This window comes from Paenibacillus sp. SORGH_AS_0306, assembly GCF_030819345.1.
In the GTDB taxonomy this organism is placed as follows: Bacteria; Bacillota; Bacilli; order Paenibacillales; family Paenibacillaceae; genus Saccharibacillus; species Saccharibacillus kyungheensis.
This window is the reverse complement of the sequence record NZ_JAUTBP010000001.1, coordinates 1557132-1614802: the sequence shown is the minus strand read 5'-3', so window position 1 is coordinate 1614802 and position 57671 is coordinate 1557132. Positions and strand designations below refer to the sequence as shown.

52 protein-coding genes and 1 pseudogene (1 of these 53 only partly in view) are annotated in these 57671 nt (G+C 38.1%); 13 read left to right on the top strand and 40 right to left on the bottom strand.

All coding sequences use genetic code 11. The features are described from left to right. The first annotated feature begins 3 nt into the window (after positions 1 to 3). Entirely contained in the window at positions 4 to 1239 is a 1236-nt protein-coding gene (gene fabF / locus QE450_RS07265; protein ID WP_307298122.1) for a beta-ketoacyl-ACP synthase II, read from the top strand. A 52-nt stretch (positions 1240 to 1291) separates the two neighbouring features. Here fabF and QE450_RS07260 read toward each other — a convergent pair whose 3' ends face one another. Beyond that, the gene (locus QE450_RS07260; RefSeq protein ID WP_273616023.1) at positions 1292 to 1774 is read right to left on the bottom strand and encodes a P-loop NTPase family protein; all 483 of its coding nucleotides are present in this window, start codon (positions 1772 to 1774) and stop codon (positions 1292 to 1294) included. Positions 1775 to 2031: 257 nt separating this feature from the next. Between QE450_RS07260 and QE450_RS07255 the strand changes: the two genes are divergently transcribed. Continuing rightward, complete coding sequence (locus tag QE450_RS07255) at positions 2032 to 2844, top strand: RNA polymerase sigma factor (RefSeq protein ID WP_307298120.1); 813 nt, start codon at positions 2032 to 2034, stop codon at positions 2842 to 2844. A 15-nt stretch (positions 2845 to 2859) separates the two neighbouring features. Beyond that, on the top strand, positions 2860 to 3441 hold the full coding sequence (gene clpP, locus QE450_RS07250; RefSeq protein ID WP_273616021.1) for an ATP-dependent Clp endopeptidase proteolytic subunit ClpP: 582 nt from the start codon (positions 2860 to 2862) through the stop codon (positions 3439 to 3441). Positions 3442 to 3519: 78 nt separating this feature from the next. On the opposite strand, the gene QE450_RS07245 is transcribed toward clpP, so the two are convergent. From QE450_RS07245 to QE450_RS07235, 3 genes are all read right to left on the bottom strand, one after another. After that, the gene (locus tag QE450_RS07245) at positions 3520 to 4152 is read right to left on the bottom strand and encodes a Fic/DOC family protein (protein ID WP_273616020.1); all 633 of its coding nucleotides are present in this window, start codon (positions 4150 to 4152) and stop codon (positions 3520 to 3522) included. Next, entirely contained in the window at positions 4139 to 4324 is a 186-nt protein-coding gene (locus QE450_RS07240) for a hypothetical protein (protein WP_273616019.1), read from the bottom strand. Before QE450_RS07240 ends, QE450_RS07245 begins: the two co-directional genes overlap by 14 nt. 166 nt (positions 4325 to 4490) lie before the next feature. Further along, positions 4491 to 4832: a winged helix-turn-helix transcriptional regulator gene (locus tag QE450_RS07235; RefSeq protein ID WP_273616018.1), complete on the bottom strand. Its 342-nt coding sequence runs from the start codon at positions 4830 to 4832 to the stop codon at positions 4491 to 4493. Between the two features lie 106 nt (positions 4833 to 4938). Between QE450_RS07235 and QE450_RS07230 the strand changes: the two genes are divergently transcribed. Continuing rightward, positions 4939 to 5853: an arginase family protein gene (locus tag QE450_RS07230; protein WP_307298117.1), complete on the top strand. Its 915-nt coding sequence runs from the start codon at positions 4939 to 4941 to the stop codon at positions 5851 to 5853. A 100-nt stretch (positions 5854 to 5953) separates the two neighbouring features. On the opposite strand, the gene QE450_RS07225 is transcribed toward QE450_RS07230, so the two are convergent. Then, positions 5954 to 6256: a hypothetical protein gene (locus QE450_RS07225; protein WP_307298116.1), complete on the bottom strand. Its 303-nt coding sequence runs from the start codon at positions 6254 to 6256 to the stop codon at positions 5954 to 5956. A gap of 327 nt (positions 6257 to 6583) precedes the next feature. On the opposite strand from QE450_RS07225, the gene QE450_RS07220 reads away from it, so the two are divergent. Then, complete coding sequence (locus tag QE450_RS07220) at positions 6584 to 6814, top strand: helix-turn-helix domain-containing protein (protein WP_307298114.1); 231 nt, start codon at positions 6584 to 6586, stop codon at positions 6812 to 6814. A 79-nt stretch (positions 6815 to 6893) separates the two neighbouring features. Here the strand turns inward: QE450_RS07220 and QE450_RS07215 are convergent, their stop codons facing one another. The 5 genes from QE450_RS07215 to QE450_RS07195 form a co-directional block, all read right to left on the bottom strand. Further along, positions 6894 to 7445, bottom strand: coding sequence for a hypothetical protein (locus tag QE450_RS07215; RefSeq protein WP_307298112.1), 552 nt, complete (start codon positions 7443 to 7445; stop codon positions 6894 to 6896). Positions 7446 to 7548: 103 nt separating this feature from the next. Next, positions 7549 to 8166 carry an excalibur calcium-binding domain-containing protein gene (locus tag QE450_RS07210; RefSeq protein ID WP_307298110.1) on the bottom strand — a complete coding sequence of 206 codons (618 nt, stop codon included), beginning with the start codon at positions 8164 to 8166 and terminating at the stop codon, positions 7549 to 7551. Positions 8167 to 8387: 221 nt separating this feature from the next. Then, complete coding sequence (locus tag QE450_RS07205) at positions 8388 to 9230, bottom strand: sugar ABC transporter permease (RefSeq protein ID WP_069328176.1); 843 nt, start codon at positions 9228 to 9230, stop codon at positions 8388 to 8390. After that, positions 9227 to 10576 (bottom strand): sugar ABC transporter permease, encoded by a 1350-nt coding sequence (locus tag QE450_RS07200; protein WP_274170140.1) that lies wholly within the window; start codon positions 10574 to 10576, stop codon positions 9227 to 9229. The genes QE450_RS07205 and QE450_RS07200 overlap by 4 nt, the downstream gene beginning before the upstream one ends. 2 nt (positions 10577 to 10578) lie before the next feature. After that, on the bottom strand, positions 10579 to 11868 hold the full coding sequence (locus tag QE450_RS07195) for a sugar ABC transporter substrate-binding protein (protein WP_307298106.1): 1290 nt from the start codon (positions 11866 to 11868) through the stop codon (positions 10579 to 10581). Positions 11869 to 12322: 454 nt separating this feature from the next. Between QE450_RS07195 and QE450_RS07190 the strand changes: the two genes are divergently transcribed. Then, positions 12323 to 13360 carry a LacI family DNA-binding transcriptional regulator gene (locus tag QE450_RS07190; RefSeq protein WP_273616009.1) on the top strand — a complete coding sequence of 346 codons (1038 nt, stop codon included), beginning with the start codon at positions 12323 to 12325 and terminating at the stop codon, positions 13358 to 13360. A 364-nt stretch (positions 13361 to 13724) separates the two neighbouring features. After that, positions 13725 to 13904 carry a hypothetical protein gene (locus QE450_RS07185; RefSeq protein WP_273616008.1) on the top strand — a complete coding sequence of 60 codons (180 nt, stop codon included), beginning with the start codon at positions 13725 to 13727 and terminating at the stop codon, positions 13902 to 13904. Positions 13905 to 14020: 116 nt separating this feature from the next. Here the strand turns inward: QE450_RS07185 and QE450_RS07180 are convergent, their stop codons facing one another. From QE450_RS07180 to QE450_RS07120, 13 genes are all read right to left on the bottom strand, one after another. Then, positions 14021 to 14938 carry a DUF7638 domain-containing protein gene (locus QE450_RS07180; protein ID WP_273616007.1) on the bottom strand — a complete coding sequence of 306 codons (918 nt, stop codon included), beginning with the start codon at positions 14936 to 14938 and terminating at the stop codon, positions 14021 to 14023. A 318-nt stretch (positions 14939 to 15256) separates the two neighbouring features. After that, positions 15257 to 15859, bottom strand: a complete 603-nt coding sequence (locus QE450_RS07175) for a PepSY domain-containing protein (RefSeq protein WP_273616006.1) — start codon at positions 15857 to 15859, stop codon at positions 15257 to 15259. Between the two features lie 138 nt (positions 15860 to 15997). Further along, positions 15998 to 17002 carry a PepSY domain-containing protein gene (locus tag QE450_RS07170; RefSeq protein ID WP_307298101.1) on the bottom strand — a complete coding sequence of 335 codons (1005 nt, stop codon included), beginning with the start codon at positions 17000 to 17002 and terminating at the stop codon, positions 15998 to 16000. A 40-nt stretch (positions 17003 to 17042) separates the two neighbouring features. Further along, positions 17043 to 18503 (bottom strand): sensor histidine kinase, encoded by a 1461-nt coding sequence (locus QE450_RS07165; RefSeq protein ID WP_307298100.1) that lies wholly within the window; start codon positions 18501 to 18503, stop codon positions 17043 to 17045. 15 nt (positions 18504 to 18518) lie between these two features. After that, a complete protein-coding gene (locus tag QE450_RS07160) occupies positions 18519 to 19223 on the bottom strand; it encodes a response regulator transcription factor (RefSeq protein ID WP_301263421.1) in 705 nt (234 codons plus the stop codon). A 216-nt stretch (positions 19224 to 19439) separates the two neighbouring features. Further along, on the bottom strand, positions 19440 to 20426 hold the full coding sequence (locus QE450_RS07155; RefSeq protein ID WP_274170143.1) for an ABC transporter substrate-binding protein: 987 nt from the start codon (positions 20424 to 20426) through the stop codon (positions 19440 to 19442). 100 nt (positions 20427 to 20526) lie between these two features. After that, positions 20527 to 22341 carry an AraC family transcriptional regulator gene (locus QE450_RS07150; protein WP_307298096.1) on the bottom strand — a complete coding sequence of 605 codons (1815 nt, stop codon included), beginning with the start codon at positions 22339 to 22341 and terminating at the stop codon, positions 20527 to 20529. A gap of 139 nt (positions 22342 to 22480) precedes the next feature. Next, positions 22481 to 23017 carry a GNAT family N-acetyltransferase gene (locus QE450_RS07145; protein WP_307298094.1) on the bottom strand — a complete coding sequence of 179 codons (537 nt, stop codon included), beginning with the start codon at positions 23015 to 23017 and terminating at the stop codon, positions 22481 to 22483. Between the two features lie 18 nt (positions 23018 to 23035). Continuing rightward, positions 23036 to 23536, bottom strand: a complete 501-nt coding sequence (locus QE450_RS07140; protein WP_307298092.1) for a GNAT family N-acetyltransferase — start codon at positions 23534 to 23536, stop codon at positions 23036 to 23038. A gap of 30 nt (positions 23537 to 23566) precedes the next feature. Continuing rightward, positions 23567 to 24118, bottom strand: a complete 552-nt coding sequence (locus QE450_RS07135) for a GNAT family N-acetyltransferase (RefSeq protein ID WP_307298091.1) — start codon at positions 24116 to 24118, stop codon at positions 23567 to 23569. 162 nt (positions 24119 to 24280) lie between these two features. Next, positions 24281 to 24781: a CBS domain-containing protein gene (locus QE450_RS07130; RefSeq protein ID WP_307298089.1), complete on the bottom strand. Its 501-nt coding sequence runs from the start codon at positions 24779 to 24781 to the stop codon at positions 24281 to 24283. Positions 24782 to 24893: 112 nt separating this feature from the next. Continuing rightward, entirely contained in the window at positions 24894 to 26123 is a 1230-nt protein-coding gene (locus QE450_RS07125; protein WP_307298087.1) for a glycoside hydrolase family 43 protein, read from the bottom strand. A 214-nt stretch (positions 26124 to 26337) separates the two neighbouring features. Continuing rightward, on the bottom strand, positions 26338 to 27012 hold the full coding sequence (locus QE450_RS07120) for a phospholipase D-like domain-containing protein (RefSeq protein WP_307298085.1): 675 nt from the start codon (positions 27010 to 27012) through the stop codon (positions 26338 to 26340). Between the two features lie 266 nt (positions 27013 to 27278). Here QE450_RS07120 and QE450_RS07115 point away from each other — a divergent pair, with 266 nt between their 5' ends. Then, positions 27279 to 28115, top strand: coding sequence for a sugar phosphate isomerase/epimerase family protein (locus tag QE450_RS07115; RefSeq protein WP_307298083.1), 837 nt, complete (start codon positions 27279 to 27281; stop codon positions 28113 to 28115). A gap of 173 nt (positions 28116 to 28288) precedes the next feature. Here the strand turns inward: QE450_RS07115 and QE450_RS07110 are convergent, their stop codons facing one another. The 3 genes from QE450_RS07110 to QE450_RS07100 all read right to left on the bottom strand — a co-directional run bounded on the left by QE450_RS07110 (position 28289) and on the right by QE450_RS07100 (position 32018). Then, positions 28289 to 30055 carry a glycoside hydrolase family 43 protein gene (locus tag QE450_RS07110; protein ID WP_307298081.1) on the bottom strand — a complete coding sequence of 589 codons (1767 nt, stop codon included), beginning with the start codon at positions 30053 to 30055 and terminating at the stop codon, positions 28289 to 28291. Between the two features lie 161 nt (positions 30056 to 30216). Then, positions 30217 to 31041 (bottom strand): hypothetical protein, encoded by an 825-nt coding sequence (locus tag QE450_RS07105; protein ID WP_307302617.1) that lies wholly within the window; start codon positions 31039 to 31041, stop codon positions 30217 to 30219. A gap of 554 nt (positions 31042 to 31595) precedes the next feature. Further along, on the bottom strand, positions 31596 to 32018 hold the full coding sequence (locus QE450_RS07100; RefSeq protein ID WP_204824337.1) for a chemotaxis protein CheW: 423 nt from the start codon (positions 32016 to 32018) through the stop codon (positions 31596 to 31598). A 342-nt stretch (positions 32019 to 32360) separates the two neighbouring features. Between QE450_RS07100 and QE450_RS07095 the strand changes: the two genes are divergently transcribed. Next, the gene (locus tag QE450_RS07095; protein ID WP_307298079.1) at positions 32361 to 33335 is read left to right on the top strand and encodes a glycoside hydrolase family 43 protein; all 975 of its coding nucleotides are present in this window, start codon (positions 32361 to 32363) and stop codon (positions 33333 to 33335) included. Positions 33336 to 33434: 99 nt separating this feature from the next. Then, positions 33435 to 34736: an MFS transporter gene (locus QE450_RS07090; protein WP_273615990.1), complete on the top strand. Its 1302-nt coding sequence runs from the start codon at positions 33435 to 33437 to the stop codon at positions 34734 to 34736. A 609-nt stretch (positions 34737 to 35345) separates the two neighbouring features. On the opposite strand, the gene QE450_RS07085 is transcribed toward QE450_RS07090, so the two are convergent. The 3 genes from QE450_RS07085 to QE450_RS07075 all read right to left on the bottom strand — a co-directional run bounded on the left by QE450_RS07085 (position 35346) and on the right by QE450_RS07075 (position 41111). After that, complete coding sequence (locus QE450_RS07085) at positions 35346 to 37274, bottom strand: beta-glucoside-specific PTS transporter subunit IIABC (RefSeq protein WP_307298076.1); 1929 nt, start codon at positions 37272 to 37274, stop codon at positions 35346 to 35348. 207 nt (positions 37275 to 37481) lie between these two features. Then, entirely contained in the window at positions 37482 to 38336 is an 855-nt protein-coding gene (gene licT, locus QE450_RS07080; protein WP_273615988.1) for a BglG family transcription antiterminator LicT, read from the bottom strand. A gap of 204 nt (positions 38337 to 38540) precedes the next feature. Further along, positions 38541 to 41111, bottom strand: a complete 2571-nt coding sequence (locus tag QE450_RS07075) for a glycoside hydrolase family 3 N-terminal domain-containing protein (protein ID WP_307298073.1) — start codon at positions 41109 to 41111, stop codon at positions 38541 to 38543. A 215-nt stretch (positions 41112 to 41326) separates the two neighbouring features. On the opposite strand from QE450_RS07075, the gene QE450_RS07070 reads away from it, so the two are divergent. Beyond that, positions 41327 to 42700 carry a helix-turn-helix domain-containing protein gene (locus QE450_RS07070; RefSeq protein WP_307298071.1) on the top strand — a complete coding sequence of 458 codons (1374 nt, stop codon included), beginning with the start codon at positions 41327 to 41329 and terminating at the stop codon, positions 42698 to 42700. Between the two features lie 293 nt (positions 42701 to 42993). Here QE450_RS07070 and QE450_RS07065 read toward each other — a convergent pair. Together QE450_RS07065 and QE450_RS07060 are read right to left on the bottom strand one after the other, a co-directional pair. Continuing rightward, positions 42994 to 43359 (bottom strand): annotated as a pseudogene (locus QE450_RS07065) (N-acetyltransferase family protein); the annotation flags it as partial. 153 nt (positions 43360 to 43512) lie between these two features. Next, positions 43513 to 43719: a helix-turn-helix domain-containing protein gene (locus QE450_RS07060; protein WP_274170157.1), complete on the bottom strand. Its 207-nt coding sequence runs from the start codon at positions 43717 to 43719 to the stop codon at positions 43513 to 43515. A gap of 221 nt (positions 43720 to 43940) precedes the next feature. Here QE450_RS07060 and QE450_RS07055 point away from each other — a divergent pair, with 221 nt between their 5' ends. Then, complete coding sequence (locus QE450_RS07055; RefSeq protein ID WP_273615983.1) at positions 43941 to 44132, top strand: hypothetical protein; 192 nt, start codon at positions 43941 to 43943, stop codon at positions 44130 to 44132. A 375-nt stretch (positions 44133 to 44507) separates the two neighbouring features. Here QE450_RS07055 and QE450_RS07050 read toward each other — a convergent pair whose 3' ends face one another. From QE450_RS07050 to QE450_RS07020, 7 genes are all read right to left on the bottom strand, one after another. After that, the gene (locus QE450_RS07050) at positions 44508 to 46952 is read right to left on the bottom strand and encodes a glycogen/starch/alpha-glucan phosphorylase (protein WP_273615982.1); all 2445 of its coding nucleotides are present in this window, start codon (positions 46950 to 46952) and stop codon (positions 44508 to 44510) included. A 37-nt stretch (positions 46953 to 46989) separates the two neighbouring features. Continuing rightward, positions 46990 to 48093, bottom strand: coding sequence for a glucose-1-phosphate adenylyltransferase subunit GlgD (gene glgD / locus QE450_RS07045; protein WP_273616292.1), 1104 nt, complete (start codon positions 48091 to 48093; stop codon positions 46990 to 46992). A gap of 20 nt (positions 48094 to 48113) precedes the next feature. Continuing rightward, on the bottom strand, positions 48114 to 49247 hold the full coding sequence (locus tag QE450_RS07040; RefSeq protein ID WP_273615981.1) for a glucose-1-phosphate adenylyltransferase: 1134 nt from the start codon (positions 49245 to 49247) through the stop codon (positions 48114 to 48116). Between the two features lie 147 nt (positions 49248 to 49394). Then, the gene (locus tag QE450_RS07035; protein WP_273615980.1) at positions 49395 to 49952 is read right to left on the bottom strand and encodes an imm11 family protein; all 558 of its coding nucleotides are present in this window, start codon (positions 49950 to 49952) and stop codon (positions 49395 to 49397) included. 312 nt (positions 49953 to 50264) lie between these two features. Next, positions 50265 to 51443 carry an acetoin utilization protein AcuC gene (locus tag QE450_RS07030; RefSeq protein WP_273615979.1) on the bottom strand — a complete coding sequence of 393 codons (1179 nt, stop codon included), beginning with the start codon at positions 51441 to 51443 and terminating at the stop codon, positions 50265 to 50267. A gap of 29 nt (positions 51444 to 51472) precedes the next feature. Next, on the bottom strand, positions 51473 to 52105 hold the full coding sequence (locus tag QE450_RS07025) for a GNAT family N-acetyltransferase (protein WP_274170159.1): 633 nt from the start codon (positions 52103 to 52105) through the stop codon (positions 51473 to 51475). A gap of 186 nt (positions 52106 to 52291) precedes the next feature. Continuing rightward, entirely contained in the window at positions 52292 to 53389 is a 1098-nt protein-coding gene (locus tag QE450_RS07020; RefSeq protein ID WP_301263404.1) for an acyltransferase family protein, read from the bottom strand. 433 nt (positions 53390 to 53822) lie between these two features. On the opposite strand from QE450_RS07020, the gene acsA reads away from it, so the two are divergent. Further along, complete coding sequence (gene acsA, locus QE450_RS07015; RefSeq protein WP_274170161.1) at positions 53823 to 55547, top strand: acetate--CoA ligase; 1725 nt, start codon at positions 53823 to 53825, stop codon at positions 55545 to 55547. A gap of 104 nt (positions 55548 to 55651) precedes the next feature. On the opposite strand, the gene QE450_RS07010 is transcribed toward acsA, so the two are convergent. Both QE450_RS07010 and QE450_RS07005 read right to left on the bottom strand, forming a co-directional pair. After that, a complete protein-coding gene (locus QE450_RS07010; RefSeq protein ID WP_273615975.1) occupies positions 55652 to 57259 on the bottom strand; it encodes an ATP-binding protein in 1608 nt (535 codons plus the stop codon). A 182-nt stretch (positions 57260 to 57441) separates the two neighbouring features. Continuing rightward, positions 57442 to 57671: the end of a carboxylesterase family protein gene (locus QE450_RS07005; protein WP_307298067.1), read on the bottom strand. Its footprint extends 1498 nt past the window's final position; only the last 230 of its 1728 coding nucleotides appear in the window; its start codon lies off the right edge, out of view — the gene reads right to left on this strand; the stop codon is at positions 57442 to 57444.

Below are 57671 nucleotides of genomic sequence, written 5' to 3'. Positions count from 1 at the left end.
TTAATGGAACGAGTTGTGATTACAGGGATGGGGATTGTTTCTCCCTTGGGAAATGATGTAGATACATTTTGGGGAAATTTAGTTAACGGACAATCGGGAATTAGTGCGATTGGTGCTTTTGATACATCACGACACAAGGCCAAAATTGCCGGGGTTGTGCGTGATTTTGATGGTGATGCTTTATTTGGACGTAAAGAAGCTAGACGAATGGATCGTTTTGTTCAATTTGCTATCGCAGCGGCTGAACAAGCAATCTCTCATTCAGGATTGAATCTGGAAGAAAGTGATCGTGAACGCATAGGCGTCTATGTTGGTTCGGGTACAGGAGGTATACAATCACTGCTTGATCAAGATCATATCTTAATAGAACGTGGCCCTGAACGAGTAAGCCCTACACTTGTACCGATGATGATTGCGAATAGCGCAGCAGCGATGATCAGTATCCGTCTAGGTACATGGGGTCCCACACTCTCCCCTGTCACTGCCTGTTCGATTGGCAATACAGCCATTGGTGAAGCGATGCGGATGATAGCTTATGGAGATGCAGATGTGATTATTGCAGGAGGAGCAGAAGCCGCGATCAATGAGGTAGCGTTAGCTAGCTTCGGGAACGCGACAGCATTGTCTACACGCAATGACGATCCAACCGCCGCAAGTCGTCCTTTCGATCAATCACGGGATGGATTTGTGATGGCAGAAGGAGCAGGGATTGTCATACTGGAATCGCTATCTCATGCTTTAGCGAGACAAGCGACTATTTATGCTGAGGTGATTGGTTACGGAGCAAGTTCAGATGCTTATCATATGGTCGCAACACATCCAGAAGGTCGTGGTGCTCATCAAGCGATGAAATCAGCTTTGCGAAATGCAAACATTACTCCTGAACAAGTCGATGTTATCAGTGCACATGCCACGAGTACAGGCGTAGGAGATCGTTCAGAGACTTATGCGATTAAACAATTGTTCGGCGAACAGGCTTATCAGATTCCTGTTACTGCTAATAAATCGATGTTAGGGCATATGCTTGGCGCGGCTGGTGGTGCAGAAGCAATCGCACTGGTTCAAATGTTACGTGAAGGCATCATTCCGCCTACTATCAATTTGCAACAACCTGATGACGACTGTGATCTGGATTATGTACCAGATGTCGCACGAAAAGCCGATCTTCAGATTGGATTATCCAACTCGTTCGGCTTTGGCGGTCATAATGCAGTTATCGTGTTGAAAAAGTATGAATAATCATACGTCTATTAAAGAAGCACAAAATGATGTCTACATTTAATAGCTACATTTATTGAACATATTTGGTAATAATCAATTTGTGCTTATAAGGCTCTAACGCTTCGATAATATTTTTTTTCGTATGTCGTTCAAAATGGTGATTCCATTCGATCATATTCATTAATGTGCCAAATGAAAAGCGATCGTGATCGACTTCGGTTCCTATTTTCTGACGCATAAAACGCAAAATCATTCGCCCATCTCGCACTAATGGAGACGGGGTCAAAAAAATAATCTGCTCTGCCATAGCAAAGCTAAACGTTAACCATTCATAATCCTGCCCCTCAACAATCCACGAGTCTTGCGAGACGATATCTAACAACAATTGCTCTCGCAGGGCAGGTATATTTCTACGTTTCTTTTCTCCCGTACCGTTCCACACTAGATTTTCCAGTGCATAATGAGGAATACCCAATCTGCGAGACAATCGACGTGCCAGATGGGTTTTTCCGCTTGCATGGGCGCCAATAATATGTATCTTCCTTGGTGTCATCTACTTTCACTCCTATTCGCTCGATAGCCGCCCATTTCGCACTTATGTATTACATACTATACTAGCATAGGTTTAGTATAAATCGTTAGAGGTAACCTTTAAAAAAATACCAAGTTCTTGTATGATCTTATTCAAATTCATTCGTATTCTTTATTATGGTTAGACGGTTTGCGTATCTTTTGAATCACCTTATTCGTTTACAAGATATACAACGTTGTAGCAAAATGATTTCCGATCATAAAGGGGGCGCCCCACTCATGACACTTTTACACATTCAACCACAGATAGACTGTCCGGCAAAGCCTATCAACCCAATCAATGAGTATAGTAAAGAACAAATGCTGTCTTTATATAAGTACTGTCTGTCATTGACTGGACATGTTGCAGATGCCGAAGATCTTATGCAAGATACTTTTCTCAAAATACTATCTGCCCGGCAAAAAGGCTTACCTATTTCAGAGCAAGAAGCATATACGATTCGAACAGCTCGCAATACTTGGATTGATACAATGCGCAGAAGACATTATTTCAATAATTATATCGAACTGTATCCATTACTCTTGAACGATTCGCCAGCACAACAATGTCCACAAGATATTGAACTGGCTGTACAGCAATTAATGGATCTACTATCCCCCTGGCAACAAGCGGTATTTATGTTGCGTGATTTATTTGGCTATTCAGCGGCAGAGACAGCACAGCGGTTAGAGACGACCGAAGGAGCGGTAAAAGCTGCTCTCTATCGAGCAAGGACAATACTTGCCAAAAACAGTGATTGTAACGATGAATCTATTCAGTTAGCTGAAGATGCAGAGATATTAATGGTCTTGCATCATTATGTGCATGCTCTCTATACAGGTGATGCAGATCAAATCGTGCAGTTAACTTTGATGCGAATGAACAAAGCGACGCAAGATGTTCATGCTGTTGCAATTAACTTGTTACCTTCTCAGACGGAGCATTCTAGTTACAGCTTCATACCTGTCGGCTCTAACGCTGTGCATTCCTTTGCGCTATATCACAAGAAGTCTTATCAGTTATCCTCCTCACAGATAGGTAAGGCTGCTTAACAAGGAGTGCTTGATATGACAACAATCCCTTATGTCGTGGAACAGACGGATCGCGGAGAGCGCAGTTACGATATTTATTCTAGATTATTGAAAGATCGTATTATTATGGTCTCCGGTGAAGTGGAAGATCAGATGGCAAATGTGATTGTCGCCCAACTGCTTCACCTGGCTGCCGAAGATGAGCAAAAAGATATCCAAATGTATATTAATTGTCCCGGTGGTTCGGTGTCTGCTGGGTTTGCGATCTATGATACGATGCAATTTATTAAGCCTGATGTATCAACAATCTGTACAGGGATGGCGGCAAGCTTTGGGGCGATTTTGTTAGTCGGTGGCACGATCGGTAAACGGATGGCTTTGCCCAATAGTGAAATTATGATTCATCAACCACTCGGTGGCGCCAAAGGTCAGGCTTCCGACGTGATTCTGTATGCCGATCGCTTGCTTCGTAGTCGAGCCAAATTGAACGAAATTATTGCTGATCGTACCGGTCAGCCTTTGGAAAAAGTAGCGCAAGATTCTGATCGGGATTATTTTTTAACGGCTGAGGAAGCGGTGGCTTATGGGTTGGTGGATCAGGTTGTGACGCGGGTGTAAGGTAATGTAGTAGAATATAAAAACAAACATTCGACAAACTAGTGATTAGTCTGTCGAATGTTTATTTAAAGTTTATTGCTACATATGAGATTTATATTCGTTAGCTATAGTAAAATCATGTTCTTTATTTTCCAGACAATTATGTATGTGATTACTAAGCTCACTAATATCAATAACGGAACTAATAGATGCATGTAGTAACTGTTGTGGATCAGTACGATTCCAGTCCAATATATAACCATTGTAACGAGCCAAACAACGAATAAACTCTCGTTGCATCCGTCCATTTCCTTCTCTAAATGGATGAATAACATTGATTTCAGCCATATAATGAGCAGCTCGAATAACGAAAAAATCTACTGATTTATCTATTAAATATTGTTCTTCTTTCAATTGTTGAAATAATTGTTCGATTTGTTCAGGAATATATTGTGAAAGTGCAAAAACGAATCCATCTTTAGAGATATCCTCTGTTCTAAATTTGCCAGCAAATGAATATATATCTCTAAACAAATAATGATGAATATTCTGCATATGCTTGATATCAAAGTGGCCAGCAACTGGATACTTATATAATTCAGCATTACGCAAACTACTCATCATTCGTTCATAACGCTCTAATGTATTGACATCACGAATATTTTCTTTGTTTTTTAGTATATCTGTACCTGGATAGCAATAAGATGATTGCTGATGATTATATCGAGACAACTTTTGCCAACTCCAATGCCATTTTCTTGAATTGTGACTCTGTAATCTGACCTGTCAGCTTCATTTTAATCAATTGTTGTTCATTCTCAGGGAGATACATACCCTCCACTGCCAAACTTGCTTTGGCATTTTCAAGCGCTCTATTTGCTTCTTCTTCATTAAATTTTCTCATCATGAATCCTCCTTTACTTTGAGTAGCTATATGCATAATTATAGCATTTATAATTAGTATAAACTTCATAATTCCTAAAATTTAAAAGAATATCTTTAGGATTAATACTGCTTTAATTTAATTGCATGCATATCATCCATATAGCCACTTACATTAAAACCTGATACTACATCGTTTGATTCTTGACTCCCCACTCGCATAATTCTTCCAAGCCTGGCAAAAGTGATGTGCCTTTGACTGTAAGGCTATACTCTACTTTAGGTGGAATTTGAGGATATTCTTCACGTTTTACAATACCATCTGCTTCCAATTCTTTTAATTGGGAACTTAGCGTTTTGTACGTAATTGCACCGATCTGTCTTTTTAACTCATTAAAGCGAACCGTTTGATTTTCAGACAGAAGATAAATAATGACCATCTTCCATTTCCCACCGATGACTGACAAAGTGTAGCCAAAAGGGGTATCTTGAATATTTTTAATTTTGCCATGATATTCAGCCATACTCATGTATACCACTATCCTTTCGGGTAGTACCTATCCAAATAGTGCGTACTACTTTTATATTTGCGTCCAGTTTATACTAACCTTACTTTAAAAGTAAAGGAGATCCAACATGAATACCAAAACAATACGTCTCTTAATGCCACAATGGCAAGGTGGAAATAATCCTAATTACTCTTTCGGCGCTGAACTACTGGCATGGCTAGCTCCAGACAATGATCAACCTCTGATTCATGTTCCTGTTAAACCTTATGATGGTACACCACTTCAAAATGAGGATGGGATGAATGGGCGAACACAACTCATACAACAATTAGAAGCCGCTGAACATCTTATCCAAGCGCATCAACCTGATCGTATCATTATGTTTGGAGGAGACTGCTTGGTCGAACAAGCCCCTTTTGCTTATTTAAATGAAAAATACGATGGTGAATTAGGCTTGATCTGGATCGATGCTCATAGTGATCTTGTCAGATATACTGGATACGATAACGGGCATACCCTCCCACTTGGCAACCTGTTGGGCGAAGGAGATCAGGAATTTGCTAACCATGTCAAAGTTCCTTTAAAACCTGAGAATGTATTTATTGCAGGGCTTGCTGTTGCTACAGAAGAGGAAAACAAGTTGATTGCTGAAGCCTTTGAAGCACAAGGTATCAGTGTAGACGAATACGACACTGAAATGATCGAACGATTAGGTATTCGTACAGCAGGAACAGCAGAGTTAGCACAAAGTACAGAAGCAATTAGAACGTGGATTCAAGAAAGAGGTATCAAACACTTAGCGATTCATATTGATCTGGATGTGCTTGATCCTCAAGCGTTTCGTTCTCTATTATTTGCGAAGCCTTACGAGCCTTACCTTGTTTCTCCTGCTGGCACGATGCAATTCCCTCAATTGCTCCACCTGCTGAAAGAATTATCTGAAGAAACAGAAGTCGTTGGCTTAGGAATCACCGAACATACACCATGGGATGCAATTAACTTGAAGAATCTACTTGCAGAAATTCCTATTTTGAATACGTAATAGGACATAAAATCTGCTGATAGACATTTACCTTTTTTATATTAAAGACACTCTAGCATTTATATGGGCTAGAGTGTTTTTGCTACGATTCTACATTATTTTATATCTTCACATCTTCAAATATATAATGAAGTTGTAACCCATCTTTTAATCCTTGCTCATACATAGTTGATTCTGCTAATCCTTGAATTAAAGTCACTTTCTCTTCATAGGTTGAAAATAGTTCTTGTATTTCAGCAGGAACTTGATTAGAAATGTGTTCGAAAAGTTGTGTGCATTCTTCCATTAATGATTGATATTCTTGCAGACTAGATAAATGGCTTAGTCCAATCTCATCCATTCGTATAGACATGAACTGGTGAAAAGCAGACCTTATATGATTGTGACGAAGTTTATTTTCCATATGTATCTCTCCTTAAAAGTTAAATCTATGTTTTAACATAACAAATAAAACTATTTCTTGAGCAAACTAATGATTTGAGATAAGCTAATCTGGATATATTTAATAAATCGAATTTTTAATTTGAGAAATCAAATATATATGAATGTACATTACAAAGTAAAAGATGCTATTAGATATATTCAAGATAAAATAACCAATGCCATTATACGTTTATTAGTATAAATTATTATATACGCCTTTTAGTATATAGTCAATCTTCAATTCAAAGCTTTATTTTTTTATTTTGCATTTGTAACAGTTCAATATAATGGAAAGAAGGACTACATAATGAGAACGATACGAATAAAATTAGATGAATTGATGGCAGAGCGTGGTCTTACGCAGATGAAGCTTGCAGAAATGTCTGGAGTGCGTCAAGCTGCAATTTCTGAAATGTCACGTAACATTCGTGAACAAGTTAATTTGAAAACACTGATTAAAATTGCTGATGCTTTAGAAATAGATGATCTATCCGAACTGATGGTAATAGAGAAAAAAGAATCGTCTGAATCAGATTAAATAAGAAAGAAGTATCTTTATTTAGCGATAAATAAGGATACTTCTTTCTTATTTACCAGTTTAAATTCTAAAAAATTTTCTAGCGTTTTGGCATCACTATAACTGTCAGTATACTAATAAATAAAATAAGTATGTAAATCATATATATTATCGCTATTATTAAAATAACCCATCCTAATATAGGAATATTATAAATCCAATTTATTAAATCTATTAATTTGTGATTCCATAAATTCATAACTAAATTTTGATTGAAAATAGAATAAATATAAAAAATAATCATTGCCAAAAGTCCATAGTACTGATTATGAATAATATTATATGTATTTGGGTCTTGCGCTTCACCTATTTTTTGAGCAATATCTGCAAAAGAATAAATAACAAATGTAAGTCCGCCAATTATTAATAATCCTAAAGAAGGTTGTCCAGATTTTATAGTAGAACCAATTAAAATAGTACATGAAGCCATAAAATAAAGAGGAATCATACTAATCACAAACAAATAAATTTTTGTGAATTGCTCAGAAAATATTAATGTTAAAATTGATAAAGGAATTGATACTAATTTCCAAATCACACCGATTATTAAAAAACAAACGACTATTGAATATAAACCCGTAAACAATTCCATTAAAGTTATCTCCTTTATTTTAAAGTATAAAATAATCATTTGACGGAAGTTAGCAATAACTTTCTATAGCTATTTCTAACTTCCATCAATAAATGATTAAATCCTATTCACAAGCAACTCCATCCCGATCTCTATCCAACTTAGTACTATATCCTGGGTCGTCTTCGTAAAGAGGAGTTACACCAGCATCACGTGCAACTGAACAATTTTGATAAAACACTTCTGTGACAGGACTTTCTTCTTCCTCAACTGCATCCGCCACTTCAGGCTCTGATGGTTCTTCTACCACTACCTCTTCTTTTTTAATGGTTGCCGCTTTTTTTGGCTTTTCTACTTTTTTATCAGTAACTTCTTTTTTAGATTCCTCAATATTTGTTTCAACAACTATAGGTTCTGAAACAGCTTCTACTTCTTCTATAGGCTCAGTGGTTTCTGTTATGACAGGAGTTGGTTTTACTTTTTCATTATCTGTGGCTACTTCTATGTCTGTATCTTTTTCTACTGTCTCTGTTTTCACCTCTGTTGATTTCAAGTTATTGATGGGAGTAGATACTGTTGGCTCTTTTGTATCTGTCTCATTGCCTGTAGAACCTATAATTAATGCTAGCACAGCCCAAGTTACAGCAAAATAACGTGTTGGTTTATTCAATCTTTTCCAGTAGAAAAATATCATAATATACGGAATAACAATCCAAGCAAAAATCTTTAAACCTTTTTTCATTAATAATCCCCCAGAGTTACAAATTTTGTACTAAAATTATTTTATTATCTATTTATGATAACCGCATTTTATTCTTTGATGTTAACATTTTTTAATTATTTTTCACTTTAATTAAAAAAAATCTTTATATGTAATATATTGGCATCTTTCCCTCTCGAAATATACACAAAAACAGACCTATCTCCACGATCCGAGATAAGTCTGCTTCTGTTTATTCTTTTTTACCCCTTCGTCGCTCCTGCCGTCAATCCATGTACCAAGAAGCGTTGCAAGAACATATACAACAACGTAATCGGCAATGCGACCAACACCGAGCCTGCGGCGAATAGTGTAAATTCTGTGCTTGAATACGTATTGACCAATTCATACAATCCGACCGCTAACGTCCAGTTCTCCCGTGATCGCAAGATCAGACGGGCGAAGATAAAGTCGACCCATGCACCGGCGAATGTGGTCAGGGCAATATACGTAATGATCGGCATCGACAATGGTAGAATAATACGACTGAAGATTTGGAAATGACTCGCTCCATCTAGCAAAGCCGATTCTTCCAACGCTCTAGGAATCGTATCGAAAAAGCCTTTGGCGACAAACATACCCAGTGCCGCACCAGACGTATACACCAGTACAAGTGCCCACGGAGAGTTCAACAAGTTCATTTGTAGTAAGATGACATACACTGCAATCATACTCATAAATCCCGGGAACATGCCTAGAATCAATACCAGCGACATCATCGTTTGTCTGCCTTTGAAGCGGAAGCGTGACATCGCGTAGGCTGTCAGTACCTGGAACAGTGTACCTAGAATCATACTGGTAATCGCAATTTTGAGCGTATTCCAATACCATTTTAGATAAGGCAAGTCTTTGTCTGATTGTGAACGGAACAAGTCCATATAATGCTCTAGCGTTAACTTCTGCGGAATCAATGTCTCACTATAGAGTGAATCGCCTTCTTTAAGTGAAGATAAAATAATCCAGAGCGCTGGATAAATACAGCCAATCGCGATCAGTACAAGTAAGATGTAACTGAACACCAATTTGACACGTTGTTGTTTTCTCATTGGATCATATCCTCCTCTTTAAAGGAACGGCTGCGTCGATAGTTATAGAGCGAGAATGCCGCAATAATAATAAAGATAATAATACCGATAGCTGAAGCAAAGTTATAACGCTGATTTTCAAGAGTTAGCTTGTACAGCCATGTCACTAATAAATCGGTACTACCTGCGAACGCATAATCTCCATTAGCCGGTAATCCATTCGTAAGCAAGAAGATAACATTAAAGTTATTGATATTCCCTGCAAATTGCATAATTAAGATTGGAGCGGTCTGGAACAATACGAATGGCATCGTAATATTGCGGAACTTCTGAAAACCTGTCGCTCCATCCACTTCTGCCGCTTCATAAAGATCACGCGGAATCGCTGTCAGGACACCCAGTACAAGGATCATCGACACTGGAATACCGATCCACATATTCACGAGAATAACAGTCACTTTCGCCCAAAATGGATCATTAAGCCACGGCACTGAACCCAGACCCATCATACGCAAATATTGGTTGATCGGGCCAAATTGGAAGTTCAGTAGATTACGCATAATCAGTAAAGAAATAAATTGCGGAATCGCATACGGCAAAATAAAGAGCGTACGCCACATGCCTTTGAATTTAATCCCTTTTTGTTCAATCAGTAAAGCAACCAGAATACCGCCAAAATATGTAGTGACTGTTGCCACAACTGCCCAGATAATCGTCCATGTCAGTACACCGATAAAGGTATGACTCCATGATTTGAGTGTTAACAGATTGGTAAAGGTACGGAAGCCCACCCAATCTACTAGATTTTTCGCCGGGATATGATCCGGTGCAGAATAATTCGTAAATGCCATCAATACCATAAAAATAATCGGCACGATCGTAAACACCAGTACACCAATCGCTGGCAATGTTAAAAGCAAATATGGAAATCCCTGATTACCGATCATTTTCCATGTCTGACGGAACGTATTTCCAACTTCGCCACGTTCTCGCTTTTTGCCTATACGATAAGCGTCTTTGATATTCGCAATATAAAAACATAACAATAATGCGATATACAATAGTGCTACCAGTCCATAGATCATCATAAAAATCGAATGATCTCCCGGTACATTTTGATACAGTCGTCCGACTTTTTCCATACGGGAAGGCTGATCACCAAGCGTGATCAACCCCCAGATATTATTCGCCAGACTGGTAATAATCAGATATACACTAACCAGTTCAGCGATTAGAAAAATAATGCCTTTCGCCCACTGGCGATTATACATTTGCCCGAGTCCCATAATCAGCGCCGATAAGATCGCTGCTATAAGCCCACTACCTACGCCCGTTGTTCGCTCAGGATGGATTAATACTTTTCCCATTGTTATTGCCCTGTCTCAATATTACTCTTCATTTGACTGACTAGATTATCCAGTGCTGCTTTTGGATCTTTATTGTCATTCCAGATGGAAGACATCGCTGCTTCCATCGGAGACCAGAATTGCGCCATTGCTGGAATCGAAGGCATTGGAACTGAATTTTCAAATTGCTTCAAAAATACAGTTGCAATCGGATCACTTTGTACTTGCTCACTTGCAGCCGCTTTGGTATTGGATGGAAGTGCTCCATTCATTTCAAAGTTCTTGGTCTGCCATTCTTCAGAAGTAATAAAGTCTGCAAACAATTTAGAAGCATTCGGATATTTCGTATAAGCGTTTACAAAATAAGCTTTTACACCCGAGAACGGAGTCATCGGTTTACCATTTGGCAGATTTGGATACATACCTACACCGATATTTTTAACCGATTCTTTCAGTGAACCTGTATCCCATGGCCCGCTAATATTCATCGCTAATTTGTTAGAAGTAAATAGTGATTTTTTGATATCTGCATTAATATCTGATGTTTTCAGTGGTAGAATTTTGTTCAATCCTTGAATAAATGTTGCTGCTTCTACTGCTGCTGGATTGTTTAAGCCGATATCTTTGGCATCTGTACCATCGCTACCGAATACATATGAACCGTATCCACCGATAAATGGGAATACATAGTAACCGTTACCGACTTCCCACATGATCGCAAATTTATTAGCTTTGGTATCGTTGAATGTTTTGGCAAAATCAATAACACCGTTCCAGTCTTGCGGTACTTCTTTGATCAAATCTTTGTTATAAAACACAGCGGTAGTCTCTACAGACTTTGGATATCCATATAACATATTGTCATACGTTAACGCTTTGATCGCAATTTCACTGTTACGGGACTTGGTATCTTCTTCGAACCAGTCATTTGGCAATACGACCCCTGCGGATACCCCTTGACCGATCTGATCATGAACACCAGCGAATACATCGCCACCTACACCAGCAGGGCCATCTGTAACCATTTGCCCCATTGATTTGTCCGGTCCTACTTCTGCAAAGCTAACATCTACATTATATTTTTCTTTAAATGCTTTCGCTGCTGCTTCGATAAATGTTTTCTGATCGCCACTATCCCATACTGTTAGCTTAGCGCCTTCTTCAGGAGCCATTTCTTGCTGATCTGCTGGTACTTGAGAATCGGTTGCTGCTCCCGGTGTTGTCGTGCCTGCTCCCCCACTATTACATGCCGATACCAGTAACATCATGATTAACAAGCAACTCATAATTCCCCACTTTTTGCGATTCATCATTCTTTTTTTCCTCCGCTCTATAGTATGATGGCGAGCGCTATTATTATGTACTGTTATCCAGGGTTATGTTGCCTATGTACTTTGACTATATCATTTGCGCAAACGTTTGTTCATATTAGCATATGATACCCCTTACTCCAGTCATAAAAGTCTAATAATCACCACTAAAGGTAAATGATGTTATAAGTAAGCGCTTTATCCAGCAAATCCATCATAACTGAAATATGGAAATTGTAAAAACGTTTGCACAAACAATTTAACGCCATATTCAGGCTTTTTCTAAATATAAATGCTTATATGCTATCTATTTCTCTGAAAATCATAAAATATCGCCTATTTTCTTTTATGTGATGTATATTTTGCAGTTTACATCTATATAGCATATGTTTTAACATAGATAACACAGATAGTGATGGTTATTTATATTCCAAAAACCATGACCAGGGAGGTACACATGTCGGTTACGATCAAAGATGTCGCTAAAAGAGCAGGCGTATCTCCTTCTACCGTTTCGCGTGTATTGTCTAATCATCCGCGAATCAGCCATGCTACCTCAGAAAAAGTGAGAGAGATTATGGAGGAGATGGGCTACCATCCGAATATGATGGCAAAAAGTTTGGTATCCAAAACAACCAAAAGTCTGGGCGTGATTTTGCCCAAGCCTGCGGAAGAGTTGTTTTTGAATACTTTTTTTATGGAATTAATACGTGGCATTGTGACACAAGCCAATCGAAGTGGATACGATGTAGTGTTAACTTCGGGCGCTAGTGAAAAAGAAGAAGTGGATGCGGTATCAAGATTAGTATTTGGTGGACGGATCGATGGTGCTATTTTGCTCTATTCTCGTCAAAATGATCCTGTTGTTGATTTTCTTAGTGAAAAAGAGTTCCCTACTGTATTGATTGGACGTAGTGAGCAACATGCTAATGTCCTTTCTGTGGATACTAACAATATTGAAGCCGCAGCAGATGCTACCCGACATCTGATCCAATTAGGGCATCAGCGGATTGGTTTTGTCAGTGGCCCTTCGGAATTGGTTGTATCGATCGATCGTATGAGCGGGTATCAACAAGCTTTGAAAGAAGCCGGACTTCCACTACGGGATGATTGGATCGTTGAAGGTGAATTTTTGCAGGAAAGTGGTTATCGGGCAATGTCCTTTTTTATGAATTTGCCTGAACGTCCAACTGCATTAGTCGTTGTCGATGATATTGTAAGCTTTGGAATTTTGCGCGGATTGCATGAATTGGGATATAAAGTTCCTGAAGATATCTCTATCGTTAGTTTTAACAATATTGCTTTGTCCGAGTTATCGACTCCGCCATTAAGCAGTATTGATATCGGTATTTATCATCTGGGATATACAGCTTCTCAAGCATTGATTCAAGCGATTCGTGGTGATGATCATAGTCTACTTTCACAGCGTCATATTGTTCCTCATCGTCTTATTGTACGTGAATCGTCTATGTTTTCCCCTACTCGTGCTGAATAAGTACTATCCTATGAATATGGATAAAGCGACTATACCGGATGTTCTTCATCGGGCTAGTCGCTTTTTTTGATATAAAAAGGCTGGTGGATACATACATCCAAAATCTTAGATGATGCGAATAATAGAATAAGAAAGTCATACATGAGGATATAAAAGGTAATAAATGGTTTTATTATACAAATTTACTTTTAATTCATAAAATAATTTTAAGAATTTAATGTTATTTTAAGCTACGCATCACATTTTGTTAAACTAGGCACGATATAATAACTATACAGAAACGATATCGATTCTATCCAAACTTCGTTTCTGTTGTGATAGATAAACAGCTTGATCCAATTATTTCATCCGAGGAGGGTTTACGATGAATAACGATAATAACTTATCTCTATGGATGACCCAATTTCTGTGCAGTCCCGATCCAGTGAAAGAAGAACGTATTGAACAAGCAGAGATTGAGAATAATCCAGTTCTGCTGCAAAGCATCCGTTTTCACTTAGAGCTTCGCAATCGGTATGATCTGCTTGAACATCACACGTTATAATAAAGGATGGACTATGAATACATTCAATCTAACGATTGAACGATCTCACCACAGCGATGATTCGTTCATAAGATAAACCCCTTTTCCATATCCATAGGAAAAGGGGTTTATTATGTTTAGACTTGTCTTTTCTCTTCTGTATATAAAATACGGATATAATCCTCATCTCGATTATCCATATCACCTAGATACATGCGCTCATGTTCAGGAATCGCTTCATAAGCTATCCGAAGATCTTCTTTATGCTCTTCTGTCGGATGTTCTAAATATTTATAATAACGCTTACGACAAATATCTAACAATCCCGGATGTTTGTTCAATTTTTGATAAATATCTAGTACTTGCTTGTATTTATCGGTAATATCTATAATATAACTTCCATTCACCATCACTACATCACCTAGACGATCGAGCGTAATAACCGTAGGTTCTTTTAATTCTGTAAAAAAAGTTCCGTTACTAAATAATTCTTCTAACTCTTCTATTTTCAACATTTTTTGAAAGCTGGCATTTTGACATTCTATAGTTCCATCTTTGTATACGCTTAAATACACTAGATAATTGGCACCTTCATATTTCATAAAAATAAAAAAGCCTTCTCCTGTGACGACTTTGTACCCTACTTCTGATTCTACATAAAAGTCTTGTGCATATGGAGATTGAACGATTTTGTATTTCTCGTTTTTCATTTTTTCGGCAAATGAAATCTCGTAGATGTTATCCATACCTGGATTCAGTTGCTGCACGATGTTAGTTATGTAGTCATAGTAGGTATGTGCATTATGGTTCCAAGAACCACTGATTGTTTTATAATCACCCAGACCAAAAATAGAAATTGATTCTCCATCAGGCACCTGCGGTGTTAACCATTCTAGATCGATTTTGTCACGTACTCCTTTAAGATCCGCCAGCTCCCAGCAATTCACCATTCCATCTTCATAAATATCTACATTGATATAAAAGTATTGTCCATTACGGATAAATCCCGGAATCGTCGTTCCTTCTATTGTTTTGTCTCTTCTAATTTTATGCATGAGTACTCTTTCTTCCTTCCCATATTCACTATCTTTTTTATTCATTTACAATAACAGATATCTATTTATTAACCTATTAAGTAATTGTTTAACGTATTATTAGTTATAAATTTTAGGTGATCCTATATTTTTTTTCAATAAAATCCTATAAAAGTATCTATTTATTTTTTATATAGTTAAGTAAATTATGTATTACAGTGTAGCAAAAAGCTCTTACTCTGTAAAATAATCCTAAGATCATTTGCAGAATAAGAGCTGATTGATAGTACATTTATATTGCTTATCATCGCATATCGATGTTACCTATAACATATTATATTAATCGTTATCGTAGTCGTCACTATCATTGTCGTTGTCATAATCTTTATCAACAGATAGTACTTTACCTGTAGCGGCATCAATCTCAACTGTAGCTTCGCCACCTGTAATGTTCAAGTCTACTTCATAAGTTACTCTACCATCATCGCTATCACGATCTACTTTAGTTACAGTTCCTTTAACTGCTTTTAGAGCGATTGCTTTAGCTTGTGCAGCCGTTTTAACTTTATTGTTGGCATTATTGGTAGCTTGGCTGTTGTTATCATCGTCGTCATTATCATCATTGACTACTTTTAATACTGTTCCGTTTACAGCATCAATATGAACGTCTACATCTTTATTTGAATTCGCTTTGTCCACGTCTACTTCATAATATAATTTTCCATTATTAGTACGTTCCAAATCAACACCGTCAATAGTACCACCAGGCACTTTCGTTAATGCGATTTGCTTCGCTTTTGTTTCACCAATTAACTTGCTAGTTGTTGCTGTTGTACTGTTGGAGTCACTTGAATTATTCGTTGTAGCTGCTGTAACTGTTCCCATTGTTCCCAAAGCGATTGCCGCTGATAATACACCGATACCTAGTTTTTTGTTCATCATGTGATAGTTCCTCCTAGTAATATTGTTATTGAATTTCATTTGTTCTTGCCTCTGTTATTAATATAAAGCTTACAAATGAGATGTCGATTACAATAAGATTAGAATTTGATGAGAAAGGCGATATGCTTGTTACTATTGTTATTTTTCGTTATCTGAATCGTCTGCATCATCCCATGTTACCGACATTACTGCTCCAGACACAGCGTTGATCTGTACTGTTGCTTCTCGCTCATCAGGTGTATCAATATCGACTAAATAATACGATTGACCTTTATCTTCATCATCTTCATAGTCGGTATCATCGACTTTACCTGGCACTTGAGTAAGAGCAATTCTTTCTGCATCTTTTTCTTTCAATATTAATACAGGTGCTGGTTTGGGTGCATTATTTTTTTCTTTATCTTTGCCTTTACGATCATCTTTGTGTTCGCGGTTGTCTACAGGCGGTACAGGAGCGCCTCCCGGTGGTACGGTAGCATCAGGATTTACAACACCCGGTTGCTCATTAACCTGCGGTTGGTTGTTATCTGATCCGCTGTCATTGCGATGATCATCTTCATTTGTTGTAGCAGAGGATGAATCATCTGTAGAAGACGCCGGATTGCTATTAGTGTCTGTCAATCCTTCTGAAGATGATGAATTAGTACTATTACTGCTATCATTTGTAGATTCTGTTGGATTAGTAGCTGTTGTAGGCTCTGTTACAGCCGAGCTTGATGAATTCGAATCACTGGTTGAACTTGAGTTAGATGAATCGGTATTCGTAGTACTATTTGGTGTTGTCGTTGTCGCTACTGCCGATTGTCCGATCTGTTGAATCGATTGAATCGCTCCACTATTTCCGTTTACTTGAACCTGATACATACCTTGATCTGATTGTAATTGTACTGTATAGATTCCGTTATTTAATGCAGTTTCTGTGACTTTACCCGGATATTGCTTGAGCACTACATTTTTGGCTTGTGTGGATGTTAGCGCTGGACTTGCTTGTGCGATAGACTTCCACCATAATGTCATAACAAACATCAGAATTAATAAAATAACGACTGCTCCAGCTATCCACCATCGTTTATCTTTAATTACAGCAGATAAAGTATTCGTAGATGACGGTGCTACTGTTCTATGCATCTCTCTGCGTCGCATCTAAGGATCACTTCCCCCAATATAATTTCTAATTGCATTGTCATTGTACAGAATCTTTATTAGAATTTGCTGAGAATACTGTAGTTGCCGACACAAAAATAGTCGGTAACGAAACGATCGCTGTTGTACCTTTCTTTTCTACACTTTCTAGACGTATTGTCGCTCCGATTGCATCTGCTATCTCTAACGCTAATGTCAGACCTAACCCTGAACCACCTACATCGGTACGACTACGTGCTTCATCGACCCGGTAAAAGCGGTCAAACACTTTGGATAGCTCTGCTTCTGGAATCCCTATGCCTTGATCGATAATTCGAATACATCGGCGCTGTATCGTTACAGTACCGGAATCATCTGAAGCAGGTGATTCTTCCCCAAGTTCAATCACAATATGATCTTCACTATATTTACGCGCATTGTCTAACAAAATAAATAACAATTGTCGCAGTTTGCCTGCATCATTTTGAATGACCAATAAAGAAGGCTTAGATAGCAATTCAGGTGTAACCTTTACATTGATCTGTCGTTGATACGCATTGTGGAATCGTTTGACTAATTCATCGACTTCTTCTGTTAGATTAATAGGTTCTATTGATAAGTTCCATTGTTCTTTATGCTTGGCTAATAATAGTAATTGCTCGGTCATTTCTTTCATCCGTACAGCTTCCGAGTGAATAGCATCGACAGATTCATGAAACAGTTCCGGGCGATCCATTCCTCTACGTTTTAATAGACTGGCATAACTTTCGATAATCGTGAGTGGTGTTTTGAGTTCATGAGAAGCATTGGAAACGAACTGTTTTTGCTTATCATAATTTGTCTCTAATAAATCGATCATCGCGTTAAATGTTTGACCCATTTCTAACAATTCGTCTTTCGACTTAGGATCTAATGCTAATCGCTTGAATCGTCCACTTCGCTTAATCTCACTCATGGTTGAAGTCATTGCTCCGATCGGACGCATAATAATTCGTCCCAAAATATGACCGGATAAAATGACCGGAATCATCGCAATACCTGTAACAGTAATCAATACAATCCGTAGCACTTGTAAGTAATTTTCCGTCTGATGCAGGCTTTCGGTTACCTGCACATTGACTACAGAACCATCTGTCCAGATAACAGGAATGGATACAAATACATATCCATTGGCTTGATACGTAATCTTTTCGGCTTGTAATTCTTTGCTATATGTGACCGTACGTTTACTTAGTTCTTGTTCTGAAGAAGAAGTCACCACTAATGAGTTATTTCCTTTTTCAGTGACGATCCGAATCATACCATCTACAGGCACATAGGCACGAAGCAATTCAGCCGTAGTCATTGATCCTGCAATTTGTCTAATATTATCTGCTGTTTTATTTGTTTGCGATTCGACTCTTACCAATTGTTCATTAATCGATAGACGGCTAAATACGATATAGACGAGCAGATTGGTCAAAATAAATAACAACGCAAATAAGACCGAAGAATACAAATGTATTTTACTTCTTAGCTTCATCCGGTATCCTTTCTTCTAACTGTTATCCTTAATTACATATCCTACTCCGCGAACAGTATGAATAAGTTCCCGCTCAGGATCTTGATCTACTTTTTTGCGGACATAACGAATATAGACATCAACTACATTGGTATCTCCATAATAATCATACCCCCACACAGCAGTCACAATCTGATCGCGGTTAAGCACTTGACGTTTATTTTTGAGCAGATAAGCCAGTAAATCAAATTCACGCGGAGTAAGTTCTATCTGTTGTTCTCCTCGGATCACTTCTCTTGTTCCTTCATTCAGCTTGAGGTCAGCTACTGTTAACCATGTACCATCTTCATTGTGATCTGTTGTAGCCGAAGACTGTGGACGCTGACGTAGAGCGGCTCGTACACGAGCTAATAATTCTTCAATCTGAAAAGGCTTGGTAATATAATCGTTAGCTCCCAAGTCTAAGCCAGATACTTTATCTTCAACAGAACTTTTGGCAGTTAATAAAATAACCGGTGTCAATCCACCCATATCACGAATACGTCTAAGGATTTCGATTCCATTCATTTCAGGAAGCATCACATCTAATAAGATCAGATCATACGTACTTTCTTGATACAAATCCCATGCTTGCGCTCCATTATAGGCTTGTGAAATATCGTACCCTTCTGCTTCAAGCTCAATCTGTAGCAGTCGAGAAATTTTATGTTCATCTTCTACGATTAAAATATGTTCTTTCAATCTCTGTTCCTCCTTGTTGCTGTATCTACTCTGTTTTCACTTATCCTTTATCATAACAGACCATGCTATGTTCACGAAATTCAGTTGTTGCGCTAACTAATAACCAAATAAAAAAAGATACTTGATACAGCAAGAGAAATCATTCTCTATAGCTATATCAAGTATCTTGTAATCTTATTGTGAAAATAACAATGATAAAATCATAAAATGAAGAGTTTAAGAGTTTTTGTTATCTATAAGCATATCTTTGATTAATCCAATCTGACCGATAATAGATTCAGGATCATAATAAGAGAATACATCATACGGCAATGTATAGACATGACCTTTTTTCACTGCGGGTAAGTTTTTCCAGAGTGAGTTATCCAGTACTGAACTGATATCAGCTTGTTCGGTCTCATTGTTAAAACAGATAAAAATATAATCAGAGTTCGCATATTCAGGTAATGCTTCTAATGAAATATCTTTAATTTGAGCATCACTATCAATCACTTCTTTTTTTACGATATCTAAAGGTTTTAATTGCAACGCGTCATAAATAGCATATCCACCGCGTCCATAATTTTCACCCAACACAGCCAATTTTTTGCCACGTACATTCAATAATGTCGCTGTTTGTCCCGGTTTTACAATATCTTTGATTTGTTCGCGGGCTTCCATCGCTGTCTGATGATAACGATCTAACCATGCTTGTGCTTGTTGTTGTCGATCTAATAATTTGCCTAATAATTGAATCTCTTCTTGAGGATTGTGATATGCCGTATAAGGAATATAGATCGTTGGCGCAATTTTGGAATATTCATCATACTTTTCAACATCAAAATCATTAATAATGATTAAGTCGGGATTTAGCTCAACTACTTTTTCTAAAGATGTAGGTGTACCGATATCTGCTATGCCTTTTTCTTGCTCTTTCAAAAATGGACTGCCCATCCACCATTCTTTGTTAGCGCCTACTGGAGTAATGCCAAGTGCAATTAATGTACCATGATAATATGTGGATACGACTCGCTGTGGATGGGTTGGAATCGTAACAGGCCCTTTTGCAGTCTCTACCGTTCTTGTAGAAGCTGATGTTGCTGTGTTGGTAGCCTCTACAGATGACACTTTATTATTGTTACTACAAGCTGCAAGCAATACTACGGTTAGCAGTAATATCGTATACGACATCATACTTTTTCTTATCTTTATCCAATAATTCATAATTTCCCCCTGATATTTAATTGATAATCATTATCAGTTGGAATCATATCAAGTTTAATTTAGAACGTCTATGCACAAACATGATCATTTGTTATGACGATCATGATGGGAACTGTTGTAACCACAACTGTAATTGAGCTTCAAGTGAACAAGGATCAAATCCATAAAAAATATTACGATCCATCATATACACTTGCTTGTTCTGTACAGCTGGTAATTGAGACCATGCTGCTGATTGTATAACAGGTTCGATCAGCGCAGCCGTTTCCCCTTCTATCGGATAATGAATCACAATCATATGATCGGCTGCATACTCATTCAGTTCCGAACTTTCAATATGCTGACAAATGATATGCTGATCGATAATACGTTCTTGTACGATTGAAGGTGGCTGATGACCTAACTCTTGATAAATAAGGGGCCCGCCCATACTTCGCTGATCCCCGTATACATATATTTTTTCGGAGACAATTTTGTAAATGCCTACAGTCTGATCAGATGGAATATGGCTTGCTAAATATGTTCTCGCTTGCTCTACTTGATCATCCCAGTCATACAACCACTGCTCTGCTTGCTCTACTTTTCCTACTTGTTCAGCTAACCATAGCCATTGTTGCTTCCAATCATAATCGTCAATTCGAATCGTCTGTAAAGGCACATATTCCTCAAGCATTTCTTTACCTGCATTGTCTTGATAAGCAAATACAAGATCAGGCTGTAACATATTCATAAGCTGGATCGATTGATCTAGATCAGTATGCAGAATATTCATAGTACTGAGATCAAGCTTACGATGATAAATGTCCCATTTCCATGATTCAAGGTAACCTGCTTGAGGAACGATATTCAGATGCAATAACATGGCTGTAAAAGGATAATTCCATGCAGCATACCTCTTTTTAGCAGATTGATACTGCTTGGGTGATAAAGCAAATAACCGTTTGAACCGTCGACTAAAATAATGCTCATCCGGGTATCCATTACGTTTGGCAATTTCACTGATACTTGCACTAGAATACTGCAAATCTTTTTTAGCTATATTCATACGTAAGCGGTATACATACTCGGTAAAAGAACAACCTTTATACTTACGAAATATTCTTGAAAAATGTTCAGGTGTAATTCCTAATTGAGCAGCGATAATATCACGACGAATCTCTTCACGATAATGCGTTTTTACATAATGAACAGCTTGTTCGATCAGTGTCAGATGGCTGGCTTCAGTAGCGACTGACTGATCATTCCATATCAGATGTAGCAATTGGTAAAATAATAACTGACTATAGATCTGTTTTTCTACAGACATTTCTTTTGAATACTCGGTCAGCTCTAACCATTCTTTGCATAACCGCTGAATTTCCAAAGGCGAATGTGTCGCAATAATAGAAGGTAGATGCATAGTAGACCAGCTAGAAGAACTGGGATCATGAGATGTAAATATTAATTTGAACACTTGCAGCGGTTGAGAAGACACATTATACAGAAAGACACCACTTCCAGCAGGGCAAAATAAAACTTGATTGGCATGGATCGGTAAGCGGCTACCTTGAATCTGTGCTTCTGCTTGTCCTTCTTTTACAATAATAAGAGTATCATGTTCAGCTACCATCCATTCTTTAAGATGTGCTGGTAAATAAGTCATAATCGTCAATGATAAAGGAACCCATACTTGATTGGATAACATATGAGTCTGTTGCTTGTTCTCCTGATGGGATAGTCTATTTCCTTCTACAAATGGATATGCATTTTCTTTTAATTGACGGGTGATCGTAACCACTTCTTCATCTGACAATCTGCCTATGTATTTAACAGTACGATGTTTATTTTTGCCTTGTTCGTCTCGATAAGATTCTACAATACGATAATAAGTATACTGTTGCCCTTGTTTGTGTACGGTTTGCTTTTTCAAAAACATGATCTACATTCCTTTCATTTCAGGACTACAAGTTAAGGACTACAGGGTGTAATAAAAGTACCTCAATCTAGCAGGTACTTTCATTATCACTATACTATTCAAATGTAATTAACACTTTTATTGTCTTTTCCCATTATAATTAACCGATAATTTTCTGGTAACTTGCAATATCGAGACGACGACCGAATTTATAACCGACTTCACGAAAATGTGCACATTTCTCATAACCATAACGTTCAAATAAAGCGATACTGTTTATATTTTCGGTACAAACTGTGGCAATCAATACATGAAATCCACTATCGATACCCGCTTGTTCGAGAAAAGAAAGAGATTTGCCACCTAATCCTCGTCCCGTCTGTCCGGGCTTGAGATATACAGTGACTTCTGCGGTCACATCATATGCTTGCTTATTTTTGTGTTGAGTCATCAGTATGTATCCAGCAATACCGGAGCTAGATAAAGAAGACGCCGATTCAGTATCTGAAGACGATTCATCTATAATCACATATGATTTGTAATGAGCAGGTACATTCATAATCTGTGCGTGCATCTGTTCTAGTGATAACGTCTCTGTGTGAAAAGAGACTGTTGTATGTTCTACATAATGATTATAAATCGATAGCACTTCAGGCAAATGCTGTTCTTCGATCGGTTCAAATCGAACGACACTCATATTAATGTACGCCTCCATTTACAAAAAATAATGCATTATTCGTTGAGGGCCTGCTAATCCTATAGGACGATGACCCAAATCTTTAAAACCTGCAACCGTATAAGTATGTTGCGCAGCGAGATTACGTTCATTAACTGCTAATAATAACTCATGGATAAATGGAAAATGGTATCTAACCCATGCTGGTAATAACTCCATCGCTTGTCTGGCATACCCTTTACCTTGATGTCGAGAATCGATCAATAGTGCTCGAATCAGCATCACTTCTGCAAGTAGAGTATCTGTATAATCATCGTAATCCAAAATGCCCTGTCCTGTATGCAACACAAAAAAACCAACCACTTTACGTTCAGCTATAATTACTATCGGATAACGCTGAGGATCAGTCAGCGCTTCTTCTAATGAATCGACAGGTAAAGCTGTAAATTGAAGTTGTTCTTCTGGCAAATGAAATTGAGTCAGGTCTGCAACATATTCAGGACGATATAATGTTAACTCTACTGTAGTAGAAATAGTCATAGAACAAACTCCTTTGATCAGGTAAGCGTATTAATCAGCAACAATAGCATAGATTTTGGCATCGTGAAATCTACCTTTTACATATAAGTTTTTGCGCATTAAGCCTTCATACTTCATACCAACCTTCTCCATCACACGAGCAGAATTGATATTATCCGGCATACAACGTGCTTCAATTCGTACCAACTTCATCTGATTCCAGCCAAAGTCAATAATGGCTTCCATCGCTTCCGAAGTATACCCGCGATTCCAAAATTCTCTGGAAAGCGCATACCCTACTTCTGCTTTGAAATGCTTGGTGTTCCAATTAATAAATCCCATTGTCCCGATTAAGCGACCGGATTCTTTATGTTCAATACCCCATTGAGAAACAGCACCTTCTGCATATTTCCCTAGCAAAAATGAAATAAATTGTTTGGTTTCTTCTATCGATTGATGAGCGTGCCAGGTTACATAGCGAGTGACTTCTGGATCGGAAGCATAAGCATACATGTCTTCTACATCATCCATCGTAATCGGACGCAAAATCATTCTTTCCGTTTCCAATACAGGCAGTTCTCCAAAAATATCTTCAATTTTCATATGTATCTGCTCCTTTGATTGAAATAGGTTATATGTATTTTACCATATATGTGCTTCAAGCGTGATTACCAAATCTTGAATAATAATATACAAAAAAACCGCCCTTTAGGACAGCTTTCATTAACATTATAATAAGAATGAAATAATAAGAACTGGTCTTTATTAACTTCGATATCCGTGGCGTAGATCAGTCGCTGTAATAATACCTAATACACGTTCTTGCTCCGTAACAATAATACTATCATTGCGGAAATATTCAGCACGTTGTTCTGCTTGCAGTTGCACATCACTTACAGTAGCTCTCACATCCACGATAAGAGGTTTTTGAGTCATTAATTTGACTACACGCTGCATATAGAATCCGTCCATTCCTGCACATCCATTAACTCGAAAGAAAAAACGGCCACACATCACCAACCCTACCGGACGATGTAGCTTATCGCATACAACAATACTTTCAGCTTCTGGATAACTGAACATAACTTTCAGTGTCTGTTCACATGTCTGCTTGGTTGTAACATGAGGAGCACTACGAAGAAGATCGGTCAGGGTCAATGTCTCTTCAGGTTCATGAGGCGGTTCAGGCATAGTAGCTGTCTGCATAGGAGTGACTTCATATTTCTTAACTTGTCTCAGTAAGGGCTTCAGCATCTGACTAATCATGATTGATCGCCTTCTTTCTGTAATAAGAGCTTATGTTTATCCTACTCTTCTAAGATTAAAGGCGATAACGAATCATGTGAAATAGATGTAAATCATAGCTAACTAGACAAAGTTATTTATCGTTTAATGTCCACTGATCACGCCAGTTGAGTACGATAGATCCATCATCAGCAATCTCTATCGGTAACCAGATATAACGTGAGTCTTTGAGATTATCTTTTTTCCAGCGATCTCCCATATAAATAAATGTACCAGGTGCTCCTTCTACCGGAAGAATGTGTGTACTTTGAGAATCAAATGTTGTTTGACTCGCAGGTGCAAAATTTTTCAAAGGTGCCCAGGGGCCAAAAATATGATCTGCTACTGTATACTTAGCCACATTCGGGTCCCATCCTGTTGCTCCTGATGTCACCATATAATATTTGCCATTGTGCTTGAACATCGCAGGTGCTTCACGTTGCGCACCCGGGAATACACGTACATAGTCTTCACCATATACAGCTTGATACTCTTGATCACGCTCTACGTTGCCTTCTTTATGCCAGCCGGTAATATCAGTATAAGAATCATTTAATTTGGAAATATATATCGTCAAGTTCTCTTCACTGGAATAGACGAGATATGCTGTTCCATCATCATCTTTAAAAAGAGTCATATCTCTTGCCATACCGGGTTGATCCGGTTGTCCGTTATATTCTGCATCTTTGGGAGCTCGATCCATACGATGCCCTTCTCCATAGACAAAAGGCCCTGTAGGTGAATCAGATAATGCATACCCCGCTTGAGCTTTGGCATAGTTCGCTGTCGATGTAGCACTTGGCCCGTCAGTATGCATCCACATTACATATTTACCAGTTTTCTCATTATAAATTACTTTAGGACGTTCTATAATTCGGTTTGTTCCAATATCATTAAGTATGTTAGCCGTATCTTTACGTCCAGCATATAGCTTAGAAATCAATGGATCATTTGTAAAATCATCTTCCGATTCAATCGCTGTCAAAGCTAACCCTTTATCCTCCCAATTGTAAAGGTCTTTGGAAGCATACACATGAACACCGCGAGCAGGTAGATATCCATTTGTTTTATCTTCTCCATACCAGTAGTAAGTCTGATCTTGCTGGTTATACAGTACGCCTCCACCATGTGCTTGAATAGGTACACCGCTGGTATCATTCCAGACTGCACCGGGCGTAAATGACGTATTGGCAGCTATATTCATTTCTGATGGAGTACTAGAAGTTGCCGCTGAAGACATCTGTACAGGCATGATGAGTGAAGATAATAATACTGACCCGCAGACAAGGGGTACCCATTTTTTCCTTGTAGACCATAGATTCATAACGTTGCCTCCTTTTATTTTGTATACGCTTACAAAAATGAATAAAAATATACTCCCCACATAGGAAGTATATTTTCTTATTGTAGTAAAAACCATTTTTTAAGTCAAATATACAATAAAAGGAATATTTAAATTTTCAATAGTATGGTGATACTCACTATCATACATAGCTCTATTTGAAATAAATTAACAATCAGTTCCCGATTGATAAATCTTACTTATCCGCTGTCCATATCTGATATCGTTTATCATCATTCCACATATTATTGAAAATGGTAACCCATTGCTCTGCTAAATTAGTATCATGGATAGCCACTAATATTTCATCATTTTCTTCACTCGATTCATCTGTGTAATTAAATGATCCTACTGTTGCTATTTTACGATCAGCAATTAGCATTTTTTCATGCATTTTGCCTTCAAATGTATTAATTTTGATGATTGCTCCTGCATCCACTAAGGCTTGTAACGCTTTGATCTGAGATTTTTTTTCTACTTTTGTTTTGTCTGTCAAAATACGCACTTGTACACCACGCTTTTGCGCTTCTACTAATGCTTGAATAATCGATTCACGTGACAAATTATAAATCGCTACATCCAATGTAGCTTGTGATTGATTGATCAGATTTATAATCAACTGATCGGGCTTCTGCCCTTCCGAAGTAAATACATAATCAATTGTTGTGCCTGCTTTTGCTTTGGCATCTGTGGAAGCCGATGGAGAAGATTCCATATTTGTAGAAGAGACATAACCGGAGTTCTCATGTAGTGGAACAGAATAGACTTCAGGAGAGATCGTTTTTGACGTATTGGAACATGCGCTTACTATCCATACTGTACTCGTCAAAAGAATACCTATCAGACAGAATTTGCGACGTAATATAGTCATAATTTGCAAAACCCTTTCTTTGTAAAACAAATTCGTTCTATGCTCATCCTTATCATTGTATTTGTGAGCGTATTGTTATGATTGGCACCAAGGAGACTGCTTTTACTGCAATTTGCCAACAAATCAATACATTTTATTATAAACGAATGATCTTTGTAATCAAAATTGCACCAGAATATATCCTATAATCTGGATATCATACAGGAGTTCACTCTCTACAACACGAATAGTATAACCATCCTGTACAATTTGGAGATGATCATACAATGATTAAAGGAATAAGTCAGGCTGGATTAGGTTCTATTTCAACAGAGGAATTAGTACGTTCTGCTCGTAAGTATGGATTCGGCGCTGTAGATATCAATACAGATACACTAATTGCTGATCATGGTTTGGAAGGAACACGTCAATTGCTGGAAGATCACCATGTTATCGTAGGCTCTATCGGTCTACCTGTAGAGTGGCGTCAGACCGATGCTATTTTTCGTGAACAATTAACATCACTTGCTGTCACCGCTTATCATGCTTCTTTGCTTAGATGTAAATCTTGTTGTACATATATTTTACCTGCAACAGATGAATTGCCTGCTACCTACATGGCACAAAGTATTGTACGTCTGCGCCATATTGCCTCGATCTTAGATGCTTACGGTATTAGACTGGGACTGGAATTTGTAGGCCCGCATCATTTGCGTACTGCGTGGAAGCATCCCTTTATTCACACGGTTGCAGATACACTCACAATGATTGATGGGATCGATCGTAGTAATGTTGGCTTGTTGGTCGATGCTTATCATTGCTATACCACTGAATTTACAGCAGATGATATTCGTCAATTGCGCGCAGATCAGATTGTCCATGTGCATATTAATGATGCCAAAGACGTGCCACTTGATCAAGTTCTCGATAATGATCGGCTATATCCTGCTGAAGGTGTGATTGATCTGCCTGCTTTTCTACAGGCTTTACAAGATATCCGATATACAGGCGTGGTCACGCAAGAAATTCTAACCCCAGAATCTCCAACAGATTCGACAAGTTTATTATGGGAGCGTTCCCAACATGGATTTGATCATGTATTTCGTAACATCTCTACCCTTTAATTAGATATTGATTGTTAATGCTTCATACCAATAGCAGACGATAATATATACAAATAAGGTAGACCACAAATAAGCCATACGTCAGACTTCTTATGCTTATCCTAAGAAGTCTGACGTATGGCTATAATGAACGTGCAACAATCAAATTATACTATGTGCACTAATCTGTTATATTAACTCTGTTGCTCTATCACAAAAAGACTATACTCCGCATATCCTATCGTACCTTGATCTTGATCTGTTGATTGGACTATTTCACTGACTTTGTTAAGATCAACTGCAAATATCCCTACTTTGGCTCCGACCCAATGCCCTGGATGAACTGATGCTACATATGGAATATCTACAAAATTCGTACCGTCCAAACTATAGCTAAACTGAGATTGAGCAGCATGCAGAATCGAGACTGGAATCTGATCTTCTCTCGCATCACTGATCGGTGCCAAATAATGGGCTGATTCATTGTCTAACCATACCGATACACGCATATAGATAGGATTAGGCATATACGTTTGTGAAGAAATGGCTTCCAGATCATCAAGTATAGTATGCCACACTTCTTGTTCTACAGGATGCTCTAGCTCTTGTCCATCTTCATCTTGATAGGTATAACCTCGGATCAACGATAATCGATATTGTTGCTCTGCATTCTTCTCTATCGCTAAATACGTATATGTTCGTCCAAATAATGTCATTCCGAATCGTTCGGTAACAGATTGAGGATAAATGTGTATACAGGTCGTTGCTGTAAAATCTGTCGAAGGTAGTTTTTGCAATAACAATTGAGGTGCTTCATACAATAACGCTTGATCAGTCACATTTGCTAACTGAGAAGGAAATGAACAAGCATATAATCGTATTTCTTGATGTTCATAATCGGTAGCATACCAGTCTGCTTGAATATTAGCTTGCCATTGCCACTGTAATCCAAATGCCATAGTCGCTTTACTGATAAGTTGAATCTGTTCATCATACAATGAATAACGGGAACTCAAGGAATCTTCAGATGCTGTCGATGGAGGAACAACAGGCATACGCCACGTCTCCACAGGCTCGCCTGCTGTATCACCTGATTGATATTGCCCGATAATCGGCCACCCATCACTCCACTCCATCGGTTGAAGATGTGTAATCCGTCCATAAGCGTATTTATCTTGAAAATGTAAAAACCATGACTCTCCCGCTGTCGTCTCTACCCAGCTTCCTTGATGAGGGCCATTGATATGACTATTGCCTTGCTGAAGTACAATTCGATCTTCATAAGGCCCAAAAATATGCTCCGAACGCAACACGACTTGCCAACCATGACTGACACCGCCTGCAGGAGCAAATATGTAATACATGTCTTCTCGTTTGTACCATTTAGGCCCTTCCATAACTGGATGCACTAATCCACCATCATAAATGATCTGCCCTTCCCCTTGAAGTTCACGACCATCTGCACTCATACGGAATACTTGTAACTTACTTCGAATCCCTGTACGACTATGAGCAAAAGCATGAACAAGATACCCTTGACCATCTTCATCCCAAAATGGACATGGATCGATCCACCCTTTTACTTTTTTCAATAAATGCGGTGCTGTCCATGGGCCGGTTGGTTCTTTGGCAGAACACATAAATATCCCTTCATCTGGTGTGCTAAAAAATACCCAAAAGCGCCCATTGTGATAACGAAGACTAGGTGCCCATACTCCTTCTCCATGTCTGGGTAGATCATAATCAGACGATCCTTCAAGAAATTGGAGCTCTGGCAAAATATAATGAATCAATTTCCAATGCACAAGGTCAGTAGAATGAAGTAACGGTAATCCCGGAACATGCGCAAAACTAGAAGCAACCATGTAAAAATCATCACCTACTGCTATAGCATCAGGATCAGAATAATCTTCATGAATAATAGGATTGTTGTAAAATGATTCATTGGGACGTAAGCTCATCTTTAACTTCCTCCTATAATCTATTTTGTTAACGTGTTCATTTCTACTTCTATCATAACCTGATTCTGTATTGAATTAAAAGTATACGCTTACAATATAAGTTAAAAGATATATTTTTAATTACAAAATAAAGAAGCAGTTCATTGAACTACTTCTTGTCTTTATCCTTTTAAAGCCTTTTGCAAAGAATCTTTCATCACTTCTACAAAGTTATTCCGCTTTTCTTCAGACAACTCTAGCAAAGAAAGATAAGGATTTAAGTCCTCTAATTCGACTAGCAAGAGTTCTCCTTGTTCATTTCGGCAGGCATCAATTCGCTGAATACCCCAATGGATATTATTCCATTCAATAAACCGTTTAGCAAAATGCAAGTCTTTATCAGTAGGTGTATATTCTTTTAATTCCCATCGCTTGTCTTTATCAGGTGCATAAAGCGCATATTGAAATTGTTTGTCAATAAAATAAAAAGAAACTTCATATTCAAAATGGATCAATGGCTGTATTAATGTATCTTTTGAATGAGCCTTCACTTCTTCAACCAGTTTATCTTTTTCAACAAACTTCAATCCAACTGAATCTGCTCCATCTTTAGGTTTTATAATGTACATATGCCCGTGAGGAAGTTTATCCAAATGATCAATAGTATCAATAGTCGGTATAACAGGCAATTGAGCATCTGTTAATTCAATCAAATATTCTTTCCCATTCATGTCCGCTTTTCCATCCAACGAATTATACGTATTTAAATGTTTAGCAATAACTCGTTTACGAAATGCTTCGTATTTGACTTTAAAATTAGCAATAGGACCTGCATTTCGAAAAACGATTAAATCTGCATGATCTTCAAATGCTTCAATATCTTCGGGATGACAAATAACCAGATGAAAAGTTTCTCTTAATTTTGAGGTTAAAAACAAATCTTCTTCATAATAGTTTCTTCCTTTGGCAGGATAATATAAATCAGTCACAAACAATATTGTATGTATGATCATCACACCTTCCTTGATATATTTTTGGGTATAGTGAACTTCTCACATATTCAGAATACAGCCATTTTAGTAGTTAATACCGGTTTCGTCAATTAAGGAACTTTGCGCTCGAAATAATGGCGTATAAATAAAAATATCTTTATTTTATCATTTTGATTGACTTCATTTACATGGTTATCATTCACCATACAGCAACTCATAGTACAGCTTAACAGACCGCTCAAGAAATAGAACAAACAGGTGGTACAGTTCTTGGAATCAAGGCTGATATTGCCTATGAACAACATCCGAGCAAGTGGCTAATCTTGTATTTTTCTTACTTTCTGATCAGGTATCTTAAATTAGCGTTACAGATCTGATCAAGCATCTCATATTAGCGGTACAGAAATGTATGTAGAGGGTACATAATCATTACTTTCTTAATACAAAAAATATTAAGTACATCCTTATGTACTATTTAAAGTACAAAAAAGCGCCCTGCAATAAGCATGTGGCGCTTTTTTTATTTGCTGTAGATGCAAAATATGATGTTCTGTTACTTAAGCATATGTTTAGACGTACGCGTTACGTGTATAAGACAACAAAGATTCTACATTAACGATCGGAATAATTTTGCCATTCACTTCAAAAGCATTTGGTAAAATATCGCGACTATTTGCTTCTGGATTTTCTTTTAATTCGGATTCTTCTACAGTTGCTGTGTTGTCTAACTCATCTACCAATAAAGCAACACGAGTACGACGAAGCAAAATCATTTTGTCTGTTTCTTTAGGTTCTTCATAAGAAACAGCTAGTACTTTACGCAGATTAACCAACGGATATAATGCTCCACGAATTGTAATTAATCCTTCATGCCAATCTTCTGAAAATGGCAATGGTGTTCCTTTTTTAGCAGTTTGAATTTCATCAATTTCATTAAAGTTAATAGCGTAAGCTTGACCTGCTACATAAAATACGATCAATTCGATTTTCATTATGATTAGCTCCTCGAACAATATAATCTGACATTTGCCTATATATATACTTTATCGACCAAATGGTTCATATTCTTTACTACTTTCTTGATCTATCTACATGTACGTACATTTAGCACTGAAAAATAACGATTGCAGACAAGTATATGATCTAATTTGATCAATATTCTTGAAATATGTTTAAATAAGTGCTACTATTTAGAAAATTAGTGTATGTATCAGTTTATTATTAATGTTTATATAAACTATAAATGTACGTACATATTTTTAATATTAAATTTGTAAGCGTTACCTGAAAAGAAATCAGGATAATGCTATACCTCACTTCAAGGAGACGATATCATGACCAACTTACCTGAATTCAAAAATCCGATTGTGGAGCAACGTGCTGATCCATGGATCTACAAACATACAGATGGATATTACTATTTCACTGCTTCTGTACCTGAATATGATCGACTAGACGTTAGACGTGCTCAGACGATTCAAGGATTAGCAGATGCTCCTGCGGTAACCGTATGGCGCAAACCAGATCAGGGACCTCTTAGCAACTTAATCTGGGCTCCAGAACTTCATTATATCAATGAGAAATGGTATATCTACTTTGCTGCTGCTGATGTACCTGAACCAGTGAATGGTACGTTTAATCACCGTATGTATGTGATCGAGACAGATGCGGCTAATCCTTTAGAAGGTCAATGGGTTGAAAAAGGACAGGTTGTTACAGCATGGGAATCTTTTGCTCTAGATGCAACTACTTTCCAACATCAAGGCAAATTGTATTATGTATGGGCACAACGCGATTATGATATTCCGGGCAATTCCAATTTATACATTTCGGAAATGGAAAATCCATGGACACTTAAAGGAACATATACGATGTTGACCAAGCCAGAACTGGATTGGGAAGTGATTGGTTTCCTTGTAAATGAAGGGCCAGCTGTACTTAAACGCAACGGTAAAATCTTTATTACGTATTCTGCAAGCGCTACCGATGAGAACTATTGCATGGGTCTACTGACTGCTGACGAGAATAGCGATTTGTTAGATGCGAACTCATGGCACAAATCACCACAACCTGTATTTACAAGTGCTGCTGAAAATGGACAATATGGCCCTGGTCATAATAGCTTTACTCGTACAGAAGATGATCAACATGATGTACTTGTCTATCATGGACGTAATTACACTGAAATTACAGGCGATCCGCTATACGATCCTAACCGTCATACACGCGCACAAGTGATTACATGGAATGAAGATGGTACACCGAATTTTGGTAAACCTGTTCCTGATGCAGGATTTGTTCGTTCATAAATAAAGACTTTGTTTGATTTTAAATACAGATGTTCTTAAATACAGATTTTGTTCTTTTATAAATAGAGACAACGATATGGATACGGAGATGAATGAATCATGAAGTTAAACAATATCAAATTACCAAAATGGAATTTTTGGAATTTCGGCGGATTGTTCTTTTTCTACTTTTTAATCTGGGCGGTTGTTCTTGCGTTCTTACCGATCTGGTTAAAAGAAGAAGCAGGACTTGATGCTAGCCATACTGGACTTGTCTTTTCAGCGATTTCGTTAATTGCTTTATGTTATCAACCGTTTTTCGGAGTGATCTCGGATAAACTAGGATTCCGCAAAAATCTATTCTGGTTTGTTGTTATTGTTGCTTTATTTATGGGACCTTTCTTCACCTTTTTATTTATTCCACTTCTTCAATATAATATTTGGGTAGGCGCGATTATTGGCGGTATTTACCTAAGTGCTGTGTTCCAGGGTGGCGTTGGGGTTGTCGAAGCGTATATTGAGCGTGCAAGTCGTGCAAGCTCTATCGAATATGGTCGTGTACGTCTGTTCGGTTCGATAGCTGGTGCTACGGCAACATTAATCGGTGGAATGATGTATCTGTATAATCCAATTAGTATTTTCTGGTTCGCTTCTTGTTCTGCGGCTGTACTAGGGATTCTATTGCATACAGCCAAAGTTGATCCTTCTGCGAGTGCAGCAGGTGTACCTGCGGATTCCAACGAAGCTTCTAGTGAAATTACAAAAGAACGTGTATTTTCGATTTTCAAACTCAAAAACTTCTGGTTCTTGTCTCTACTGATTGTCGGTACAGCCAGTGTATACGATGTGTTCGATCAGCAGTTCCCGAACTATTACAATCAATTTTTTGCATCGCCTTCATTAGGTACACAGCGCTTTAGTGAACTGGTATCGTTACAGACAGCAATAGAAGCGATATTGATGATCTTTATGCCATTTATTATTAACAAAATTGGTGCTAAAAATGGACTACTGTTATTCGGATTACTTACATTTGTACGTATTTTTGGAACCGCTATCGCAACAGATACTGTCAGCTTATCATTGCTACGTCTGATCGCTGCTGTTGAAATGCCGTTATTGTTAGTATCTATCTTCAAATACATTACAAGTGTGTTCGATATTCGTTTGTCTGCTACGATCTATTTGTTAGCGTTTAACTTTGCCAAACAAGCGGCAATCGTTGTCTTTTCAAGTATTGCAGGTAATATGTACACCAGTATTGGTTTTCAAAATACGTATTACTTCTTGAGTGCTATTGTATTATTAATTACGGTTATTTCGATCTTTGGACTATCTAATGATAAAAATAAACGTGAGCCTGTAGGAAGTGTTACACCGAAGCAAAACAAAGAACGAATGGTAGCTGTACCTAAAGTATAATGTAGCTTGATAAGCAGTATATGTAAGCGTTATTAGTAAGCGTCATCAGAACGATATAAGTTGTTGATTGTAGATATCATAATACAAAAAAGCCTTTCAGTATTTTACGCTGAAAGGCTTTTGCTTTGTACATATATTTATTTGCCTATTCCTACAAAAAGGGTTGAATTAAAAATAGATTTTGGTACAATATGGATTGGTTATGTGAGCAATGCTAAATGATTTCGATAACGATTTAAAGGAGTCTACTCGTGAACAATGTAGTGAAAGAACGTTGGTATGCTGTATTGGGTATTGCTATTGTATTTGGTGGTATTTTTGTAATTAAAGCATTCAGCGGAGATCTGTAATTTGAACTCAACAATAACGGCGTAATGCCAGCAAGATGGTAAAGCAACAAAAAGAGCTTAAACGATGCCGGTGAGCAATCACCCACGACATTGTTCAAGCTCTTTTTGCTTCTCTGCTAACTTCTATATAGCGTATTCTTTCACTTCTATATAGTATATTCGGCTTACCTGCTAATGATGGCTCCAAATTCACTATAAGTGCAGAATCAGTCTAACACTCTTCACTACTTATATCTGTTATCTATTACCTGATATAAGATTAGCTTAATTTATACAATAATTCACCAGAACGTGTATTGGACTGTGTAGACGATTGAAGATTATTGTAATCATTAATATTGGTTACGATAACAGGTGTAATCGTCTCATAGCCTTCTTCTCGCACTGCTTTGAGATCGAACTCCATCAATAGATCGCCGATCTTCACAGTCTCTCCTGCTTTGGCATGTGGTGTAAAATGTTTGCCTTTTAATTTGACGGTATCAATTCCGATATGAATCAACATTTCGGTGCCTGTATCACTGACAAGCCCGATAGCATGCCCGCTTTTGGATACAGAGAACACTGTTCCATTGACAGGTGATACGATTCGTCCTTCTGTTGGTTCAATCGCTACGCCTTTCCCCATAATCTCTTGTGAGAAAGCAGGATCATTTACAGCGCTTAGTGGCTTCACTTCGCCGGCAACCGGACTGAAAATATCAGCCGCGATAACTTGTTGTACAGCAGGTTGATGAATATCGATCACATTGGATGCTGCTACAGTATTCGATGCTACAGGAGTACTGTTTACTTCATTTGCTGTAGCTTGAGTCGTTTCAGCTTCTTCGGAGCTTTCTTTCACACCGATAAAGTAAGTGATCGCTGTTGCAGATACTAATGCTATCAGACCACCTAATAACGCATAGATCAATGTACTGATGGATGGACTAATAAATGCCGCTACACTTGGTAGACCTACTAAGCCTGTAATAACATATGATTTTACATGGAAGATACCCATAAATGCTCCACCAATAGCTCCACCGATAAGAGCAGCTATAAATGGCTTTTTGAATTTCATATTGATACCATACATCGCAGGTTCAGTAATACCCATAATCGCAGTTAAGCCTGTAGAGAAACCGAGCGATTTGGTTTGAGCATTTTTGGAACGAAGTCCTACACCTAGTGCTCCACCTGCTTGTGCCCAGTTCGCCGCGAACATCAATGGAATAATAAAGTCATATCCTAATGCTGTAATTGAACCGATAACGATTGGAGTTAATGCGTAATGCATTCCTGTAATAATAAGCAATGACATCGTGCCGCCGATCAGAATACTTGCGACAATCGACATATTTTCAAATAACCATGCAATACCTCCAGATAACCCACTACCAATAATAGAACCTAACGGCCCGATAGCAATCAATGTGAGTGGAACCATGACCAGCAATGTAACTGTAGGTACGACTAGCAATTTGAGAGAAACATGCGTATAACGATCTACTGCTTTCTCAACATAAGAAGCGATCCAGATCGCAATAACGATCGGAATAACGGTAGAAGAATACGTTGCCGCAACTACAGGGATGCTGGCAAAAGTCACACTTTGACCTGAAGATAATAATGCTGTAATCGTCGGGTGCATAATAGCTGCTCCTAAGGCTGCCCCGATATACATATTACTGCCTAGCTTACGAGAAGCACTAATCGCTAAAATAATCGGTAAGAAGTAAAATGCTCCGTCTCCAATCGCCGATAAAATAATATACGTCGAACTGGTATTCGACATCCAGCCTAAAGCAACAAGGATCGCGACAATCCCTTTTATCATTCCTGCGCCTGTTATCGCTGGTAAGATCGGGGTAAACATTCCTGAAATAAAATCAAACAGTGTACTGATCGGATTTTGTTTCTTTTTCGGCTTGGTTGAAGCTGTCTCTTCTAGCTGACCTGCTCCTGGAATCTTTTTCACTAATTCTTTGTATACATTTGCTACTTCATTTCCGATAATAACTTGAAATTGTCCTCCATTTTTCATAACACCCATAACGCCCGGCGTTTTTTCCAATTGAGCTTTGTTAGCCAGATTATCGTCATTTAAGTTAAAACGAAGTCTTGTCATACAATGTGTCACTTGATCAATATTGCTTGTACCGCCTACCAAATCCAGTATGTCTTGCGATAGTTTCTCTTTATCCATGTTGTCTTTCTCCTTTTTATATAGGGCGACTGAACGATTAAGATACAAAAAAACCTAAATGTCTATAAATGAGTCAGTCTATACTGACAGTACATACAATACGTGTACCGCATATTGCATGGTCATCTATCCACATTCAGGTTTTGCCTAATTAAAGTCACAATCCCATTCGTTGGTGTATTTATTTGTATCGGTCGGTTCAATGATCTACCCTTCTGATCTTTCTGCATGTTCTGCTTTGGTAATACGTTCGATATGAATTGTCAGATATAATAATTCATCTTTAGAAAGAGTACGCTGATGAATTTTGCTTGTATACGATTGAATCTTTTGTGCACAAGCATAAGCATTAGGATATTGGACTTTGACCATATCATGTAGAGGATTGTCGCCAGAATCGCTGACCGTATCATGAAGTACACGCTGTGCAAAAAACTTCAGGTGCGTCAAAAAGCGGAAATAACTTAGTGATTCTTCATCCATTTCAAATACATAATGTCTGGTCACTATGCGTAGCACGTCTTTGACAATATTAGTCATACTGATCGTCTCGCTCATCTCGCCGTTTAATTGCGAATTAACGAAATGCAGTGCAATAAATCCACCTTCATCTTCAGTCAGTTCCACACCTAATTTATCTTCAATCATTTGCAGAGCTTTCATTCCGATTATATATTCTTTGCGGTATAACTTTTTGATCTCCCAAAGAATTGCATTTCGAATCTCTATCCCTTGTCGATAACGTTCAATCGCAAAATGAATATGATCGGTTAATGAAATATAAATACTATCATGCAATTTGCTACCCAGTATCGTCTGCGCATATCGAATAATTTCATCTGAACAATCTACGTATTCGATGGGAATGTCTGATAATAATGTCATCAACTTTTGTGAGACTTCCCTATTTTCGAGCTTGAATACTTTTTCTACTTTTGTCTCATCCACCAGATCGCCGGGGTGCTTTTTAAAACCTATACCTCGCCCCATAACAACCATTTCCTGTTCAGCAGGATTGATGACAGTCACAACATTATTATTCAGAACTTGTGCTATTTTCATTCCCATCACCTTTTACTATCAAAATAGTCAAAAAGGCAAAACCAAAAATGACTTGGAACGTCAATTTCGGTTTTGCCTGAGTAAACAGTAACAATCCGTGTGTTTTTGGTTTTCTGTGAATCCATAGTAACATAGCCTTAAAACGTTAGCAATAGTTTTTTGTAAGCACTTACTTTGTGGTGATGTAAAAAGGAATTTTCAAGCTTACTTTTCGATCAATTCAAACTCTGCCATTTGTACTGCTTTGGCACTTGATCCGATATACACTTTAAATTCACCAGCATCCGCTACCCATTGCAAGCGTGAATTACAATATTTAAGCATTTCTTCGGTGATTTCAAACTGTACTTGAGCAGTCTCTCCTCCAGCTAAAGTCACTTTTTGGAACCCTTTTAGTTCTTTAACAGGTCGAACAGTACTTCCGTATAGATCCTGAATATACATCTGTACAATTTCTGTTCCTGATACTGAACTTGTATTGGTCACTTGAATAGTCGCTGTGATGGATTCAGAACGTTGCATCGCTTGACGATCTAATTCTATTGCTGAATATTCAAATTGGCTATAACTAAGCCCGTATCCGAAAGGATATAAAGGATCATTTGGGCCGTCCAAATATTTAGAAATGTATTTCTCATGTTCATTTTCAGCTGTTACAGGTCTACCGGTATTAAAGTGGTTATAATAAATCGGTACTTGACCCAATTGCTTCGGAAAGCTCATCGTTAACTTCGCAGATGGATTATAATCACCGACTAATACATCAGCGATTGCATGTCCGGCTTGTGAACCCAAGAACCATGTTTCTACAATACTATCCATATGCTCTTCATACCAATCCAGTACTAGCGGTCGTCCATTGGTGAGAACAAGCACAACAGCTTTACCGGATTGCTTCGCTAATTCCACGATAGCTTCAGCTAGTTTTTGCTGTGGTTCAGGAATCGTAATATTCATACGAGACGCGGCTTCACCAGACATATCACTATTTTCACCCAATGCTAACAAAATAACGTCTGCATGTCCGGCTACTTCAAGTGCTTGTTCTACTCCACCTGCAATCGGTTCGTTCACTTTGGAACCTTCACTGTATAATAAACGATCTTCTTGGATACCTTTGGCTTGTAATCCTTCTAATAAAGTAACAGTATCTGCTCCATATTTAGAAAACTGCCATGGCCCTAACAAATCTTTGTTATCACCAAAAGGTCCAATTACAGCAATACGTGCGCTAGATTCAGCAACATGTAACGGTAACGTCTGAGCTTCATTTTTGAGTAGTACAATCGATTTCTGTGCCAACTCACGACTCGCTTGAAGATGATTCTCGTTAAAGTGATATTCCACTTCTTTATCAGGACGTACATAACGGAAAGGATCATCCATAATACCGATCTGATATTTATATGTTAAAATGCGTCGTACCGCATCATCCAATTGTTGTTCTTGAATTTTACCGTCTGCTACAAGTTGGGGTAAAAATTGTTCATACGTCTGAGATACCATTTCGATATCCATTGTCGCATTTAAGGATAGACGTGCAGCTTCACTGCGATCTTTGGCAACACCATGTGTATAAATTTCTTCGACTGCACCATAATCAGAGATTAGAATACCATCGAACCCTAATTCATCACGTAGCAAATCTTTCAAAATAAATTCACTAGCTGCTATAGGAATCCCTTGATAGAAGTTAAACGCATTCATCACAGATGCTGCTCCAGCTTCAAGTCCAGCCTGGAACGGAGGCAAATACAGATTACGCAACATCCATTCTGAAATATCAACCGTATTGTAATCACGACCGGATTCGGAAGCACCATAAGCAATAAAGTGTTTGAGACAAGCAATCAATGTTTCTTTATCAAATAAGCTTGCGCCTTGAAACCCTTCTACTTGTGCTCTAGCAATTAATGAACCTAGATAAGGATCTTCGCCTGAGCCTTCGACTACACGTCCCCAACGCGCATCACGCGCAATATCAACCATGGGTGCATGATTGTACGTAATTCCTGTAGCTGTGGCTTCTTTGGCTGCAATCGCACATGCTTCACGAATCGCTTCAATATCCCAACTGCAAGACCATGCGAGTGGCACAGGGAAAATCGTTTGGAAACCATGAATCACATCGGCGTTAAACATCAACGGAATACCCAAACGCGATTTTTCTACTGCTGTTTTTTGCAATTCAAACACACGACTACTATTAAAAGCACCTAGAATGGAGCCTGTACGACCTTGCTCTACAAGCACATCTGCCGATTCGGCTTCAATATCGCCACCAAAAGCAAAATCAGAAGCCATACACTGACTCATTTGCCCGATTTTCTCAGCAACGGTCATCTGTCCAAGCAATTGTTCTACTTGAGCTTCAATATCTTCTGCTGTGCGTTCGACAACATTATTTTTATGGTAAGGAGCAACCACGTTGATCAATTCTTCACTCAACGACTGTCCTCTACCTCTTGTACCATCTAACTTCATCACACCTGTAAAAGGCAAAGAGATAAAGCCTGTAAAGCAATCTTCTTCAAAAACCATTTCAATCGTAGCTTCGCCTTCACCATGTGGCAAAACGACTACACTTCCTGTTGCTTTTAGCGTATTGCCTTCTACATGTATATGCTTGATATCCAAAGCAAGTGGTAATGGCTCCATCTGTACCGTTAAAGAATAATCTTGTGGTGTTGGCTTAGGAGACTCTTGCTGAACCTCAAATAAAAATTTCCATTTGGATGATTGTAATTGTGATGTACTGTTCCATATTCCTATCATTCGTATGCCCTCGTTTCCCAATGCTATTCTCTATTTGTGTTGTATCGCGATCTTATCTTTGCTTTATAGGGATCGCTTTTGTCTACTGCTTTAATGTAAGCGTTATGACATTATATTTATGGTATTATTCCTATTTTTTTAGTAAAATAATAAATACGTTATCATTAGTATCTTATGCATAGCGTATTTTGAAACGATAGGAGTTGCACAATCATATGAACACAACCTGGCTGAATACCCTTAAATTTATAATAAAATGCTTACATATTGAATATCAGGTTCCACTCTATATTGTGGATCAACAAGGTGCGCTAATTGAAGAATATCCTGCACAGAACTTCAATCCTTTATATGCTAGTAAAAGCGAAGGGCTTGAGCTATTAACTCAACATATTCAAGGACATTACCCACTGATTCATGCAACGAATTTTGTAGAGCAGTATCTGATCGTACCTTTACCTGCTCAGCCTACGGTTCAAGCTAATAGTAATGAACCTATAGATCCTGCTTCATCTCATCCGTTGCCTATGCCAGAGAGTACTTCTGTCGATATCGAAGGCGCTCTGATAGCGGGGCCTTTTTTCAATGCGATTGTACCGGAAGAGTTAATCAAAGGCATTATTGTAGATCACCAATTGTCTTTTCGTCAGCAAGATGAAGTATGGGCATTTTACAAAAATGTGCCACTGATCTCTAAAGAACGTATATACAATGCAGCCGTTATGATTTATTTTATGTTATATCAAAAAGAATTGGATATCGCCGAATTGATTCAACATAATTTGCATATTCCTGCCGCTTCTATACATCGTGTTCATCTGGACTCGATTCCACATCTGTCTTCGTCTACCTTACTGTCTTATCACGAGGAAGCCGAATATACACCACCTGATCGTTATCACCATAATCCTGAGATGGAACGTATCTTTCTGCAATATATAAGAGAAGGTCGCAAAGAAGATTTAATTCAATGGGAATTGGGATTTCCGACAGAGAAATTGGGAGTACTTTCGAAAAAAAGCTTGTTACGCAACGAAAAGAATCTAGGTATTTGCTCGGTAACGCTGGTCACACGTGCGGCGATGGATGGCGGAGTGAACGCCGAAATTGCTTATACATTAAGTGATTTTTATATTCAAGCAGTCGAAGAATGTGAAAATCCAGCGCAAGTGCATATGACTACCCAGCGATGCAATGCTGACTTTGTCGATCGAGTGCTGGAAGGTCAGAAGCAACGATATTCCCATGAAGTCAATCTGACACGTCATTACATTTTCAGCCATCTGTACGAACCGATTCATCTACAAGATTTAGCGAAAGAAACGAAGCTGAATGCGGATTACCTATCACAGTTATTTAAAAAAGAAATTGGGTGTTCGCCTGTTGTCTATATTCAGCAACAACGTATTGATGAAGCGAAAAAATTAATCAGTCTCTCGCATTATTCGTTAGCTGAAATTTCGACGTTGTTGCAGTTTCATGATCAGAGTTATTTTACGAAGATTTTTAAAAGATACACTGGGGTTACACCGAAGCAGTATCAGAAGAATCGTACGGGTGGGGAGCGGATGGGTGTGGGGGTGTTTTGAAATGTATTGGTGTGGGATGGTGTGAGTTACAGCGCTCCGGGTACGTTATTGTTCTTGTCGTCGCTTGTTGCAAATAGATACTTTGATTAACCGCTTTGCGGTAGGTATCCATTTACAAAGGCGAGCGCTTCGCTCTTTCAGAACAATATCGCTCCCTACGCTCAGTGGAATTGTGTAACTTTATCCTATGTACGATTAATAATAGACATTACATTTGTGATCATCGATTTGTAATCTTCTTTAAAATTATTTAGCATTTAAAATAAAATATGCTTTGATCGATAGACTGATCTTTATAAGGTGATATTCTCAAAATTGTTCTTTTTGAATCTTCCCATTATTACTGTATCGTAATACTGACCATTTGCTAATAACTTATCTTTTTTCAATACTCCTTCTACTTTAAAACCCATCTTTTGATATAAATCAATCGCTTTTTAATTGGTTTCAGTCACACTTAACGTTATCTTTTCAATATGATTATTATCTCCCCACAAAATAGACTCATGTAATAAATTTTTTCCTATTCCATATCCCCAAAAATCTTTTAACACGCACACACCAAATTCTATTTTATGAGCAAATCGTTTAGGCGTATTTCCTGTACATCTAGAAAATCCGACAATCTGTTGGTTAACTACAGCTACTAAAAATAAATGAATTTTACTCTTATGTAGCTTAACCCGTTAACAACAAACTTTTTTAAATGAATAAATAGATATGTTCCCCTTTATCATTTTCGTTGAATTAAATATTTTCTTAAAGTATATAAAAAAATACAGTTCAATACGCAACTTATATCTTTCAATCGTTTATTCTTTTTTGGAAATATACTCTAACAAATCCCCTGGCTGACAATCTAAAGCTTCACAGACTTTATCAATCACTTCTAAAGATACATATTCATTCGTATTTAACTTTGCCATCGTAGCAGATGAAATACCCGTCATTTTAACCAGTTCTTGTTTTTTGATCTCTCGATCTATTAATAATTTTTGTAATTTTTTATAACTAATCATAATATTCCTTTCAATAAAGCGAAGTTTTATTTAATTATAAGCAGATATATTTTGTTTATCAAAATAAAGTTTGATTTCTCACATCTAAATAATTTATTATATTAAAATAAAGTTCAACTTGTTAAATATTTATATGTAAAATTAAATGTTGGAGGCATAAGTATGAATAACTTAATTTCTGATTTTGATCAATTTATATCTTTACGTATGGAAAATATAGCTTGTCAAGAATTAAACAATGTCTGCGTCTTTTTGAACAATTAAGTTCTATTATTGAAGAAAATGGTTTTTCTATATTAAAGGAATATGAACAAGCTTCTACATTAGTTCAGGGTATGTCTGAACGTATCATGTACTATCAAGGTTTAAAAGACGGGTTCAAATTACATCAAGAATTATGGAACTCTGAATAACTATTTTTTTTATATCCATTTCTACATACATTCAAGACACCGATTTAGCGAAGGAAAAGGAATGATCCGTAAGAAGCGTAGCGTTCGCCTTAAAAGTTTCCGCAAGAAAACTACTTCGTAAGCATACACTAAGAATAAATATTTACTGCGCAAGCAGTTGTTCAAAATATCCATTCTTAACAGCGATCGAGAGGATCATCCTTTGACGTAGCGATGTCCATCCATCCTCATAAAAACTAAAATAATAAAATGCACTAACTAAAATTTGCGTCCACATAAAAAAGAAATCCTCCCCACTATCATAATCATCCGCAGACAATCACAATACCAAGAAGGATTTCCTTCATTTATGCTTTATGTTCAATTGAGTCAAGCTTACCCACGATCCACAGGTTTGATTTTCCAAATCTCTGACGCGTATTGCCCTATTGTCAGATCACTAGAGAATTTACCAGAATGTCCGATGTTATGAATCGATTTTTTGAGCCACTCTTTACGATTACGGTAAGCGAGATCAATCTGAACATGCGCTTCCGTATAGGCTGAGAAATCTTTGAGTACAAAATACTCATCATTCATATCGAGAATCGAACGGTACAAAATATCAAATTCATTATTATGATTAGTAAATGGGCCACGCTCAATCAGTTGATTCATGACTTCTTGAATCCGTGAATCACTGTTGTAAATATCGCGTGCATTGTAGCCACCATGTTGATAATAGTCCATCACTTGATCTGCATTCAGTCCGAAAATAAACATATTATTATCGCCTAACATTTCATGCATCTCTACGTTAGCACCATCCATCGTACCTACAGTTAGAGCACCATTCATCATAAATTTCATATTCCCTGTACCAGATGCTTCTTTACTAGCGGTAGAGATTTGCTCGCTCACGTCCGCAGCAGGAATAATCTTTTCAGCTAAAGAAACGGAATAATTTTCTAAGAAAAAGACATTCAGCTTGTCTTTCACATCAGGATCATTATTCACTACATTGGCTACACTGTTAATAAGTTTGATCGTACTTTTCGCTAAATAATAACTCGGTGCCGCTTTGGCTCCAAAAATAAAAGTACGTGGCACTATATCCAGTGATGGCATTTCTTTAATCTGATGGTACAAATGGATAATATGAAGAATATTCAAAAATTGTCGTTTATACGCATGCAGACGTTTGACTTGTACATCAAAGATCGAATCCGTATTCACTTTGACATCATATTTTTGTTCAATATATGTCGCCAATTTTTGCTTATTATTGAGCTTGATCTTAGCAGCACGCTCTTGAAAGCTTGCATCTTCACTGTATTTCAAAATGCCGACCATTTCTTGCGGATGAGTAATCCAACGCGTACCTATTGATTCACTCACTAACTGTGATAACTCAGGATTCGCATGCATTAACCAGCGACGATGAGTGATACCATTTGTTTTGTTGTTGAACCGATCTGGATACAGTTCGTAGAAATTTTTCATCTCACGATGCTTCAAAATATCGGTATGCAATGCGGCTACACCGTTAATACTATGAGTACCGGCTATCGCTAGATGTGCCATTTTAACCTGATCGTCGAAAATAATAGCCATATGCGCTACACGATCTGGATCGTCTGGATATTTATCCATAAGCAGACGGCAAAAACGAGCATTGATCTCTTCGATAATCATATACACACGCGGTAACAGTTCACGCACCATATGAGTTGGCCATTTTTCTAAGGCTTCGCTTAAAATTGTATGGTTGGTGTACGATACAGTCTTAGTTACAATCTCCCAAGCTATATCCCATCCATATCCTTTTTCATCCAGCAAAATACGCATCAATTCAGGAATGACCAATGTAGGATGTGTATCATTGATATGAATTGCTATCTTTTTCGGTAGCTCTTCATAGCTAAGCCCTAATTTATCATACGTACGTAGAATACTTTGCAGACCAGCAGAACAAAGGAAATACTGTTGCTTCAATCGCAATAGTCGTCCAGCATATTGAGAATCATCTGGATACAAGAATTCGGAGATCGATTCAACCGAACGATTGTAATCCAGATAGCTATAATAGTTGCCGCCTGAAGAAGAACCACGACTTGCCATTTCACGCATGGGTTCTGCGCTCCATAGACGAAGTGTATTCATGTGCGAATTCTCTCTGTTACCTTTGTATCCAATAACAGGAACATCGTAAGGAATAGCCCATACCCCTTCATAATCATGAAGTGAAAAAGTAAGCTCTCCTGCTTCTTCATGAACTTCTACATTACCGCCAAAGCGAACTTCCACTTTGCGATCATCACGACGAACTTCCCATTCGTTTCCTTTTTGCAACCAGTTGTCCGGTAATTCTACCTGATTGCCATCAACTATTTTTTGTTCAAATAGACCGTATTTATAACGAATCCCGCAACCATGTCCTGCATATCCAAGAGAAGCCAATGAATCCATAAAACAAGCAGCCAGACGACCAAGACCCCCATTACCTAGTCCTGCGTCTGCTTCTTGTTCTTCTATTTCAGAAAGAGATACCCCTAAGTCTTCCAGACCTTCTTGCACAATTTCAAGAACACCCATATTGAGTAGATTGTTACCTAGTAGACGACCTATTAGAAATTCAAGAGATAGATAATAGACTTGTTTTTCCTCATTATCTCGAAATTCGCGGTTGGTTGCTGCCCATTCCTTACCGGCAAATTCTCGGATCATCCGACTCAAAATCGTATATACATCTTCACTTGATACTTCTTCCAACGGTTTTCCCAACTTGGAAACTACATTATTCTGAAATATGCTTTTGAATGACTCTTTGCTCGTAAACAACAGGGCGTTCCTCCTCTATTCTAATTCTGATCTACATTTAGACGGAAGTGCTCTTCGCTGTAACATATGGTTTTTTCACATCACCGATCAATGTACGATCTCCTGAAATATGAACATCTTTATCCAAGATCACATTTTCCAATACAGCGCCTGCTTCAATCGTACATTTCTGCAAAATAACTGAATTGACAACACGTGCGCCTTTTTCGACTTTGACACCGCGGAATAAAATACTGTTTTCCACTTCTCCGCCAATAATACATCCATTCGCTAACAAAGAATTAGTTACTTTAGCACTTTCCAGATACTTGGTCGGTGCTTCGTATTTAATCTTCGTTTGCACAGGTTTCTCATGAAATAACTTCATGTAGTTATCAGGGTTAAGTAAAGCTAGACTATTTTTGTAGTAGCTTTCCACTGAATTAATCACTGCATTGTAGCCTGTATATTCATAAGCGGCAATTTTGAGACCGTTCGGGTTATGTTGAATCACATCACGGAAGAAATAGCTTTTGCCATGAGCAATCGAGTAACGAACTTGATCCAAATACAGAGCTTTATCCATAATAAAGATTTCTAGATAAATATTGTTATGATCACGCTCATGATGAATACCTGATACATAGCCATTCTCATCTACTTCTACACGACGACAAGGGCCATGTTCTGGCTCCAACTCTGCTACTTTTTTGTAGACAACTGTAACATCTGCACCTTTTTCTTTGTGATATTTGTAGACTTCATTAAAATCTACTTTGTTCACATGTTGGGTGCCGCTATTGACGACAATATCACCAGAACTGCGATGGAAATAATCCATATTATTATGAATATGTTGCAGATCTCCAAGTGAAGTATCGGTTGGATCATGCCAATCCGGTGGCAAGATGAAGAGTCCGCCCCGTTTACGATCCAAGTCCCATGGTCTACCTTCACCCAAATGATCCATTAAAGAACGATATTTACGACGAACAAATAGAGCAATATCTTCCATACCTGCATACATCATATTTGACAAAGCAAAATCGATTAAACGATAGCGTCCACCAAATGGAACGGCTGCACCACAACGGAAATATGTTAATTCATTTAGTTGGTCTAATTCATGATCCAGGTTGATAACTCCTACGAAGCCCTTCATTCCCATCACCGTCCTCTTTATTATAATGACTCATTCGTTATTAGTAAGATTTCGCTCTCATCTTCACGATCTACACCAATTTGCTTACCATCTGGCAATATCATACCATCGTCAATAATCGCGCGGTGGATACGAACATTTTTGCCGATTTTCACATTAGGCATAATAACCGAATCAGTAATCACACTACCTTCGCCTACTTCTACACCGAAGAATAGAACCGAATGATTAATTTCACCATGGACAATACAACCTTCGTTAATGATGCTATCACTCACTTTAGCTTCAGGCGCAATATACTGAGCAGGCTGATTCGGGCTACGTGTGAAGATACGCCAGTTCGGATCATTCAAGTCCAATTCTGGATGTTCAGATAACATATCCATATTGGATTCCCATAGACTTTGGATTGTACCCACGTCTCTCCAGTATCCTTCAAATGGATAAGCGTATAATGTTTTGGCATCATCTAACAATAACGGAATAATATCTTTACCAAAGTCATAAGAAGAGGTCGGGTTGGTCTCATCTTGAATCAGATAAGATTTTAGAACATCCCATTTGAACAAATAAATACCCATAGAAGCAAGTGTACTTTTTGGATGTTCTGGCTTTTCATCGAACTCGTAAATTTTAAGATCATCATCTGTATTCAGCATACCGAAACGGCTAGCTTCTTCCAGCGTGACATTAACAACAGAAATGGTGCAGTCTGCGTCTTTTTCTTTATGGTAATCCAGCATTTTGCCATAATCCATTTTGTAAATATGGTCACCGGATAAAATAAGAACATGTTCAGGATCGAATCTTTCCACGAAGTTTAGATTGCGATAAATCGCATCCGCTGTTCCTTGATACCAGCTACTGCCTTCTTCGCGTTCATGTGGTGGCAATACAAATACTCCACCATTTTTGCGATCCATATCCCAATCGTTACCAACACCTATGTATGCATGAAGGACCATGGGTTCATATTGCGTTAATACACCTACTGTATCAATACGTGAATTGGCGCAATTACTAAGAGGAAAATCGATAATGCGATAAGTACCGCCAAAATAAACGGCTGGCTTTGCCAGAAATCTTGTTAAACCTTTGAGTCTTTTGCCTTGACCTCCGGCAAGCAACATAGCTACTACTTCTTTCTTACTCATGGAAAAGCCCCCTTCATGTGATTGTCATATAATTTGTAGAGACATGTAGCGCCGAGAGACGATGCCATACAATGAATACTTTATCAATAATTGCTATCGATAAAAGGAAGGAGACCGTCCATCAGGATATGTTGCTCAAAATACCACTTAGAGATTTTCCTTAAAAACAATACCTGCTATGTTTTGTACCCGACAAGCTTCTACAAATTCAGAAGATGCTACAATCAGACTGATATCTTCATTCGAACGCACCAGTCCATGACCTTTGAGTCCATCCGGTTGAAAAGCAACCGAGATATAATGAACAGGGCTTCCATGAATTCCTGGAAGTAAAGGAACATGAACCGATTCTTCTACATCCAAGCAATTGATAACAGTCAAGATATTAAGTACTTGAAACCCGTTAAGCGGTTCACCGTTAACAGTGACTTCTGCATCGACCAATTGTACATCTTTGTCAGCATATTGTCGGATAACGCTAGCAAGTCTAGGTCCCACTAGATCGGGTCCATCGCTCATAAACCAATCAAAATGCATTAAATGATTAAGATCGATATCTCCTTGCAAATGGAACTTTGGCGTCTTCGCCCAATCTCGTTGAGGTGTGCCTTTTTTGAAGCTCAAATGATCCGGTGAATCATTGAAATTGTACTTAAACCAGTAACGATCCGGATACACATTTGCTGGTGACAGGATATAGCACATACATATCTCTTCCTTTCGGGATTGGCAGACCATTCCATACTATAGTAATGAATGATGAATACAACTCATTCCTTGAATATAGTATCTATTTCTACATACGTAGCTATTGTCCCTGCTTACCGCTTATATTAACTTACCCTTTTATGCTCTGTATGTGAAAATCGTTCATCTGCCAATCTCCCGGCAAAATATATATACCCGAAAATGTTCATTTCGCCCCTTTTAAGTCATTACGATTTTGTTACAGACTGGTATAATGTTTATTTTATACCAATTCTGATCCACTTGGATACTGGCAAATAAACCTTTGCTTTATTTCAAATAAGTTGCTGCTATTTCACTGATCGCTCGATTAGACTGCGTGATCTCTTCTCGCCTTGGGATCGGTTCCCAGCGCTTCACATCATCTAACCATGTTTGCGGCAAAGAGACAGGACTTTCTGCTTGCCAATGATCTAACCAGTCTTGAGGTAACGGTAACAACGGATCAGTATGAAGCTGTTGCAGTAGTGGATGATTGCTCATTTCAAGCCATAATAATGACCATGCTCTAGGTACTACTCTCCATATATCGTATCCGCCGCCTCCCAGCGCTACCCACCGTCCTTCACACCACTGATGAGCAGCTTGATGAATCATACGAGGCATCTCCTGATAGATACGCATAGAACAATGCACATGAGACAATGGATCAAGCGCATGGGCATCACATCCATGTTGACTAATAATAAGATCGGGCTTAGCGCGTTCTAACACTTGATTCAACGTCGTCTCAAAACACTCTAGCCATGAATCGTCTTCGGTATACGGTTCTAAAGGTAAATTTACAGTGTAACCAAATCCTTCACCTGCACCGCGCTCTTCTACCCGTCCTGTACCGGGAAATAAATATTTACCCGTCTCATGAATCGAATACGTAAAAACATTTGGATCAGTGTAAAAACACATCTCTACACCATCTCCATGATGCACATCTGTGTCAATATAGAGCACTTTAGCTCCATACGTTTCCCGTACATGAGCGATTGCAAGTGCGGCATCATTATAGATACAGAATCCAGCGCCTTTCTGTGGCATAGCGTGATGCAGTCCACCCCCTAGATGAAGAGCATGAGTCGTCTGACCTTCCATTACCATCTGGGCAGCAGTCACCGAGCCAGCAGCAATCGATAATGCACTCTGGTGCATCCCTGCAAAATACGGCGTATCCCCTTGATGAAGACCGTATTGGAATGCACGATCAATAGCCTGCTGTGAAGGATGCTCCAGACTTAATTGTTTGACAGCTTCTACATATTCAGGAATATGCACTTGTTGTAACAAATGAGAATCTGGCAATTCGCCAGGCACAAAGATTTGATCTACAGATAAAGCATTTACTTGTTGTAGTAGATCACGAGTAAGCGTTAATCTACGCTGGTCAAATGGATGATTCTGATGAAATACATACTTCAAGCTATCAGGATGATATACATATATTGCTTTATCCATACATCAATTCTCCTTTCTGTGATTGAAATTCAATACATAAATCGTTGCCGAAATCGTAGGCGATCAAATGCTTCGACTGAAGATTGCGGTACATATTTTCCTACACGTACCATCAAGCAATTCGCTGGATGAGAACAGATTTCAGGATCATCGGTTGCGAACCAGACCATATCAACATTTTTCATTAACTGCTCCATCATTTTGCGATAATCCCAGACGTTTAGCCCTGTATTCTCAAGATCCCAATGCCAGTAATACTCTGTGGTAAATACAATCATTCGATCAAGTTGTTCTTCGCGAAAAGAAAGTTGTATCAACTTTTTGGCTAGACCAAGTCCACGGTAATCATTCGCTACTTCAACCGCTCCAAGTTCGATTAGATCCTCCATATTGCCTTCCGACCAGCGCTCATATTCATCTGCATAATGAAATGTTACATATCCGACAATGACCTCGCCATCGCAAGCCATAATAATGCGCCCTTCATCCAATTCAGCAATTTCGATCAATGCTTCCCATTGTTCGGCTGGACGACGAAATGCGTCTAATTGAGGATGCATTTTTTTGGTGCGAATATGTGCTGGCGATACAGGTCCTTCTAGTTGTAACGTGCACCGAGGAGACACAAGTGTTTCCGATTGTGGAATTTTCAAATGCTCCATACTGGGATTCCTTTCTTTATGGAAGTATTCAATATTGTAAATGAGATCGTCTACTTTTATGATAACGCTTTCCTTATGTTCTTATTATACTGATTTTCAAGGTAAATGTATGTGTAGCTATGTAGATCAGAAAAAAACCTTCTCATTATGCGAGAAGGTTTTGATTTCTATAGATCAAGTTATAATTTAATTTTCAGTAGCCAAGCTACGGCTGGAAGCTGGAGCAGAAGATTTGGGTACATTGACGCGACCTACAATATATTTACCAATCTTAATTCGGTTTAATAGATTAATAGTCACGTAAGAGCAGAGCAATCCTCCTACAAACAACAATGGAATCTCAAAATAGCCAAGCGATACAGCAAACGTCTCGATCGCTATATCCATCATTTGTAGATAGAACCAATGCAATAAATAGATCCCAAATGAATACTGACTGACAATTGATAATACAGCCGGCATTTTGGTTACATTACGAAAAGCTAAAAACAATACGAAAATTAACAAAACTGTAAACAAAATCATATCCATACGCTTCGATCCAAATCCGAAGCTAGCATACATATTGTTATAAATAATGATGGCTAACGATACAGGCAAGGCTGCGTAAATCCAGACTTTGTATTTTTCGATATATTGCATAAATGTTTGATAATGTTTACCACAATAATAAGCGAGAGCAAAATAAAATACCCAACCTGTAAATGGCATCCAGTATCCTCGATCCCAAATATAAGCAATATACTGATTGCTACTAGGCGGTGCTACCAGATTAAAGAAAGCGAGATACGCTACATTAATAATAAGAGCTATAGCTAGAACCCACCGCGGATCAAAACGGGCAATATACTTATTAAACAATTGATGAAGAATATAAAATTGGAAAATAACCAGTACAAACCAGCCATGATAAGCTCCGAGCATATTGTAGACCACTAACTTAGGAATCGACCATCCATTCAATACACCAGACATCACAGCATAAAATACAGCCATACAAGCAAAAGGAATCAAAAGAAACTTGATACGTTTGCTATAAAATTGCTTCGGTAACTGATTAGGATAAGAATAAGCAAGAACCAATGCTGAAATAAATACAAAAGTCGATGTTCCAAAAGAAAGAAGTCCAGCTAGCGTCCATAGTCCAAACTGAATAGCACCCTCTGTACTTTCCCCTGTTGTAAATTTAATCGAATGCAGTAATACAACGCTCATACAAGCGATCGCGCGAATCAAGCCTACTTCGCTGATCGTTTTTTTAGTAGAGATCGCGTTTGAATTCATTCCGTTAATAACCTCCTTTTCAATTAACCATTCCTAAAATGCTCAATGATAGCGTGTGACATCTCTCCTTACTTTTGGTTCAACTGTAATATTAGACATAGAAATATAGATCAAAAAGAAGATGATTATAGTGTGTTATTATTCATTTTGAATTACTATGTTTTTATAAAACAGTTTAATTATTCACTTTGAATCATTTTCATTCGTTATATATTACTACAAAGTTGTCATAATTTATAGTTAAAATGTAAATTCATGATTTTTTTCATGATTATGATGCAAAATAAATTGTAAAAAAAATAATATTTCGCTATGCTATACTACAGGAAAATATAAAATTGAACAATTTGTGAAATCGTAGTATTGTTTTTTGTAAGCGCTATATATGGTAATCGAAACACAAGATCGTATCTCAATAATCATGGAGGTCATTATGGGAAAAGATAACGTGGAAATCATTGCTGTAGAAGCTACACAAGCCAATATGATGGATTATGAGGAAGCTAGTCGTTCTTTTGACTGGGCAGATGTAGAAAAAAGATTCTCCTGGCATGAAACGGGCAATATCAATCTTGCTTACGAAGCGATCGATCGTCATGCTGCTTCAGAACGTCGTGATCATATTGCTTTGCATTATAGTGATCCTGTACGAAGCGAATCGTATACCTTTGAACAATTGCGTCAACAATCGAATCGAGCTGCTAACATGCTACGCAAACTAGGCATTGGCAAAGGAGATCGCGTGTTTATCTTTATGCCTCGTACTCCTGAACTGTATTTTACATTGCTTGGTATTATTAAAATTGGTGCTATTGCTGGGCCATTATTTGAAGCCTTTATGGAAACGGCTGTGAAAGATCGTCTGGCAGATAGTGGTGCTGTAGCTATCATCACTACACCCAAATTAGTTGAACGGGTGCCTAGTCACGAATTACCTGAACTTCAACATGTCATTCTTGTTGGGGATGAGCAAGACATTACAGCTCCTTATATTGATTTTGCCAAAGAAATGCAACAAGCTTCAACAGAAGCAGAGATAGAATGGGTAGATCTAGATGATGGTCTAATCCTTCACTATACTTCTGGGTCTACAGGCAAGCCTAAAGGTGTATATCATGTTCATAGAGCTATGATTCAGCAAGAATATACCGGCAGAATTGTACTTGATCTTCAAGAGAATGATATTTATTGGTGTACTGCTGACCCTGGTTGGGTGACAGGGACGTCTTATGGTATTTTTGCTCCTTGGCTAAATGGAGTGACCAATGTTGTGCGTGGAGGGCGATTCAGCCCGCAAGATTGGTATGAGACGATTGGACGCTATCAAGTAACGGTATGGTATAGTGCTCCAACAGCTTTCCGGATGTTAATGGGAGCTGGCGATGAAGTGGTTGAGCAATATGACCTTTCTTCGCTTCGTCATGTGCTCAGTGTAGGCGAACCGCTAAATCCTGAAGTTATTCGCTGGGGATATCGTGTCTACGGACAACGGATTCATGATACATGGTGGATGACCGAGACAGGCGCACAGCTTATCTGTAACTATCCGCGTATGGATATTCGCCCTGGCTCTATGGGACGTCCGATTCCGGGCGTAGAAGCTGCTATTATCGATGATGCGGGTAATGTACTCCCTCCACTACGGATGGGTAATTTAGCGATCAAAACACCGTGGCCATCAATGATGTACAAAATTTGGAACAATCCTGCCAAATTTGAAGAATATACTCGTATTCCGGGATGGTATATTTCAGGAGATTCTGCTTACATGGATGAAGATGGATACTTCTGGTTCCAGGGTCGAATTGATGATGTCATCAATACGTCTGGTGAGCGTGTAGGTCCCTTTGAAGTAGAAAGTAAATTGGTAGAACATCCTGCGGTAGCTGAAGCAGGTGTTATCGGTAAGCCTGATCCTGTACGTGGTGAAGTGATCAAAGCATTTATCTCCCTTCGGGAAGGATATACAGCTACAGAAGAATTGAAGCAAGAGATCACTCGCTTTGTCAAAGAAGGATTGTCCGCTCATGCTGCTCCGCGTGAGATTGAATTTAAAGACAAGCTTCCCAAAACACGCAGTGGTAAAATTATGCGTCGTGTGCTGAAAGCATGGGAATTGGAGCTTCCTACAGGTGATCTCTCTACGATCGAAGATTAACGTTCTATATCTATTTCATTTGTGATAGACCAAAAGCCGCCCTTGTATATCAAAGGCGGCTTTTTATCATGCTATATTTTACTGTATCTATAGACGGTATTCTTTTATTTCTGTTGTTCTTGCTTCACAGAATCAATAATTTCTGCAAGCTTTTGGATAGGCAATGGCTTAGATAATGCACCATTCATACCGGAAGCCATAATTTGCTTTTGGTCGTCCTTGAACGCGTGAGCTGTCAAAGCAATAATTGGAATATCATTGCGATTGACTTTGCCAGAGTTACGTATTTCGTCTGTAGCTTGAAGTCCATCCATAACAGGCATTTGAATATCCATTAGTACAAGATCATAACCAGAATCTTTTTCTAACGTGCGCACAGCTTCCAGACCATTTTCGACAGATTCTGCTCGGTGACCTAACTTTTCTAACATACGCATCGTAATTAGACGACTGATTCGGTCATCATCTGCCAAAAGTACTTTCAGTCCACTAGCATTAGATTCCTCTTCTGTCTCTACAGGTGGTTCTATAGACTTATGAGAAGGAGCATATTCTGTATCTACACCTTCACTTGTTGATGTATGAGCATAAGCCAGAGGTATTGTGAATTGGAAAATAGTCCCGATTCCTTCATCGCTATCTACTGTAATATGTCCACCCATTAACTCAACGATCTGCTGACTGATGACAAGCCCTAGACCAGTACCGCCAAATTCGCGTGTCTGTGAATCATCGACCTGACTGAAACTTTTGAATAGCTTGGGCATATCTTTTTCTGCAATACCGATCCCTGTATCTTTTACTTTAAAATGAAGCATCAATTTATCTTCGATTAATTCCTGCCCTTCGACAGAAATCTTCACTGAACCCTGACTCGTAAATTTAATCGCATTACCAATCAAGTTATTCAGTACTTGTTTTAATCGATGTGGATCACCGACCACGATTTTAGGTACACGTTTGCCAATGTGCAATAATAGATCAATCTTTTTCTCCAATGCTAACGGACGATGCGCTTTGATCGTAATATCCATCAACTCATGAATATTGTATTCTATATTCTCAAGATTCATCTTTTCCGCTTCGATTTTGGAGAAATCAAGTACATCATTAATTAACGTCAACAACGTTTCCGCACTATTTTGGACAATCTTCATATTATCACGTTGTTCTTGATCGATCTCACTTAATAAGATCAATTCAGTCATTCCAATAATTCCGTTCAATGGTGTCCGAAACTCATGACTCATATTTGCAATAAAACGGCTTTTCGCGCGATTAGCTGCTTCTGCTAATTCTGCTGCACGCTTGGCTTGTTGTTCCGCTGTTTTGCGATCTGTGATGTCAAATTGAATCCCTACAAAATAATGACATTCACCATTCCGGTCAAAAATAGGATCTAAATTAATTTCATTCCAAAAAGGAGTTCCCTCTTTGGTATAGTTCAAAATCTCAATCACAGCAGATTCTTGCTTAGCTAAAGCTTCACGAATCTTTTTAACTGCTGCTGGATCAGTATCTACACCCTGTAGAAAACGACAATTGTATCCGATCGCTTCATTTTTGGTATACCCAGTTAACTCGGTAAAATGACTATTTACAAAAACAAGCGGGAAATCACTTCTTCTTGCATCAGCAATCGTTACCGAAGATTTTAAATTTTGTACCACATATTCCCAATCGACTGCTGCTATTTTAGGATCTATATTCATGGTGCCTCCCAAATATTGTTATCAAGTTCAACCATCAGTTGTATCTATCATATAATTATAGCTAAATTTAAACAAGTATATGATTATTCAAACGAATTTCTATCATAAATTTAGAATAAAAAGTACTGAATACGTGAAAATCACTCACTTATCCAGTACTTTTTCCAAAAAAATGTATTTTTTTAATATTGAGCATCCATAAAGAATCTACCTTTTAATACGTTATCCCATACCACAGACTTCGCAGTATTCGATAACGATGATTGAATAGTCGCCATCATTTTAGCTGAAGTCGGTGCTGGCTGGATAGTCTTTAATATTGCTTTGGTATTGGTAGCATCAAATTGCAATAATGTACGCGATTGTTGCCACGATGTCCAAGCCGGTGTATCGTTTACTTGCATCGATTGAT

What these genes read in the sequence shown, in the direction of transcription:
- QE450_RS07020 (WP_301263404.1), bottom strand. Translation starts at nt 53,389, where the DNA reads ATGAATTCAAACGCGATCTCTACTAAAAAAACGATCAGCGAAGTAGGC.
- acsA (WP_274170161.1), top strand. Translation starts at nt 53,823, where the DNA reads ATGGGAAAAGATAACGTGGAAATCATTGCTGTAGAAGCTACACAAGCC.
- QE450_RS07025 (WP_274170159.1), bottom strand. Translation starts at nt 52,105, where the DNA reads ATGGAGCATTTGAAAATTCCACAATCGGAAACACTTGTGTCTCCTCGG.
- QE450_RS07185 (WP_273616008.1), top strand. Translation starts at nt 13,725, where the DNA reads ATGAATAACGATAATAACTTATCTCTATGGATGACCCAATTTCTGTGC.
- QE450_RS07165 (WP_307298100.1), bottom strand. Translation starts at nt 18,503, where the DNA reads ATGAAGCTAAGAAGTAAAATACATTTGTATTCTTCGGTCTTATTTGCG.
- fabF (WP_307298122.1), top strand. Translation starts at nt 4, where the DNA reads ATGGAACGAGTTGTGATTACAGGGATGGGGATTGTTTCTCCCTTGGGA.
- QE450_RS07130 (WP_307298089.1), bottom strand. Translation starts at nt 24,781, where the DNA reads ATGATTAGTCAGATGCTGAAGCCCTTACTGAGACAAGTTAAGAAATAT.
- QE450_RS07085 (WP_307298076.1), bottom strand. Translation starts at nt 37,274, where the DNA reads ATGGATAAAGAGAAACTATCGCAAGACATACTGGATTTGGTAGGCGGT.
- QE450_RS07010 (WP_273615975.1), bottom strand. Translation starts at nt 57,259, where the DNA reads ATGAATATAGATCCTAAAATAGCAGCAGTCGATTGGGAATATGTGGTA.
- QE450_RS07030 (WP_273615979.1), bottom strand. Translation starts at nt 51,443, where the DNA reads ATGGATAAAGCAATATATGTATATCATCCTGATAGCTTGAAGTATGTA.
- clpP (WP_273616021.1), top strand. Translation starts at nt 2,860, where the DNA reads ATGACAACAATCCCTTATGTCGTGGAACAGACGGATCGCGGAGAGCGC.
- QE450_RS07090 (WP_273615990.1), top strand. Translation starts at nt 33,435, where the DNA reads ATGAAGTTAAACAATATCAAATTACCAAAATGGAATTTTTGGAATTTC.
- QE450_RS07115 (WP_307298083.1), top strand. Translation starts at nt 27,279, where the DNA reads ATGATTAAAGGAATAAGTCAGGCTGGATTAGGTTCTATTTCAACAGAG.
- QE450_RS07150 (WP_307298096.1), bottom strand. Translation starts at nt 22,341, where the DNA reads ATGTTTTTGAAAAAGCAAACCGTACACAAACAAGGGCAACAGTATACT.
- QE450_RS07135 (WP_307298091.1), bottom strand. Translation starts at nt 24,118, where the DNA reads ATGAAAATTGAAGATATTTTTGGAGAACTGCCTGTATTGGAAACGGAA.
- QE450_RS07205 (WP_069328176.1), bottom strand. Translation starts at nt 9,230, where the DNA reads ATGAGAAAACAACAACGTGTCAAATTGGTGTTCAGTTACATCTTACTT.
- QE450_RS07235 (WP_273616018.1), bottom strand. Translation starts at nt 4,832, where the DNA reads ATGAGTATGGCTGAATATCATGGCAAAATTAAAAATATTCAAGATACC.
- QE450_RS07225 (WP_307298116.1), bottom strand. Translation starts at nt 6,256, where the DNA reads ATGGAAAATAAACTTCGTCACAATCATATAAGGTCTGCTTTTCACCAG.
- QE450_RS07095 (WP_307298079.1), top strand. Translation starts at nt 32,361, where the DNA reads ATGACCAACTTACCTGAATTCAAAAATCCGATTGTGGAGCAACGTGCT.
- QE450_RS07170 (WP_307298101.1), bottom strand. Translation starts at nt 17,002, where the DNA reads ATGCGACGCAGAGAGATGCATAGAACAGTAGCACCGTCATCTACGAAT.
- QE450_RS07070 (WP_307298071.1), top strand. Translation starts at nt 41,327, where the DNA reads ATGAACACAACCTGGCTGAATACCCTTAAATTTATAATAAAATGCTTA.
- QE450_RS07110 (WP_307298081.1), bottom strand. Translation starts at nt 30,055, where the DNA reads ATGAGCTTACGTCCCAATGAATCATTTTACAACAATCCTATTATTCAT.
- QE450_RS07060 (WP_274170157.1), bottom strand. Translation starts at nt 43,719, where the DNA reads ATGATTAGTTATAAAAAATTACAAAAATTATTAATAGATCGAGAGATC.
- QE450_RS07155 (WP_274170143.1), bottom strand. Translation starts at nt 20,426, where the DNA reads ATGAATTATTGGATAAAGATAAGAAAAAGTATGATGTCGTATACGATA.
- QE450_RS07035 (WP_273615980.1), bottom strand. Translation starts at nt 49,952, where the DNA reads ATGTGCTATATCCTGTCACCAGCAAATGTGTATCCGGATCGTTACTGG.
- QE450_RS07215 (WP_307298112.1), bottom strand. Translation starts at nt 7,445, where the DNA reads ATGGAATTGTTTACGGGTTTATATTCAATAGTCGTTTGTTTTTTAATA.
- QE450_RS07240 (WP_273616019.1), bottom strand. Translation starts at nt 4,324, where the DNA reads ATGAGAAAATTTAATGAAGAAGAAGCAAATAGAGCGCTTGAAAATGCC.
- QE450_RS07075 (WP_307298073.1), bottom strand. Translation starts at nt 41,111, where the DNA reads ATGATAGGAATATGGAACAGTACATCACAATTACAATCATCCAAATGG.
- QE450_RS07140 (WP_307298092.1), bottom strand. Translation starts at nt 23,536, where the DNA reads ATGACTATTTCTACTACAGTAGAGTTAACATTATATCGTCCTGAATAT.
- QE450_RS07175 (WP_273616006.1), bottom strand. Translation starts at nt 15,859, where the DNA reads ATGATGAACAAAAAACTAGGTATCGGTGTATTATCAGCGGCAATCGCT.
- QE450_RS07195 (WP_307298106.1), bottom strand. Translation starts at nt 11,868, where the DNA reads ATGATGAATCGCAAAAAGTGGGGAATTATGAGTTGCTTGTTAATCATG.
- QE450_RS07125 (WP_307298087.1), bottom strand. Translation starts at nt 26,123, where the DNA reads ATGAATCTATGGTCTACAAGGAAAAAATGGGTACCCCTTGTCTGCGGG.
- QE450_RS07230 (WP_307298117.1), top strand. Translation starts at nt 4,939, where the DNA reads ATGAATACCAAAACAATACGTCTCTTAATGCCACAATGGCAAGGTGGA.
- QE450_RS07100 (WP_204824337.1), bottom strand. Translation starts at nt 32,018, where the DNA reads ATGAAAATCGAATTGATCGTATTTTATGTAGCAGGTCAAGCTTACGCT.
- QE450_RS07190 (WP_273616009.1), top strand. Translation starts at nt 12,323, where the DNA reads ATGTCGGTTACGATCAAAGATGTCGCTAAAAGAGCAGGCGTATCTCCT.
- QE450_RS07145 (WP_307298094.1), bottom strand. Translation starts at nt 23,017, where the DNA reads ATGAGTGTCGTTCGATTTGAACCGATCGAAGAACAGCATTTGCCTGAA.
- QE450_RS07040 (WP_273615981.1), bottom strand. Translation starts at nt 49,247, where the DNA reads ATGAGTAAGAAAGAAGTAGTAGCTATGTTGCTTGCCGGAGGTCAAGGC.
- QE450_RS07180 (WP_273616007.1), bottom strand. Translation starts at nt 14,938, where the DNA reads ATGCATAAAATTAGAAGAGACAAAACAATAGAAGGAACGACGATTCCG.
- QE450_RS07255 (WP_307298120.1), top strand. Translation starts at nt 2,032, where the DNA reads ATGACACTTTTACACATTCAACCACAGATAGACTGTCCGGCAAAGCCT.
- licT (WP_273615988.1), bottom strand. Translation starts at nt 38,336, where the DNA reads ATGAAAATAGCACAAGTTCTGAATAATAATGTTGTGACTGTCATCAAT.
- QE450_RS07220 (WP_307298114.1), top strand. Translation starts at nt 6,584, where the DNA reads ATGAGAACGATACGAATAAAATTAGATGAATTGATGGCAGAGCGTGGT.
- QE450_RS07200 (WP_274170140.1), bottom strand. Translation starts at nt 10,576, where the DNA reads ATGGGAAAAGTATTAATCCATCCTGAGCGAACAACGGGCGTAGGTAGT.
- glgD (WP_273616292.1), bottom strand. Translation starts at nt 48,093, where the DNA reads ATGAAGGGCTTCGTAGGAGTTATCAACCTGGATCATGAATTAGACCAA.
- QE450_RS07210 (WP_307298110.1), bottom strand. Translation starts at nt 8,166, where the DNA reads ATGAAAAAAGGTTTAAAGATTTTTGCTTGGATTGTTATTCCGTATATT.
- QE450_RS07120 (WP_307298085.1), bottom strand. Translation starts at nt 27,012, where the DNA reads ATGACTATATTACGTCGCAAATTCTGTCTGATAGGTATTCTTTTGACG.
- QE450_RS07260 (WP_273616023.1), bottom strand. Translation starts at nt 1,774, where the DNA reads ATGACACCAAGGAAGATACATATTATTGGCGCCCATGCAAGCGGAAAA.